Origin of the sequence: Mesorhizobium sp. M1163 (genome assembly GCF_040318415.1) — a bacterium.
In the GTDB taxonomy this organism is placed as follows: domain Bacteria; phylum Pseudomonadota; class Alphaproteobacteria; order Rhizobiales; family Rhizobiaceae; genus Mesorhizobium.
Window position 1 is genome coordinate 1 of sequence record NZ_JAMYMF010000010.1, and the last position, 56583, is coordinate 56583.

The window sequence follows — 56583 nt, forward strand, 5'->3', positions numbered from 1 at the left end:
CCCCCCAATCAAAACCTTTTCGGGGCGGCGCCTTGGTTTTTTTTTTAACCACCCCCCCACACGGGTTGTTTTTGTGCCGTTTGCGGGCGCGGGGTTTTTATTGGGCCGGGCGGCGCTGCCGTCTTTTCTTCGTCTTCGTCATGTTCTATGTCTGCGGCAGAGCGCGGGGGCGCGTCTTGTCAACAGCAAAACCATCCGGTACGCCCCGCTCATGACAGTTACCGTCCGTTTCGCCCCGTCACCGACTGGCCGCATCCATATCGGCAATGCGCGCACCGCTTTGTTCAACTGGCTGTTCGCCATCAAGAACAAGGGCCGCTTCATCCAGCGCTTCGACGATACCGACGTTGCCCGTTCGACGCAGGAATTTTCCGACGCCATCCTTTATGACCTGCATTGGCTGGGCATCTTCCCCGATGCCACGGAGTATCAGTCGCGGCGGGTCGAAATCTATGATGCCGCACTGGAAAGGCTGAAGGAGGCCCGCCTCGTCTATGCCTGCTATGAGACGCCTGAAGAGCTCGACCTGAGGCGCAAGGTGCGCCGCACGCGTGGGCTGCCGCCAGTCTATGGCCGCGAGGCGCTGACGCTGGCACCCGAGCAGGTCGCGGAATATGAGGCCGATGGCCGGCGGCCGCACTGGCGCTTTCTGCTGCCCAACTTCAGCAGCGATCCGCTGCAGCCGGAGCGCACCGAAATCCACTGGAACGACCTGGTGCGCGGCGAGGAGACCGTCGACCTCGCCTCGCTTTCAGATCCCGTTCTGCGGCGCGAGGACGGCACCTATCTCTACACAATGCCTTCGGTGATCGACGACATCGAAATGGGCGTCAGCCATGTCATTCGTGGCGACGACCACGTCACCAATAGCGGCGTCCAGATAGCCCTGTTCCGGGCGCTCAGCGCCGAGCCGCCGGTGTTCGGCCACCACAATCTTCTGACAACAGCATCAGGCGAGGGGCTTTCCAAGCGCACCGGCGCGCTGTCCATACAGAGTCTGCGTGAGAGCGGCATAGAGCCAATGGCGGTCGCTTCGCTGGCGGTACTCGTCGGTACCTCGGAAAACGTCGTGGCGGTGCCGACGATGGCTGAACTTGCCGAGCGCTTCGATCCGGCGGCAACATCGAAATCCGCCGCCAAATTCGATCCGGACGAGCTCTTCGTGCTCAACCGCACGCTGCTGCACCACATGCCCTTTTCCGAGGCGCGCGACCGGCTGATCGTGCTCGGCATCTCTGGCGAACAGGCCGAGCCTTTCTGGCTGGCGGTGCGCGGCAATCTCGACAGGCTGGCCGATGCGGCGATCTGGTGGCGCACACTTCGCGACGGTCCAGAGGAGCCGGCGGAGTTTTCCGACGATGACCGCGACTTTCTTCGCCAGGCGTTCGAACTGCTGCCGGAGGAGCCTTGGAACGGCACCGTCTGGAAAGACTGGACCGGCAAAATCCGAGCGGCGAGCGGCCGTAAGGGCAAGGCGCTGTTCATGCCGCTGAGGCTGGCGCTTACGGGACAGCCTTCGGGTCCGGAGCTTGCAGATCTGTTGCCGCTGCTGGGTCGGGAAGGAACGTTGGCCCGACGACCCTGACCTTGCGCTGTTCGGGCGGCGGCAGGGACGTCAGCGAAGGCACGGGTTTGACGGCAAGGCGTCTGATCGCCTCACGGTCGAGGCCGCCTTCCGCGTTGGCCAAGGTCGCTTCGGATCGTTCCGGGCTGGGCGGGTTGCCGGCGATGATTTCGAAATTCTGCGCGGCATTGCAGCCGCAGGCCGGCGGCCGTGGCATGTCGGACTGCTTGTAGAGGTAGGCCGTCGGCAGTTCGATATAAGGCCTGCCGGTCACCGAAGACGTCATGGACGCCGAATCGCTGTTCATGCCGCGCGTGTAGAAAACCTGCATCTCGGTGCCGGGGCAGCTCGATTCGCAATTCTTCTGGTCGCGCTCGAAATCGCCGAGCGAGGCAGCATTCGACATCGGGAAGAAATAACCGTCGCAGGTCCGCACACACATGGTGCGGAATTCTCCTCGCGGCTGGCCCATGTCGGCGTTGTTGAGCAGGGTGCGGATGTTGCCCGGCTGACTTAGCTCTTCAGCCTGGCGGGGCTCTTCACGCTGGTCGGGCGCACCGGGTTCACTGCCCAAAAGCTGGTCGAGCAGGTTTCCGTTGCCATTTTCCTCGCTGGCTTCGCGGACCGGCGCGGGCGTCGGCGCCGCCGCATCGTCGCGGCAGCCATTGGCGTCGAGCGAGGCCAATATGCGCGCGCGATCGCGTCGCGAACCACCGCCGGCAAGATCGGCGCGCTTGGCCTGCAGGTCGTCGAGATTGGCTGTCATGCGATCGATGGTCGCGTCGAGTGCTGCGCATGCGTTGGCGTTGCGGCGAGACAGCGAAAAGCCGCAGCCGGCGCTGCTGGACTGGCTGACGGCTTTTGAAATCTGCTGGCGCTGCCGGGCGATCGCGTCGTCATATTTCCTGAGCAAGGCCGGCTTGCCGCCGCCACCGCGAGAAGCGGCGGCAAGGTCGGCTTCAAGCTGGCGGCAGAGGCGGGAAGCGGCCTGCGCCTGAGTGACGGCAATGCCGCACAGTAGCAGGGCACCGAGCAGCGCGGCGGCCCGCGTCAGCTTGCAACTTGCGCCCGTCATCCCTCCGAAACTCCGCCTGCCTGTCGTTCAGAAAGCTACCGCGCTTGCGGTTAACCGTTTGTTTAGCATACCGCCGATTCCGGCTTCAGCCCAAATGCGCGATGGCTTGCCTGTGCGCGGCTTCGACCACGACCAATGCTGTCATATTGACTACGCCCCACGACGTATTCGGACAGAGCCAGAACCGCGACATCCTGGCGTTGCACGAAAAAGGCGTATTCGCCCAGAAGAATGCCTGGATCCAGCAATGCCCGGAGGCTTGGCATGACCGCGATTACCCGTCGAGCCGCAGTGCAATTTGGTCTTTTGTGCCTGGCGATGCCGGTTGCCATGGCGCAGGAAAAGCCCATCACGCCGGATTGGGGCACCAAATTGGTCGAAGCCGCCCGTGAGCAGATCGGCGTCACCACGCTCTACGATCCGACCTATACACGCCTGGCCTATCCGGGCGGGGACGTTGAGCCCGAGCGGGGTGTGTGCACGGATGTCGTGATCCGTGCCTATCGCCGCGCCTTCGATCTCGATCTGCAAGAATTGGTGCATGAGGATATGCGGGCCAATTTTGCCGCCTATCCGAAGGCTTGGGGCCTGAAAGCGCCCGACCGCAACATCGACCACCGCCGTGTGCCCAATCTTGCGGTCTATTTTGAGCGGCGCGGTGCTGCCTTGCCCGTCAGCCAAGACCCCGCCGACTATCGGCCTGGGGATCTCGTCGCCCAGATGCTGCCCGGCAATCTGTCGCATATTGCCATCGTGTCGTCCAATCGCTCCACTGTGGTGCCGACAAGAGGGCTGGTCATTCACAATATCGGTGGCGGCGCCAGAGAAGAGGACACTTTGTTTGCCTTCAGGCAGACAGGGCATTTCCGATTCAAGCCAGTCTGAGAAAGCCTGCGGCTACCCCAGATCGACGATGGCTTGCGCCTTATGCGCTGCTTCGACCACGGCCAGTGCCGTCATATTGACGACGCCGCGCGAGGTGACCGACGGCGTCAATATGTGCGCCGGGCTGTCGGTGCCGAGCAGGATCGGGCCGACATGCAGCGCGTCCATCATCGTGCGCAGCGCGGTCAGCGTGATGTTCGCCGAATCGAGATTGGGGAACACCAGCAGATTGGCTTCGCCCTTCAGCCGCGAATGCGGATAGACGCGCTGGCGCAGCTGCTCCGATAGCGCCGAGTCGGCATGCATCTCGCCGTCGCATTGCAGGTCGGGCGCGATGCGCGCCAAGATCGCCGCCGCCTGCCGCATCTTCATGGCGCTTGGCGAATCGCGGGAGCCAAAATCCGAATGCGATAGCAGCGCTGCCTTGGGCTCGATGCCGAAACGCTGAATCTCCTCGGCCGCCAAAACGGTCATCTCAGCAATCTCCTCGGCGGTCGGATCGACGGAGACATGGGTGTCGGTAAGGAAAATGATGCCGCGCTGCGAGATCAGCATGGAAAGCGTCGACAGGTCGCGATCCCTAATGCCGGCGCGCGGCCCGATGATCAGCGTCACGTTGCGCAAATGGCGCTCGAAGCGGCCTTCGAGGCCGCAGACCATGGCGTCGGCGTCGCCGCGCTTCAGGGCAAGGGTGGCGATCACCGTATTGTCGGTGCGCACCATGGTGCGCGCCGCTTCCGTCGTCACGCCACGGCGGCCGGCAAGCTCAATCAAGAGATCGACATAATGGCGGTAACGCGGATCGTCTTCCGGGTTGATCAAGCCGAAATCGACGCCGGGCTTGATGCGCAGCCCGTAGCGCTTCAGCCGCACCTCGATGACATGCGGGCGGCCGATCAGGATCGGTTCGGCAATCCCTTCCTCGAGCACGACCTGCGCGGCGCGAAGCACGCGCTCGTCCTCGCCGTCGGCATAAATGACGCGCTTGGCGCTCGACGTCTTGGCCATCGAGAACACCGGCTTCATGACCAGGCCGGAGCGGAAGACGAAGCGGTTCAGCTTGTCGATATAGGCGGCGAAATCGGTGATCGGCCGGGTCGCGACGCCGGTCTCGCAAGCTGCCTTAGCGACGGCAGGGGCAATGCGCAGGATCAGCCGCGGATCGAAGGGCGAGGGGATCAGGAATTCCGGACCGAAGATCGGCGTCTCGCCGGAATAGGCACGCGCGGCAACGTCGGATGGCTCTTCGCGGGCGAGCGCCGCAATCGCTCGCACGGCGGCCATTTTCATCTCTTCGTTGATAGCGCTCGCACCGCAATCCAGCGCGCCACGGAAGATGTAAGGAAAACAGAGTACATTATTGACTTGATTGGGGAAATCGGAGCGGCCGGTGCAGATCATCGCGTCGGGCCGCGCCGCCCGTGCCGCTTCCGGCATGATCTCGGGATTGGGGTTGGCCAGCGCCAGGATCAGCGGCTTGGGCGCCATGTGGTGGAGCAGTTCCGGTTTCAGTACGCCGGCGGCAGACAGGCCGAGAAACACGTCGGCGCCGGGCAGAACGTCGGCCAGCGTGCGCGCATCGGTCTCCTTCACATAGGGGTCTTTCCAGCGGTCCATCTCCTCGACGCGGCCCTTATGGGCGACCCCGAACCGGTCGGTGACCCAGATGTTTTCGACCCGCGCGCCGAGCGAGACCAGAAGGTTGAGGCACGCAAGCGCCGCAGCACCTGCGCCCGACGTGACGATCTTGATGTCGGAGATGGACTTGCCGGCGAATTCCAGCCCATTGAGCACAGCGGCGGCGACGATGATGGCGGTGCCGTGCTGGTCGTCATGGAAGACCGGTATGCCCATGCGGGCTTTCAACTGTTCCTCGACTTCGAAGCATTCGGGCGCCTTGATGTCTTCGAGGTTGATGCCGCCGAAGGTTGGTTCCAGCGCCGAGATCGTCTCGACCATGCGCTCGATGCCCGGTGCATCGATCTCGATGTCGAAGACGTCGATGCCGGCGAACTTCTTGAACAGTACGGCCTTGCCTTCCATCACCGGCTTGGCGGCGAGCGGACCGATATTGCCGAGGCCCAGCACCGCCGAACCGTTGGTGACAACGCCGACCAGATTGGCGCGGGCTGTATAGTCGGCGGCGGTTGCCGGGTCGTCGCGGATTTCAAGGCAGGGGGCGGCGACCCCCGGCGAATAGGCAAGCGCCAGGTCGCGCTGATTGCCCAGTGGCTTCGTCGCCTGGATTTCCAGCTTTCCGGGACGGGGGTGCTTATGGAAATAGAGCGCTGCTTCGTCGAGGTCGGATCGGGCCGCCTTCTTGCTTTCGCCTGTCATGACGGCCGCCTCCTCAGTTCAGTCCGTTTGGTGTTTTGAGTCTCTTAGCATGCAGCCGATGCTTTTCGAGAGGTGATATCTCGCAAGCGCGACGCTCTGCCTCGCATTACCCTAACTTTGCGATCTGCTGTGGAAGATGTTTGCGACGAAGTAGTGCTGCGGCGAGCTATGTCGGCGCCGGTTCGAATGATCATTATGTGTGGAGGGCGGTCGCTTAGTTCTCGACGATAAAGGTGCCGTCCGTGTCTTGGTAGACGAACAACTCGACGGCGTCGTGCTTTTGACGGTCGGTCGAGATCGCGACGAAGTCATCCCCTTCCAAGTGAAAGGTAATCTCTTGATCGGTAGATGTGACGCGTTCGATGTGCGAGCCGCTTGCTGCGTCACTCATGCGCAGCGACACCTCTGAATAGGCGGTAAGGCCGGTGCCGTCGGAGAAAAGAACAGTAATCCCGTACCCTTCTTCACTTCTTCCAACGGACCGTATCGACTTGCCGATCATTCTTTCTGCGAAGGTTTTCACAGTACTCCTCCCGATCCGTCGTTAGGAGAAACAGGATCAGTCGGTGGCAGGCGAACCTTGGCTTTAGCAATCATCCATTCGACTACTTCAACGGAAACCTCGGGCTGACCTAAGGTAATCGTCATCTTTCCATCAATGTCCGAGAAAAAAATCTCGCCCACTATGTGATTGTCCTGGTCGACGAGCTCCAGGTACATGCCATCCAGTTGAACATCACTGCCAATCGTTGCTTCATAATTCCGCCCAGCCAGTTCAACCATGCCGCCAGTATCTGCGAAAGACGCAAGGCCCGCAATGGATGGAAAGCGGACGCTACAGTCCCGTCGAAAGGCGGCTCTGCAGCGCTTGCACCTCTTCTCGCGAAAGGCGCGCGCTCTCGTCTGACAGGAAGAACAGAACCTCCAAGACGCCCTCGTCCGCAAAGTTGAAGTCGTCGCTCATGATCAGCGCATCGGCAACATATGCGGCGGCTTGGACCGGGAGCGTGCCGTCCGCCAGCCCGTTAACCAGCACGTCCACATGCCGACGGTCAATGATCGTATTTGGCCCCTCAGTGATGATGACATGCCCCACGGAGCCAGGCTTGGATGCGGCGGTCACGCATTCGGTCACTTCGGCTTCAATCTCCTGCCAAAGCTCGTCCGGTAGTTTGTCGCCGTTGAGGAAGGATACGAGGGACGAGTGTTGCATTGGCGGAGCTTATGCTGATGGCTACAACGTCCGCAATGGGTCGTTTCCCGCCGTTCCCTGCGGATACCAAAGCGTCAGATACCCACTAAAACGCGCTGACATAGAGGCCGCCGTCCACCGGTATGTTCTGTCCGGTCAGATAGCCGGCATGGACCGAGCACAGGAAGGCGCAGATCTGGCCGAATTCCTCCGGCGTGCCGAGTCGCTTGGCCGGAACGTTGGCCGCGGCCTTGGCCTTGCGCGCGGCGGCGGCGGCCGGATCTTCGGGCGTGCCGGCCTCGTGCGGGCCGCGCAGCCGGTCGGTGTCGAGCTTGCCCGGCAGCATGTTGTTGATCGTCACATTGCGGTCGATCACCGTCCGCGCGACGCCGGCCAGGAACGAAGTGAGGCCGGCGCGCGCGCCGGACGACAGGTCGAGGCCGGGGATAGGAACATAGACCGACAGCGAGGTGATGTTGACGATGCGGCCGAAGCCGCGCGCCGCCATGCCGTCGATCACGGCCTGAACCAGCTCGACCGGCGTCACCATGTTCTGGGTGACGCCCTCGAGGATGTTTTCGCGGTCGAGCGCGCGGAAATCGCGACGCGGCGGACCGCCATTGTTGTTGACGAGGATGTCGGGATCGGGGCAGGCGGCAAGCAGCGCGTTCTGGACGTCGGGCTTGGATACGTCGCCGACAATCTCGGTCACCTTGACGCCGAATTTCTCGCGCAGTTCAGCGGCGGTTTTGGCCAGCACGTCGGCGTTGCGGCCGTTGACGACCAGATCGCAGCCTGCCTCCGCCAGTGCCATGGCGCAGCCGCGTCCCAGACCCTTGCTCGAGGCGCAGACGATGGCCTTCTTGCCGCGAATACCGAGGTCCATGATGATTTTCTCCTCTGATTGCCGCGGCAACCTACCCGTATGGCTGGACCAATCGCAACCGTCATACGGTTGTTGCATGAATCGGGGCATAGCCTGACGCGAAAGCAACGGTGACAAATGATGTCCGGCGCAGAGCCCCGCACTTTCCGCAGCATGTTCATCTCCGACGTCCATCTCGGATCGAAGGCGGCGAAGGCCGAGTTCCTGATCGATTTTCTGCGCCATCACGATGCCGATATCATCTATCTCGTCGGCGATATCGTCGACGGCTGGCGCTTGAGACGGAGCTGGCACTGGCCGCAGAGCCACAATGACGTGGTCCAGAAATTGCTGCGCAAGGCGCGCAAGGGCGCCAGCATCACCTACATCGCCGGCAACCATGACGAGTTCGCGCGGCAGTTCCAAGGTGTGCATTTCGGCGGCATTGTCGTCGCCGATCGCGCCATCCACGAGACCGCCGATGGCAAACGCCTTCTTGTCATCCATGGCGACCAGTTCGACACCGTCGTCCACAATGCGCGCTGGCTGGCCTATCTAGGCGACTATGCCTATGACGCGGCGATGCTGGTCAATCGCGTCATCGCGCGCCTGCGCCAAGTGCTCGGCCTGCCTTACTGGTCGTTCTCGTCCTGGGCCAAGGTCAAGGTCAAGAAGGCGGTGAATTTCATCGGCTCGTTCCAGACCGTGCTGACCGAGGAGGCGCGCCGCTCGCATGTCGACGGCGTGATCTGCGGGCACATCCACCATGCCGCGATCGAAAGCTACGAGGACGTGCAGTACATCAACACCGGCGACTGGGTGGAGAGCTGCACGGCGGTGGTCGAGCATTTTGACGGCCGGATGGAGATACTGCATTGGGCGCATGTCCTGCCGGAGACTCCGGTCGGCAGCGAGGTGCTCGTGCCGATCGACATCAAGGGCAGGGCAGTCCAGGCGGCTTGACCAAACCCGGCCTCACCTCGCTTTAATCGGTTAGTCCAGCGGTTTCATCCACTTTTTCGCCGTGTTATGCAGCGGCTGGTGTGGTGGGCCGACCCGGCTGAATGCCGTGCCGACGGATCGCCTGTTAATGTCCTCGCTGCCGCCGCTTTCGCCCGAACAGCTCGTCAAGCCACCCCATTTCGAACTGCGCATGAGCTTGATCTTCTTCACGCTCTTCGTTCCGCTCGGAACGCATGTGCCCTATTTCCCGCTCTGGCTGCAGGCGAAGGGGTTCCATGCCGAGCAGATAGCCGTGATCCTCGCTGCGCCGATGTTCCTGCGCGTGGCGACGACGCCTTTTCTTACCGCTCTGGCAGACAAAGCGAGCGACCGCGCCAATGTCTATGTCGCGCTGGTCGCCGCATCGCTGATCCTGTCCGCCGGCTACCTCCTGCCGCCGACCTACGCCACGGTACTTGCCGTGTCCCTGGCGCTGACCGTCGTCTGGACGCCGCATTCGCCGATTGCCGATTCGCTTGCCCTTTCAGGTGTTCGCCGCTTCGGCTCGAACTACGCCGGCATGCGCAAATGGGGCTCGATCTCCTATCTCTGTGCCAATCTCGCCGGCGGTTTCATCCTGTCGGCAAGCGGTGCGCAGGCTGTTCCGGTGATCATCTTCGCGGCACTGTGTGCCGCGCTAGCCGCCGGACTGATTGCGCCGCGCCTCGGCCGTCCGCGCCGCGCCTCGCCGCTTTCGGCCGCCGATATCCAGCAATCGGCACCGAAACTCCTCAACCGGTACTTCCTCTACTTTTCGACCGGCGTCGGCGTCATCACCGCCAGCCACGCGTTTCTCTACGGCTTCGTGTCGATATACTGGAAGTCGATCGGCATCAGCGATTCGATTGTCGGGCTGCTGTGGGGGTGGGGCGTCGTCGCCGAGATATGCATGTTCGTCGTCTTCACCCGGGCTTTCGCCTCCTTCTCGGTCGTCTCGATCATGCTGATTGCCGGGATAGGCGCGATCGTGCGCTGGATTGCTTTCCCCCTGATCTGGCCGCTCGGGCTTGGCGTTGGCGGGTTCTTCGCGATCCAGACACTGCACGCCGTCTCGGTGGCGCTGGTGCTGATCGGCCTGCAAAAGATGATCGGTGAGACAATCGCGGAAGAACGCACCGGGGCGGCGCAAGGCATCGCCTATTTCTCCAACGGCTTCTTCATGGCGGTGGCAACGCTGATTTCAGGTCCTCTTTACGATCGCTTCGGCGCGAATGGCTTCTTTGCGATGATCCCCATCGCCCTGACGGGCCTGGCGCTGATCGGGCTTGCCGCGCGTTCAGCCCCACAGCGCTGGCTCGGGCGGTGACACCAGCGAACCTTGGTAGACGAGACCTGGAACGCGGTCGCGGGCTAGCAGCAACGGACCGTCGAGATCGACGAAATCGGCATCCTGCGCCAACAGCACGGCCGGCGCCATCGCAAGCGATGTGCCGACCATGCAGCCGACCATGACGCCAAGACCCAGTTCGCGGGCGCGGTCGCGAAGCACGAGTGCTGCGGTCAGGCCACCCGATTTGTCGAGCTTGATGTTGATGGCGTCGTAGAAGCCGACAAGCGCGTCGAGGTCCTTCGCCTCGTGCACGCTTTCGTCGGCGCAGATCGGCACCGGATGCGCGATGTGGCGAAGAATACCGTCATGTCCCGCCCGCAGCGGCTGTTCGATCAAGGCGATACCGTGATCGGCGGCAAAGGCGAGGTTTGCGACGATATTGTCGTCATTCCAGCCCTCATTGGCGTCGAGAATGATTCGGCTGTCGGGTGCCGCCGCCGTCACTGCACGGATGCGGGCGATGTCGTTGTCGCCGCCGATCTTGACCTTGAGCAGCGGGCGCTGGGCGTTGGCGCTGGCTTGCGCCGCCATCGCCTCGGGCTCGGCGAGCGACAGTGTGTACGCCGTCTCAACCGCCCGTAACGGAACGGTTCGTATCATATGCGCCACCGGTGTTCCGCTGATCTTCGATTCCAGGTCCCAGAGCGCGCAATCGATGGCATTGCGTGCCGCACCCGCAGGCATGGCACCGAGCAGGGCGGTGCGGCTGATGCCGCCCGCGATCTCACCGCGCATCGCCTCGATCGCGTCGCGCACACCCTCCACGGTCTCGCCATAGCGCTTGTAAGGGACGCATTCGCCGCGCCCGGTATGGCCGTCTTCGCTGATGGCGCAGGAAATCACCTCAGCCTCGGTCTTCGAGCCGCGCGAAATGGTGAAGGTCCCGGCGATAGGAAAGCGCTCGGCCTCGACCGAAATGACACGCGCCATATTTTTCTGCTCCGGCTGTGCAACAACGATGATATCGGCAAATCGACAGGTCGGCCCCGTCAGGCTAAACAGGACGCCATGTTGACCATCCGCAAACGCGACGCAAGCGGCCCTGCCAAGGAGCCCGACCACCAGCCGCGCATCGCGATCGGCGAGGAGGGCGGCGTTCTCGGCTGCGCTTTCTCGGGAAGCTGGACGACACGTACCGTGGCGCTGGTCGACGCCGAGATGCGCAAGATCGAGAAGCGCGGCGGTTTCAAGACGCTGGCGCTCGACCTCTCACAAATCGAGAAGATGGACACTGCCGGAGCATGGCTGATCGACCGCCTGGTCAGCAGCTTCGAAAAGAAGGGCGTCGAGATCACGATGCAGGGGCAGAGCGAGATCGCCTCGATCCTGCTTGGCGCCGTCGGGGACGCCGTTCGACGCGAGCCCGAATCAGGTCCGGCAAAGCCGCCCAACTTCATCATTCGCGGGCTCGAGGCGGTTGGCCGGCGCGTTTATGAGATGCGCGACGATTTCCTGGCCGCAATGAACATCCTCGGCGCCACGATACGCGGCTCGCAGATGAAGCTTGGCCGCGGCCATGCCGTCAACATGGCGGCGATCTTCAACCAGATCGATCGCATGGGCGTTGGCGCCATACCGGTGGTTGTGCTGATGTCGGCCATTGTCGGTGCGATCGTCGCCCAGCAAGGCGCCTATCAGCTCAGCTATTTCGGCGCCGATATCTTCGTCGTCGACCTGGTCGGCGTGCTGATCCTGCGCGAGCTCGGCGTGCTGATGACGGCGATCATGATCGCCGGCCGCTCCGGTAGCGCGATCACCGCCGAGATCGGCTCGATGAAGATGCGCGAGGAGGTCGATGCGCTGAAAGTGATCGGCCTCAATCCAATCGGCGTGCTGGTGTTTCCGCGGCTGGTCGCGCTGGTCGTCGCGCTACCTTGCCTGACGATCATCGCCAACTTTGCCGCGCTGGGCGGCGGCATTTTGGCTGCATGGCTCTACTCCGATATTGCACCGGCAGCGTTCATTGACCGGCTGCGTGTCGCAATCGACCTCAGCACCATCTTTGCCGGCCTGATCAAGGCGCCTTTCATGGCCATGATCATCGGCATAATTGCCTCGGTCGAGGGCATGAAGGTTGGCGGCAGCGCCGAATCGCTTGGCCAGCATGTGACCGCCTCAGTGGTGAAGTCGATCTTCGTGGTCATTATCCTCGACGGGCTTTTCGCCATGTTCTATGCAGCGATCGAGTTCTGACATGGCGCTGCCGGGCACAAACACGACCAAGGTGGCGGAGAAAGCCAAAGAGGACGAGATCGTGCTGTCGGCGCACGACGTCACGGTGTCGTTCGCCGACCAAGTCGTTCTCGACAAATTGTCGCTCGATATCTGGCGCGGGGAGATTCTCGGCTTCGTCGGTGCCTCCGGTGCCGGCAAATCTGTTCTCTTGCGCACCATCCTTAGCCTGACGCGCAAGCAATCGGGAACAATCAAACTGTTCGGCGTCGACGTCGAGAAGGCAAGCGAAAGGGAGCGCCTTCGCATCGACATGCGGCTTGGCGTGCTGTTCCAGCACGGCGCGCTGTTTTCGGCGCTGACCGTCCTCGAAAACGTCCAGGTGCCGATGCGCGAATATCTCGATTTGCCGAAGAAGCTGATGGATGAACTTGCCATGCTCAAGGTCGAGCTGGTCGGACTGCCGCCGGATGCAGCGCAGAAATTCCCTTCCGAGCTTTCCGGCGGCATGATCAAGCGTGCTGCGCTGGCGCGCGCTCTGGCGCTCGACCCGGATATCGTCTTCCTCGACGAACCGACTTCCGGCCTTGACCCGATCAGCGCGGCTGAGTTCGACGAATTGGTCGTCAAGCTGCGCGATACGATGGATTTGACCGTGTATATGGTCACGCACGATCTCGACACGCTGTTTACCGCGTGCGACCGCGTGGCGGTGCTTGGCAAAAAGAAAGTGCTGGTCGAGGGCACGATCGACGACATGCTTAGGAGCGAGGAACCCTGGGTAAAATCCTATTTCCGCGGAAAACGCGCCCGGCAACTTGATCTTGCGGCGCGCGCATAGCCATAAGTGAGCAATGGAAACCAGGGCCAACTACGTCATTGTCGGCATTTTCACGCTGGCCGCCATCCTCGCGGCTTTCGCTTTCGTCTATTGGACGGCGGCGATCGGCGACAAGGGTGAGACGACCATATTGCGCGTGCGCATTCCAGGGTCGGCTTCGGGACTCGGCCGTGGCAGCTTCGTACTGTTCAACGGCGTCAAGGTCGGCGACGTGCGCCGTGTCTATATCGACGTCGACAATCCGACCGCTGCCATCGCCGACACCGAAATAGACCGCAATACGCCGATCACCAAGTCGACGCAGGCCGATATCGGGCTTGCCGGCCTCACCGGGCAGGCCAATATCGAGCTCAAGGGCGCCGACCCCAAGGAGCCAAAACTCCTCGACGAGGCGGAAAAGGAAGGCCGTGTCGCTGAGATCGTTGCCAACCCGTCGGCGGTCACCAATCTGCTGCAGACGGCGCAGAACATCTTCACCCGCGCCGACAAGGTCCTTTCGGAGCTCGAAGGCTTCACCAAGGACGTTCGCGGGCCGCTGACGCAGACGGTCAACAATGTCCAGACCTTCTCCGATGCACTGGCCAGGAATTCGGACGGGGTCGACAAGTTCCTGGCCAGCGTCAGCTCGCTGGCGGACGAATTGAAGGGTGTTTCGGGCAAGCTCGACGGCACTCTGAAGGCGGCGGAAGGGCTACTCAACGCCGTCAACAAGGACCAGATCAAGAGCATCGTCGCCAATGTCGACACGGTCACTTCCAACCTCAAGGAAACCAGCAAGCAGTTCGACACGGTCATCAAGAACGTCGACACTGCGGTCGGCTCGATCAATGACTTCGCCCAGAAGACGCAAGGCACGCTGGCCAAGGTCGACGGCGTTCTCGACGGCATCGATCCGGCTGAGGTTCGCACCGCGCTGGCCAACATCCAGAAGGCCAGCGAAAACGCCAACGAGGCTGCCGCCGACATCGCCAAGGTGACCAACAAGTTCGCCAACCGAGCCGACGACATCGATGAAACCATCAAAGACGCGCACCAGCTCGCAGGACGCCTCAACGATGCCTCGGTGCGAGTCGACGGTATTCTTGCCAAGGTCGACAAACTGCTCGGCTCCGGCCAGGCCGACGGCGTCATGGCCGACGCGAGAGCGACGCTGAAATCGTTCAAGCAGGTCGCCGACACGCTGAACGCCCGTCTCGGTACCATCACCGACAATCTGGCGCGATTCTCGGGACAGGGGCTGCAAAACGTCGAAGCGCTGGTCCAGGACAGCCGTCGTTCGATCACCCGCATCGAGGAGGCGGTAACCGATCTGAGCCGCAACCCGCAGCGGATCCTGTCCGGCGGCGAGGGCGAGGTCCGGCAGTTCGACGGCAGGGTGCGCCGTTGACTTCGGCCTCCGCCCACAGCAAGAACATAGCTTGCAGATACGCGTTGTTTCCACGATCCGGGGGGGATCGCGTTTGAAGTCGATCAGTTCAGGCAGCATCAGATCGAGTGGGTTGAAGAGCGGGGCGGTGTTGCTGGCGCTTGCGCTTGCAAGCTGCGCGGCCTTGCCTGGCGGCGGACCGGCACCGCTGGACACGTTCGAGCTTTCGGCGCCGTCGCTGGAAGCGCGTGCCCACAGCCGTCGCCAGATCCTCATCGCCCAGCCGTCGGCGCTCAAGGCGCTGGACAGCCAGAACATCGTCATCAAGCCATCGCCGCGATCGATCCAGTATCTCAAGGGCGCGCAATGGGCCGACCGGCTGCCGATGATCGTACAAGCGCGGCTGGCAGAGACGTTCCAGCGCTCGGGCAGCTTCACCGGCGTCGGTAAGCCGGGCGAGGGGCTGGCAATCGACTATCAGGTGATCGTCGAGATCCGCTCGTTCGAGGTGCGTGTCGATGGCGGCCAACATGCCGAGGTCGAGCTGTTCGTGCGCCTGTTGAACGACCGCAACGGCGAAGTGCGCGCTTCGAAGACGTTTAGCGCCATCGCGCCCGTTTCGGGCAGCGGCAACCAGGCCTATGTCGGCGCGCTCGACGCGGCGTTCGGTGATGCGGCCGGGCAAATCGTCCGCTGGACGGACACTGTGATCTGACGCGGCCGGAACTGCCGGGCGCAGCTAGGATCAAACTCAATCATCTGACTGCCCCAATGGCCGAGATGGGTGGTAGGTTGCCGTTCGGCTCATCTGCCAGGACGAGCACGTTGCGCCAAAGAAGGCGAAGGCGTTGTGCGTCGGCTAGCGAGCTTCGTAACAGTTGCTCAACCGGACACGACAAGTGCCGACGGTCCAATTGATCGCTGATGGTAATCCGTCCTGGCCTTGCTAAAATTTAACGTCCCCGACGTCGCCAAATCGGGGAATTGCGACCAGTTGACGACGCGGGAGGTCGACGGACAAACCACGAACAGACCACAGGGAGGAAGCAATGTTTCGGACACTAATTCATCTTGCATTCTTGACAGCGTCAATTGTTGCCCTGCCATCTTACGCGGCCATGGCCGACGACACACAGATTGCGCGCGGCGAATATCTGGCTACGATTGCCGGCTGCAGCGACTGCCACACACCCGGTTACTTCTTCGGGAAGCCCGACATGTCGCGCTTTCTTGGCGGTTCAGATGTGGGCTTCGAGATTCCTGGTCTTGGTGTCTTTGTCGCCCGCAATATCACGCCTGACAAGGAGACCGGTATCGGAAGCTGGACCCCGGAGCAGATCGTCACCGCGATCCAGACCGGCGAACGGCCGGACGGCCGTATGCTGGCGCCGATCATGCCTTGGCGCGATTTTGCGCATCTCACCGCGGATGACGCCATGGCTATCGCGGCATTCCTCCAAAGTGTGAAGCCGGTCAGCCATCAGGTTCCCGGCCCGTTCAAACCCGGGGAAACGGTGTCGGCTTTCATGATGCGGATTATGCCGCCGGGGGAAGCCGCAGCCGCTGCAACGAAGTAGGGCGGCTTTGATCGGAACGAGATTTTTCTCGCCGAATAGTGGGTGAATGTACCGCCTTGGAGATGGTGAGGCCCGATATCGGAACGGCAAAAATGGGTCGAATTCGGTCGTTCAGAGTGTTTGGTTTTTGACCCTAGAGCATTCTGCCCAATGGTGTTACTTGGCACCGCAGAAATGCGGCTAAACAACAGATAGAGCAGGATGCCTCGTCATTTGAACGCATCCTGGGCTGTCGCTTCATGCGTTGATAGGATCAAGATCAGCACGGCGCGAAAAAGGCGGGAATTTCCCGCCTTTTTCATGTTCCATTGTCGTCTGATCAATGCAAGCGGCCGCTGGCGTGGGCCAGCATGGTGTAGACCTTGCCGGTATCCGACGTCAGGTAGGTCTGCGCCATGATGTTGTCGCGGTCGTTGCGCGACACGTCTTTGAGCAGCTTTTCGAAATCGTCGCAGTAACGATCGACAGCAGCGCGGAACTCCGCCTCCGACTGATATTTGCGGCGGATCTCGTCGAACGTCTGCTGGCCCTTCAGCGTGTAAAGACGGCGCGTGAAGACGTCGCGCTCGCCGCGCCGGTATCGGTTCCACAGCTCGATCGAGGCATCGTGATCGATGGCTCGGGCGATATCGACGGAGAGCGAGTTCAGCGATTCCACGACATGAAGCGGCGAACGCGGAGCGGGAGCCGGGCGCGGCGCTTCGGCAGGCGCCGCCGGCTTGGCCTCGTCTTCGCGCGATGCACCGGTCAGGAGGTCGCGCACCCAGCCGCCTTGCGGCGTGCGGCCGTTGGGGTCGCGCTGGCGCAGCGCTGTGTCTGCGGGACGTTCGAGGTCGAGCGTGCCGCGCAGCGCCGTCTCGCCCGAAGGCGCCTGCGGTGCACGGCGCTGTTCCGGAGCCGGAGCCGGGCGGCGTGGCGGCTCGGCGGCGCGTGCGGCAGGCGCTTGCGGCGCCGGACGCAGGTTGCGCTGTTCCGAACTGTCGGCGCTGCGGCCAGATTTGGCAACGATTTCAGAAAGTTCCTTCAGCGCGTTGATCTGCTCGGAAACGGCACGGCGGATAGCCGTGGTTGATTCCTTTGCCTCTTCCGGCATCTCGATGACGCCTTTCTTGAGCTCGGCTCGGGTGAGGTCGAGCTCGCTCTTGATCGAGCCGGCGGTGCGCCGCATTTCCTCGGTCGCATCGGCAAAGCGCTTGGTAGCCGAATCGACCACTTCGGAAATCGCGGCACGGATCTTGTCGGCGGATTCCAGCGTCTTGCCTTCGGCGTTCTGCAGCGTCTGGCCGACCAGATTCTCGAACGAGCGCATGACCCTTTCGAGATCTTCCGACTTCTTAACAAGGCCGACGGCGAGGTCCTCCAGCGACGATTGCCTTTCGAGCGTGTGCTCGAGGTTGCTCTGGGCCGAGCTCAGCAGATCCGAGGCGCTGGACAGCAACCGGCTGTGCTCGTCGAACTTGGTGGCGATAGAGGCAACCTCGCGCAAGGTCGAGGACGACAGCTCGGTGAGCCGCGTCGTGTTCGAATCGACAAGGCGCGCCGAGCTGGCGAAAGTCTGGGCGGTCTTTTCCGTGGTCGCCGCGAAGCTTTGCGTGCTCCCAGTCAGGCGTTCGTCGACCTGGCCGAGATTGGTCGCCGCCTGCTCGATCAATTGACCGAGCTGCGAGCTGGAGGTGGTCATGCGGCCGATGAGGTCGGCAACGCTGTCGGCAAGCGTCGAGCGCGCGCCTTCGACGGCCGACAGAGTTTCGGCCGTGCGGCTGGCGAGGGCGTCGACGAGGGCGGCGTTTTGAGTGCGCAGCTTCTCTGTCGCACGTTCGGTGACCTCTTCCATGCTCTTTTGCAGCTCGGAGCCGCCCTGGGCGAAGCGCTCGACCAGAGGCCGTGCCGTCTCGTCCAGGATTTTCGATATTTCGGCCGAACGTGCCGCAAGCATCGTACTGAGCTCGCGAGTATTGGCACCGATGGTCTTTGCAGCGTCGTTGGTGCTCTGGCCGATATGCTGGCCGACCGCGGTGAAGGTTTCGGCGATCGTGTTGGCACGCGAGACTAACTGCGCCTCGGCGTTCGAGACCTGTTCGTTGAGCTTTTGGCCCATTGTCTCGGCAGTGTAGGCGAGGCGGTTCTCGACGCTGGCGACCTGCTCCTCGACGCGGGCCGCTGTGGCGGCAGCACTCGATGCCAGGCGTTCGTCGGCACCGGCAAGCAGCTGCTCGATTTCACGGGCATGGACGGCGAGTTCCTGGCCAGTCTGCCTGGCGCGTTCGGCAACCCGCTGCTCGGTGCTGGTGAAGGCACCGACAATGTTGTCGGCATGTTCGCCGATTGCGGTGCTGCTGTCGGCGATACGGGACACCAGGCGATGATCGGCCTCCTCGAAGATGCGGCCGATCTCGGACGCACGTGCCGAAAGTGCTTCGGAGCCTTCGGCAATGCGCGAAATAAGTTGCTGGTCGGCGGCATCGAAAATGCGGCCGAGATCCGACGCACGTGCCGCGAGAGCTTCGGCGGATTCGCCGATGCGCACGCCCAGCCGCTCGTCAGCTGTTTCGAAATTGCGCAAGATGTCGCCGGCACGTGCAGCCAGCGACTGGGCCGTTTCGATGGCGCGAGAGACCAGCCTGTGGTCCGCCGCGTCGAAGGTACCGGCAATCTCACTTGCTCGGGTTGCCAGCTGATCGGCCGTCTCCTGGGCGCGCGCGAGCAAGGTGTTCGACGTGTCGTCGGCGCGGGCAATCAGTGCGCTCGACGTATCCTCGGCGCGGGCGGCGAGGCGACGATCCGCCTCCTCGAAGGTGCGGGCGATGTCCTCCGCCCTGGCGAGCAGAGCGGCCGAGGTCTGCTCGGCGCGCTCGGCGATCTTGCGGTCGGCATCGCTGAATGCAGCGCCCGCCTGCTCATGCAGAGCGCTGGTGACTTCCATGACCTTCTCGCGCAGCGCCCCGGCGACGAAGACCGCGCTTCTTTCGAGCACACTGCGAACGTTGTCGACACCCGTCGACAGCGCCCGCTCCATGGTGCTGGCGCGCTCCTCGATGATGCCTGTCTGCCGGCTGAACGCCTGCTCGATCTTTTCCACGTCGGCAGCGATGGCATCGGAGATGTCGGTGCTCCTGGCGGCGATCTGGTCGATATGGCCGGACAGCGAACGGTCGACATCCTTGCGCGTGTCGGCGAGCCTGGAGAGATCGTCCTGCAATGCGCGGGTCAGCATGTCGCGGCCCTCGGTCAGCTTGCCGACATGACCGGCGACAATCTCGTCGACCTCGCTGCGGCTCAATGCAAGCCTCTCCAGATCGGCTTCCAGAGCGCCCCTGAGGATGTCGCGGCCTTCGGCAAGCTTCTCGACCTGGCCGGCAACCAGCCCATCGATGCTCGAGCGGCTTTCGGCCAGCTTGGCGAGATCGTCCTCGAGCGCCTTCGACAGGGTCGAGCGGTCCTGGACGAGCTTCTCCGCGTGGGTAGCGACAAGGCTGTTGACGTTGCCGAGATCGGCCTCTAGGGCGCGCGAAAACTGTGCGCGATTGTCGGTTAATAGCTGCGACTGGTCGGCGATGGCGCCCCTGATCGTGTTGAGATCGGCCTCCAAAGCGCGTTTGAGGATGTCGCGGCCTTCGGCCAGTTTCTCGACCTGGCCGGAAACCAGCCCGTCGATGCTCGAGCGGCTTTCGGCCAGCTTGGCGAGATCGTCTTCCAGCGCGCGCTTGAGGATGTCGCGGCCCTCGGCCAGCTTCTCGACCTGACCGGAAACCAGCCCGTCGATGCTCGACCGGCTTTCTGCCAGCCTGGCGAGATCGTCCTCGAGCGCCTTCGACAGGGCCGAACGGTCCTCGGCGAGCTTGTTCATATGTTCGGAGACGACGCCCCGCACGGTCTCGAGATCGGTCTCCAGTGCGCGCGACAGCTGACCGCGATCCTCCGCCAGCTTCTCGGATTGACTGGCAATGACGCCCTTGACGGTGCTCAGATCGGCTTCCAGAGCGCGTTTGAGGATGTCGCGGCCCTCTGCCAGTTTTTCGACCTGGCCGGCAACCATCACATCGATGCTCGAGCGGCTTTCGGCCAACTTGGCGAGATCGTCTTCGAGCGCCTTCGACAGCGTCGAACGGTCTTCCGCGAGCTTGTTCATGTGATCGGAGACAACGCCGCGCACAGCCTCCAAGTCGCTCTCCAGTGCCCGTGACAGCTGGCCACGGTCTTCCGCCAGCTTTTCGGACTGGCCAGCGATGACGCCCTTGATCGCGTTCAGGTCCGATTCCAGCGCGCGCTTGAGGATATCGCGGCCTTCGGCAAGCTTCTCGACCTGGCCGGCAACCAGCCCGTCGATGCTCGACCGGCTTTCGGCCAGCTTGGCAAGATCGTCTTCAAGCGTCTTCGAAAGCAGGCTGCGATCATCGGCGAGCCTGCCCGAATGATCGGCGATCAGACCTCTGATGTCGGACAGGTCGTTCTCGAGCGACTGGGAAAGACCGCTGCGGTCTTGCGCCAATTTCGCCGAATGGGCCTCGATGAGGCCATTGATGCCGGCGATGTCGGATTCCAGCGCACTGGCGAGTATGGCGCGACCCTCGGCGATCTTTTCGACTTGACCGGCGACAAGGCCGTCGATGCTGGCGCGACTGTCTGCCAGCTTGCCGAGGTCGGCCTCGAGCGCGCGCGAAAGAATGCTGCGGCCTTCGGCGAGCTTTCCGACGTGCCCGGCAACCATTTCATCAATGATCGTGCGGGCTTGTACGAGTTTTCCAGAGTCTTCGTTCAAGGCCTGGGCGAGCCGGTTGCGGCCCTCTTCAAGGCTTTCTAGATGGCTGCCCAGCGAAGCGTCGATCGCTGCACGCGATTCGTTGACCTTGCGCAGATCCTCTTCAAGGGCGCGCGAGATCAGGCCGCGGCCTTCGGCAAGCTTCTGCACCTGGTTGGTCACCGCCGCATCGATTTCGGCGCGGCCCTCGGCGAACTTCGCCAGATCGGCCTGCATTGCCGCCGCCATCCGGTCGCGGCTTTCGGAAAGTTTGCGGCTGTGGTTTTCGACGGCTTCCTCGATGCCGGCGCGAGCATCCGCAAGCCGCTGGATGTCCGTATCGAACGATCGCGATACGACATGGCGCGCCGCTTCCATGCGCCCGGCGAAATCGCCGGCGCGGGCTTCGAGCATGGTCGAGGTCGATGAGATGATGTCGGCCATGTCGGCGCCGATCTGGGTCTTGCCCTGATCGATCATCGCCGACAGCGTCTCCTTGCTATCCTGGAAGGTGTGGGCGATTTCGCGCGCGCGCTCGACCAGCGTCTCGTTGATCTGGCGTGCGCGAGCCTCCAGCGCGGCGTTGAGCTTCTGCGTACCGGTGTCGAGCGCCTCGGCGCGGGTCTGGAACTCGCTGATCAGCGCCTGACCACGTTCGGCAAGCGTCCGCTCGATGCCGTTGAGGCTGGCTTCGAATTCGGAATTGAGTGTGCGCGCGGCACCGCCGAGCAGCGACACCATGCCGGTCGTGCGGTCGTCGAGCAGGTCGGTCAGCGACCGCGTCAGGCCATCGGTGGTGTCCGTCAGCTTGGCGATGCGGGTGTCGAGCAGGCTGGCGAAGGCCTCGCCCGACGTCGACAGCCGGTCGGTGATCGATTCGAGCCGGCCTTCCACCGAATCGAAGATCGACATCGAGCTCCCGTTGATCCTGTCGATCAGCGTGTCGCCGGATTCGTTGATCGTCATCGACAGCTTGGTCGAGGCGTTGAGAATGCTGTCGCGAATGATATCGCTGGCGGCGTTGATCTCGTCCTTCAGCGTCTCGTGGGCACCAGTGATCGAGGCGCGCACACGCTCGGCATGGGTGACGACCGCTTCGCGCTCGCTGCCCAGCCCGTCGACCAGCGAGCGGATGCGGGACTCGTTCTCCGAATAGGAGCGCTCGATCTGGTTCACCTCGCTGTGAACCAGCGTTTCGAGCTCGACGGCGCGCGCAAGCGTGCGTTCGATGCCTTCGCCCATGGCCGCCACCTCGCGGCGAACCGCTTGGCCGATCATCATGACGCGATCCTGGGCAAGATTTTCCGGCTCGGCCAGACGGAAGGCCACCTCGGTCATCGACTGCGCGGCAAGGCGCATCTCCTGAGCGCGGCGAATCATCACTGCGAATGCCCAGAACAGGATGACGGGCACGATTGCCGCGACCGCCAGGCCGATCAGCTCGGGACGGGCGAAAAACTGATCGAAGGTGCGGATGTTCCAGATGCCAGGTCCGAACAACAGGTTCGCGAGGCCACCGGCGCCGGCGATCCAGGCCAGCGAAACAAAAGCCACGACCCAATAGATCGTGTTCGAGGCGCGCCGGTTGAGGGTGTGCAGGAGCGTCTTATAGTCTTTTTGACGATCGTCGTTGGCCGGCGAGAAAGCTGGCGGCTGCGAGCCATTGCGCGTTGCGACAGGACGCAACTCAGCCGGCTTGGCTTTTGGCGCGGGATTTAGGTTCTGGCTTTGATTGGCGGCGGGTGCTGCATTCTGGGCCTGGTCGGGGGCAGGCGCCTCGTTCTGGCTGCGGCCTTCGCGCGCCAGTTCGTCGGCGGCTTGCGATATCTGCGCTTCCAGATCTTCCATGGATGCCGCGATGTCGAAGTCGCCGCCGGCATCGCCGCTCAGATCGATATCAAGTGCCTTTTCGAGTTCCCTGGCTACGTCGCTGTCGAGCGTTTTTGTCGTCGTTGGTTTCTTCGCCATGCCTTCGCTACCCTGTACAAGCTGCCGTGGGACTTATGGTTGTGCTTATTCATTCTGCCTAGCGTGTCCCGCGCAGGAGGCTGAAAATGGACCTGTCGTATCGTAATGACACAGCGGGGTAAAGAAAACATGCATTCCGTCCGATACGTAAAACTTTAAATATAAGGTTAACACAGCCGTGATTCCGGCGCCGTTATCGCGACATTTTTCCGGGTCAATCATTAACCCGTTGTCCACCGGATACGCCTATTTTTTGCGGCGGTCGAAGAACGGAGTCTCAAAGTGATACGTGGCGAAAACGGCATTGCCTTCTCGATGCCCGGCGGTGACGTGTCAGGGACAGCTGGGGCGCGGCCGATCGATCTGGCGCATCTTGCGCGCCAGACGATGGGCGATCGGAGCCTCGAGCAAGAGGTGCTGGCACTGTTCGTGCAGCAGGCGCTATCGGTGCTCGACAAGATCGTCGATGCGGATGTCAGGCAGCGGCTGCTACTGGCGCACGGGCTCAAAGGCTCGGCGCGCGGGGTCGGCGCCTTCGCCATTGCCGATTGCGCCAGTGCGATCGAATGCCGGCCCGACGACGCCAGCACGCTGAAGCGCCTTGGCTCACTGATCGAAGAAGTGCGCGACTTCGTCGCCGCCATCAGCCGATAGAACTTATTCCCAAAACGCCACGCAGCGGCGCTTTCGCGCCGCAGTTGACTTGTCTGGCAGAGTGATTATGTCGGCTCAGACTCCCTTCAGGTGACAAATGACCAAGCTGACCTTCATCGCCCATGACGGCACGCATTTTGACGTGGATGCCGAAAACGGCTCGACCGTCATGGAAAATGCGATCCGCAATGCGGTGCCGGGAATAGAAGCGGAATGCGGCGGCGCCTGCGCCTGCGCGACCTGCCATGTCTATGTCGACGAAGCCTGGACGGCGGAGGTCGGCGAGCCGGAAGCCATGGAAGAAGACATGCTGGACTTCGCCTACGACGTCCAGCCGAATTCGCGGCTGTCATGCCAGATCAAGGTGCGCGACGCCCTCGATGGGCTGGTCGTGCGCGTGCCGGCCCGCCAAGGCTGAAGCCGATTTTTGCCGCTGCCGCTTGGCAGCGGACCAATGGTCATGCAGTGTCGCGCCGTTTTCCCATAAAGGCGCATGCTTCATGACCGCTATCACCAAGACGGACGTACTCATTGTCGGGGCAGGGCCTGTCGGCCTGTTTGCCGTATTCGAGCTCGGCCTCTTCGACATGAAGTGCCATCTGATCGACATACTCGACCGGCCCGGCGGGCAGTGCGCCGAACTCTACCCGGAAAAGCCGATCTACGATATTCCGGGTTGGCCCTCGATCTCGGCGCAAGGTCTGGTCGACAAGCTGCTTGAGCAGATCGCGCCGTTCAAGCCCGAATTCACCTATAACCGCATGGTTTCGAGCCTGGAAAGGCTGGAGGACGGCAGCTTCCGCGTCACTACCGACGAAAACGAGGTGTTCGAAGCCAAAATTGTGGTGATTGCCGCCGGCGGCGGCTCTTTCCAGCCGAAGCGGCCGCCGATTCCAGGCATCGAACCCTATGAAGGCAAGAGCGTGTTCTACTCGGTGCGCCGGATGGAGGACTTTCGCGGCCATGACCTCGTCATCGTCGGCGGCGGCGATTCGGCGCTCGACTGGACGCTGAACCTGCAGCCGGTGGCCAAGAGCGTGACGCTGGTGCATCGGCGGCCCGAATTCCGGGCAGCGCCCGACAGCGTCAACAAGATGTATGCCATGCAAGAGATGAAGCAGCTGGAATTCCAAGTCGGACAGGTGACGGGCCTGACCGGCAGCGACGGCCAGCTAGCCTCCGCCACGATCAAGGGGCCGGAGGGCGATGTCGAAGTGCCGTGCACGCGGATGCTGCCATTTTTCGGCCTGACGATGAAGCTCGGCCCAATCGCCGAATGGGGCCTCAATCTCCACGAAAACCTGATCCCGGTCGACACCGAAAAATTCCAGACGTCGGTGCCCGGCATCTTCGCCGTCGGCGACATCAACTGGTACCCCGGCAAGCTGAAGCTGATCCTGTCGGGCTTCCATGAGGTCGCTCTAATGGCACAGGCAGCCAAGCGCATCATCAGCCCCGGCGAGCGCATCGTGTTCCAGTATACGACTTCGTCGACCAGCCTGCAGAAGAAGCTCGGCGTGGTCGACTGAAGCTCGCCGGATTTCACCAGGCCGGTCTACTCCGCCAGGGCTGGGGCCGAAGCCTCGGCATGGCCGCGAAGCGTTTTCTCCGGCATCAGCCAGAGCGTGATGAACGACAGCAGCAAGGTCGCGGCGGCGGCAAGAAAGATCATCACGAACGGCGTGGCTGAGGCGATATGGCCGGCCGTCTGCGTGCCTTCGCTGGCCAGCGGCAGCCCGTAACCAAGGGCGACGGCACCAAGCATGGCGACGCCAAGCGCACTACCCAGCGAGCGGAGGAAGGTGAGAACGCCGGTCGCCACGCCAAGGTGCATGCGATCGACGGCGTTCTGGACCGAGACAGTGGCAACCGGAAAGGTCGTGCCTGTGCCCAGGCCTATGCAGGTCGTCAACACCTCGACAAGCAATAGCGAGGCATGCCCGGCGACCAGGCTGAGCACGCCGAGGCACAGGATCGAGAAAACAGTTCCGACCATGGCAATGCGCTTGTAGTGGAAAAAGCGTGGGATCATTCGCGCGCTGAATGTCGCACCGGCCACCGTGCCGAGCATCAGCCCAAGCAACGCGGTGCCAGATTCGCTGACTGACAGGCCGACGACCGATTGCAGGTAGACCGGCAGATAGACCGACAAGCCGACATTGGCGGCCTGCAGCAGGAACATCGACAACGTGCCGGCGAGAACGATCGGATTGCCGAGCACTTCCAGCGAGATCAGCGGTTCGGCCGCGCGCATCAGCCGCAGCGCGAACGCGCTCCAGAACACCGCTGAGCAGGCGAGCAGTCCAAGGATTTCACGCGACAGCCACGGATACTCGCTGCCGCCCCAGTTCAAGGCAAGCAGCAGCAGCGAGGTGGCCGCGACCAGAAGCAGCGCGCCGAGGCCGTCGATGCGGTGATGTTTTGCAGCGATCGGCAGCTTCTTGAGCGGATTGTTAATGATCGCCATCGCCAGCAGGCCGAGCGGAATGTTGATCCAGAAGATCAGCGACCAATGCAGATGTTCGGCGAAGGTGCCGCCGAGCAGCGGCCCGGCGATGCTGGCGACGGCCCAGGTGCCCGAAATCCAGGCGGCGTAGCGAGCCCGCTCGCGCGGCGGCACGAGGTCGCCGATCACGGTCTGCGTCAGGGCGAACAGCCCGCCGCCGCCGGCGCCCTGGATCGCCCGGCCGACAACCAGGACCAGCATGTTGGGGGCCGTGGCGCTGACCAGCGACCCCGCGAGAAAGATCAGGATTGCCGCATAGACGGTCGGCCGGCGGCCATAGATATCGGAGATCTTGCCGTAGAGCGGCGCCACTGCGGTCGCGGTCAGAAGATAGCCGGTTACGATCCACGGCAGATATTCGGCATGCCCGAGCAGACGTGCCATCGTCGGCATCGCCGGCGCGACGATGGTCTGGTCGAGCGCCGCCAGCAGCATTGACAAAAGCACGCCGCCGATGATGGCGTTTTTCTCGGTTTCGGTCAGCGGCGTGCTGGTTTCCACCATCGCTTGCTTGTCGATAGCCTGGTCCATATCCGTTCATCCATTATGCCTGCGTGCACTTCCGCGACGGGCTGGGAAGCATCTAGTACGCCGATTGGCGTTTGCCGGAGGCTGATCCCTGCGAACCTGGCATATGTCGTTCGCTATAGGCCGATTTCGACAGCGGCTCGAAGTTTTTCGAAGCTGGCACTATGCTTCGCCAAATTGGCTTTGTTCCAAATTTGGCTTTGTCCGACGCGGAGTTCAGCCGGGAGCGAGCCGTCCATTCTCAATGCGCTCGATGCGATAGTGCAAAAGCCGCAGGATGCGGCTTTGGAAATTGACGCTTTCCACACGATCGAAGCGCATCTGGTCCTGGTCGTGCTTGGCAAGCATGGCCGCTGTAATTTTCGCGGCCTTGGCCTTGGCCAATTCGCAGGTCTTTTCAGGGTAGCTCGCCTTCAAGGCGTCTTCTAGTTCGCGGCCATGGTTCTTGGCAATCTCGACGTGGCGTTCCTCATGGCGCTTGATGTCGGAGGACAAAGTCTCCCAGAACAGCTTGACGCCTGCATCGGCTTTGCGCGGGCGGCGCCACTCGGGAAGGATAACCTTGACCTTGACGGTAACGGCAGCATCGGCAATCCAGCACGAGCCCGGCTTTTGCGCATAACTGACGCGGGTGGTGAACGCCATCTGGGTGGCGCCGGGATGCCGCGACCCGGTGCTTTTCACCTGAGGCCCGAGTTTCGACAGCTGGGTCCCGATGTCGTCGAGCGTCCTGCCGCCGATCGGGAAATAACTATATGTCTTGACGAGAGTCGTAGCGCCGGCCGGGAATGCGGTCAGAGCGAGCATCAGGGCGCAGAGGAGGGATCGTTTCATCGTGTTGCCTCTTTGCCCACCTTGCTTTACCGCCGTCTCCGGCGCAACGGAATTGATCCCCGGTCATGACGTGGGATCGAACATGGTTGATGGGCAATGATGACAGGGCGATGGCAGCTGGCGCATGGGCGCCATCTTGACCTTGGCGGCAAGGCCATCGTCGTCGGCATCCTCAACGTCACGCCGGACAGTTTTTCCGACGGCGGGCTGTTCGATGCCCCGGAAAAAGCGGTGGACCAGGCGCGCCGTATGGTGGAGGAGGGAGCCTCCGTCATCGACATCGGCGGAGAATCGACGCGTCCCGGTGCCTCTCCGGTGTCTGCAAAGGAAGAGCAGGCCCGCATAGTGCCCATCATCGAGGCGCTCGCGACGTCTGGCGGAACGCTGATCTCGGTCGATACCTATCGCCAGGATACGGCGCGGCTTGCCGTCCAAGCCGGTGCACATATCGTCAACGACGTCTGGGGCCTGCAGCGCGAGCCGGGCATTGCCAGCGTCGCTGCCGAAACCGGCGCCGGCCTTGTCATCATGCACACGGGACGGGACCGGCAGAAACTGCCCGACGTGATTGCCGATCAGCTCTTCTTCCTCAGGAAGTCGCTGGAAATCGCGCAACGGAGCGGTGTTGCCGACGACCACATCGTGCTCGATCCGGGCTTCGGCTTCGCCAAGGAGACAGCCGCCGAAAACCTTGACCTGATAGCACGGTTTTCCGAGCTTCGTGCGCTGGGCTTTCCGCTGATGGCCGGCACATCGCGAAAGCGCTTTATCGGCACCGTCACCGGCCGCGACGCAGCGGCAAGGGGCGCCGGAACCGCCGCCACAAGCGTCATCCTGAGGCTCAAAGGCGCGCATCTTTTTCGCGTCCACGATGTCGCAATCAACGTGGATGCGTTGGCTATTGCCGATGCTATGCTGGCACGTGAGATCGGGGAAAGCTGAGCCATGTATGTCATCCGCATGAAGAACTGCGCCTTCTTCGCCCGGCACGGTGTGCTGGACGAAGAGGAGACGCTCGGCCAGCGCTTTTATGTCGATGCGGCGCTCACGGTAGACCCCGGGCGGGCGCTGGTCGACGATTCTATCGAGGACACCGTCAATTACGGCATCGCCTTTGCGGTCATCGAAAAGATCATTACCGGCGAGCGGCGCTTTCTGATCGAAGCGCTGGCGCTCGAAGTGGCGAGGGCGCTGACGGCGCGGTTTCCGCAGATCAAAAAGGCCGAGATCACCGTGCGCAAGCCGAACGCCCCGGTGCCGGGTGTGCTCGATCATGTCGAGGTGACCGTTGTCTGGCCAGAATAGTAACAACAACACCGTCTATCTCAGCCTTGGCGGCAATCTCGGTGATCCGGCGAAGTCGATGGCTGCGGCACTGGGCATTCTGGATGCCGACGAGAGCACGCGCGTCGTTGCCGTTTCGTCGCTCTACCGAACGCCGCCCTGGGGCAAGCTCGATCAGCCGGATTTCCTCAATGCGGCGGCCGAGATGTCGACCGCGCTTGCGCCGCGGGCTTTGCTCGACCTTTGCCTCGACGCCGAGCGAAAACTGAAGCGGGTGCGGGAGGAGCGCTGGGGTCCGCGCCTGATCGACATCGACATTCTGGTGTTCGGTGACCGCATCATCCACGAGACCGGACTGGAGGTGCCGCATCCGCGCATGCTGGAGCGCGCCTTCGTGTTGGCACCGCTGGCAGAAATTGCACCGAAGCTTGTGGTCGACGGCAAGAGCGTGTCGGAGCGACTGGCCGCTGTCGACACGTCGGGTATTGAACGGCTGCCGTCAGGCCGGAAATGGTGGAAGACCTGACGCTGCCGCCATCGGTGGCCGAAAATCAGCCGGAAAACCCACCACCGTCGAGGAACATTTGTTCGTCCGGTGTCGTCTCCCGGCCAAGCATCCTGTTTCGGTGTGGAAAGCGGCCGAAGCGCTGGATGATGTCGCGGTGTTCTACGGCATATTTCAGATAGGACGGGGCTTTGGCGGCGGTAAGCTCCATCGATTTGAGCTGATCGGCTAGATCCTCCGAATGCTCATAGGGCAGATAAAGAAAGACGCGGAGCTCTTCGTCGAGCGCCAAGTCATGGCCGGCAGCGATCGCCTTCCCGGCAAAATGCCGCGCCAGCGGGTCCGTGGCGTACATGTGGCCACTGCCGCGAAAGCAGTTTCGCGGAAACTGGTCGAGCAGGATCATCAGTGCCAGCGACCCTTCGGCGTGTTCGGACCAGCCGTCGCATTCGCGGCGGGCGGCGGCGAAGTGCAGATCGAGAAACCGGGTGCGGAAGTCGGCATCAAAAGCGTCGTTCTTCTCGAACCATGCGTCCTCCCCGGCGTGGCGCCAGAATCTGATGACGGAGAGCGCGCGTTCGTCCAGTTCATCCATCATTCGCATCTTCCCAAGGATTAATCGGCCGGCTCGGATTTCTGCAGCACGCCGGCGGTTTCCTCATTGAGCGCCTGACCCGCGCGGCGTGGTGTGCTGAGCGGCGTCGGGATGGGGGTGCCAATATTACCTTTGAGGAAGCGCCGTCCGGCGCGGATGCCTTCGGCCTGTTGAAGCTCGAAACGGGCAGCGTCGCGGCGGCGGACGTCCTCGACTACCTCGGCGACCTCTTCCGGGTCGACGCCGAGGGCTTCCAGCGTCGAGCCGCCGAAGACAAGCGCCGATTCGAACGTCTCGCGGAGCTGATAGTCAACGCCGGCACGAATGAGCTGCAACGCGGTGCCGCGGTCGAACGCCCGTGCCAGCACTGTCAGCAAGGGAAACTCCGCCTTGATCAGTTCCGCGATGCGCACGGCGGCATCGGGCTTGTCAACGCAGATCAGCACGGCGCGTGCCCGCCCGGCTCCCGCGGCTCGCAGGATGTCCAGCCGCGTGCCGTCGCCGTAATAGACCTTGAAGCCGAAATCGGCCGCTGCTTGGATCATTTCGACCTCGTTGTCGATGATCGACACGTCGATGCCGCGCAACAAAAGCGGCTGGCTGGCGATCTGGCCGAACCGGCCAAAGCCTATGATCAGCACGCTGCCGGTCAGGCCGTTGGCGACATCGACGCCTTCAAGCGACTGCTCGTCGCGCGGCGTCAGATACCGCTGTGCAATGATCGCCAACGGCGTCAGCACCATGGAAATGATGACAATGGCGGTCAGCATCGCATTGGCTTGGCCGTCGATAATGCCCACCGCAGCCGCCGCGGAATAGAGGACGAAGGCGAATTCGCCGCCTTGCGCCATGAAGACGGCGCGCTCGCGCGCTTCCCGATGGTCGGTTTTGAGGACGCGGGCAACGATATAGATGCCGATCGCCTTCATCACCATGTAGGCGACGACATAGATGGCAATGAGCTGCCAGTTGACGACGACGACATGCAGGTCGAGCGACATGCCGACGGCGAGGAAGAACAGCCCGAGCAGAATGCCGCGGAACGGTTCGATGTCGGCCTCCAGCTGGTGGCGGAAGGTCGATTCCGACAAAAGCACGCCGGCCAGGAAGGCGCCCATGGCCATCGACAGGCCGGAAAGCTGCATGGCGAGCGCTGACCCGAGAACGACCAGAAGGGCAGCTGCGGTCATCACCTCACGGGCGCGCGCATCCGCCAGGATACGGAAGAACGGATTGAGCAGATAGCGCCCGGCAACCACCAGCCCGACGATCGCGGCAAGGCCGATGCCGACCTCCGTCAACCTATCCGACAGGCTCATATCGGCGCCGCCCGGCGCGAGGAAGGCGATCAGCGCCAGCAGCGGCACGATGGCCAGATCTTCCAAAAGCAGGACCGAGACGATGCGCTGGCCCTTGGGCGTTGCCAGGTCGCCGCGTTCTTCCAGCAATTGCATGACGATTGCCGTCGAGGTGAGTACGAAACCGGCGCCAGCGACGAAGGATTGCGCGATCGGGAAACCTCCCGCCAGGCCGACGCCGGTCAGCAGAACCGCGCAGACGCCGACCTGCAGCGCACCAAGCCCGAAAATCTCGCGGCGCAGGCCCCATAGGCGTGACGGCTGCATCTCCAGCCCGATGATGAACAGGAACATGACGACGCCGAGTTCGGCGACATGAAGAATGGCTTCCGATTCGGAAAAGACGCGCAGCCCGAATGGGCCGATCACGACGCCGGCCGCCAAATAGCCGAGGATGGAGCCTAGTCCCATGCGCCTGAAGATCGGCACCGCAACGACGCCGGCGGCAAGCAGCGCCACCACCTGGATCAGATCGCTGTTCGATGCCTCTGCCGCCATGCCTGCCCTTCCGCTCGCCTGGGAGTCAAGCGGCCAAGATAGGGACTTCGGAGCGGATCGAACAGTGTGAATCCGGCGCATTGTGCAGGCGTTATTGCAGGCGCACTGCACAGGATAATGGGCCTCCGGGCGTTGCTTGTTTTCGCAATCCGGCGCTAAGGACGCCCGGCTTCGGCCAGTGGAGGGTGAGCGACGATCAAGTCGCGGCCCTTTTTGAGGAGATGACTGACATGAAGAAGTTCTTGCTGGTTGCCGTTGGCATCGCGGCACTTGCCGGCTCTGCCTGTTCGAAGGCACCCGAGTGCACGACCGAGATGCTGACCAAGAAGGCTCAGGACATGACTGCGGCACTTCAGGCTGCGATTACCAAGGATCCGGCCAAGGCAGCCGACCTCACAGCCAAGGTCCAGGCGGTCACAACCAAGTATCAGGGCGGCACGACAGCAGCCGAGGCCTGCAAGGCCTATGACGAGCTGATTGCAGCGATCAAGGGCTGAGCACCCATCTGCATGTCAAGGAGGACGGCGGCGTTTGGTTGCCGCCTTTTCACGCCGAAAGCTCAGTTCGGAGTTATGGAGCCGACCTCGACTGCATCGATCCGCTTCAACTTCATGCCGATGACCGGGACCAGCTGCTGGTCGACGCGCACGGCAACGGTCACCGTCATCGAATTGTCGTCGGGGACAAGCGCCTGCATCACGCCGCGCAACTGATTGCGATTAATGGTGAAAACCACCTTGTGCGCATCGATGACATTGCCACCGATAATGTCGAGGCCGGAGCCAGCGGCCCCGCCCATGAAGCTGCCCTTGTAGCCCTGCCGGCCCTTGTGTTCGATCGTTGCCGACATCTGCTGGGTGAACATACCGACCCGGCAGCCGCCGTCGAGCGACATGCCGACCTTGCCGTCAGGCGTCGAGCCAATGAAGCTGCAGGTGAATTTCGTGCCCTTGTATTTGCCGGCAACGATTTCTCCGGGGCCGACCCATTTGCCCTCGACCGATCGAAAGAACTGCTTGTCCGGTTCCGCCGCCGAAGCCTTTCCGGCAATGCCGATGGTTGCGACAAGGGCGAGCGCCACGGGCAGCACGCTGGACAAAATAACGCTTTTCATCGACGACACCCGGCAACAAAGAGACTGGTTGGACGCTTCCGACCATGAACAAGATTGGTTAATGCTTTGTCACCCCAAGGCGATAGTCACGTCTCGGAAGCGGATGTTTCTTTTTCTTTCTTTGCCGCAAAGGAGGTCAGCGCGGAAAGGAAATCGCCCAATCCTGGACGCCTGACGGCGTTAAAGGGCAGGGGCCTTGCCGTTTCCATCGCTGCAATGCCGATGCGCGCCGTCATCATGCCGTTGACGACGCCTTCGCCGAGCTTGGCCGAGAGCCGAGCCGCAAGGCCATGGCCGACGATCTGCTGGACGAAACTGTCGCCGACGGCGATCGACCCAGTGACCGCGAGATGGGCGAGAACGCTGCGCGCCAGGCGAAAAAAGCCAAGCGTGCCGGGGCGGCCGCCATAGAGCTCCGACAGACGGCGAATCAGCCGGCCGGCTTCGAACACGACATAAGCGACGTCGACCAGCGCGCGCGGACTGACCGCGGTCACCAGGGACACGCGCTTCGCCGCTTCGAGGATCATCATCTTGGCGCGGGCATCGAGCGGGCCGAGGATCTCGGTCTCGGCCAGCCGCACCAGATTGCCGCCATCGATGATCTCGCCGCGCAATTCGGCCAGCGAGCGCCTGCCGGCCGCGGTTTGGGGCTTGGCCGCGACAAATGCCGACAACTCGTCGACCACGGCGCGGGCGGCCTTCAGATCATCGCGGGCAATCGCATCGAGCGCCCGCTTCTGCAACTTTTCGACCTCGGCGAGGCGAGCAATCGCCACGAATTCGCGGATAAGGATGACCACAAGCGCCAGGATGGCGATCAATGCCATTCCGGCCGCCAGCCAGCCCAGCCACTCGGCGCGCTCGAACAGGTCGCGAATCAGCTGGTCGGTCCAGAGGCCAAGGGCGAGCGAAACCAGAACGCCCAGCGCGCCGAAGAACAGGCTGCCAAGCAGCGAACGTTTTCGCGGCGCAATCGCTGGCGGCGGTTCGGCAGCGACGACATCAGGCTCGTCGAAGACGTCGATCTCCGCCGGTGTGACCACGGCAAGATCCGCCTTCACGTTACGCGGCTTTCGCGCCGGCGCGGCCTCGGCCCCGGAATGGCGAGCCGTCGGATCTACCTTCGGCTGGGGCTCCGGCTCGATGCGAAAGGCCGCCGGTCTGCGGGGCGCGCTCATGCGAGATGATCTCCGATCAGGAACTGCAGCGCGCGGTCGAGCCTGATATGCGGCAGCGACAGCGTCACGCCCTCGGCCGTGCGCTCGAGTTTCGGCGGGCGAAAGCGCACGAAGCGGATCGCCGGGTCGTCATCGTTCTGCTGGTGCTTCGATTCGAAACCATCGAACACCGCATCAACTTTCTCCGGCAAATCACCGGGAAATATGGCTGTTTCGGTCTTTCCGTCAAAGGTTTCGCCATTGATTTTTTCGCCACGCAATGGCGTGCCGATAATGACCGGCAAAGTCTCACGGCCCTGCTTGACCGTGCCTTCCCGAGTCGCGCGCATGGCCGCCATGGCGACGACGTCGACGTCGGCACCAGTGAAATTCGCCCGCGCCACGGCGCGGTCGGCAAGCCGCCGCACGATCGCCTGCAGCCAGTCGTGGCTTTCGTGGTGCAGATGGTCGGCCTTGGTCGCGGCCACCAATATGCGGTCGATGCGTCTTGAAAACAGGTCGGTCAGGAAGTTGCCCCGGCCGGGCCGGAAACAGGACAGGATTTCGGTGACCGCGCGTTCCAGATCGGCCATCGCACCGGGGCCGGCGTTCAATGCCTGTAAGGCGTCGATGAGCACGATCTGCCGGTCGAGGCGCGTGATGTGTTCGCGAAAGAACGGTTTGACGACATACGTCTTGTAAGCCTCGTAGCGCCGCTCCATCATCGCCTGCAGCGATCCGTAGCGGGCGCGCCCGAGGCCGAGTTTCGGCAGCGGCGCAAAGGTCAGCGCCGGCGATCCTTCAAGATCGCCGGGCATCAGGAAGCGGCCGGGCGGTAGGGTCGAAAGCGCCCGCTCGTCAAGCTTGCAGGCCTTGAGGTAGGCGGCGAAGCTCTCGGCGAGACGGCGCGCCGTCATCTCGTCGGCGTCGGCGTTGGGGTCGACGGAGGCAGAGAGCGCCTGCCATTCCCGCGAAAGATCGACACGCACCGGCAACACGGCCATCTCGAAGGCCTCACGCGAAAAATCGGCGTAGGACTTGCCGAGCAGCGGCAGGTCGAGCAGCCATTCGCCGGGATAATCGACGACGTCGACGGACAATTTGCCGGCGGAAAACATGCGGCTCCAACCGGAGGCCGATTCGTATTCGATGGTGAGCCTCAGTTCGGAAATCGCACGCGTCGAGTCCGGCCAGACACGGTCGACGACAAGAGCCGCGATGTGATCCTCGTACTGGAAGCGTGGTACGGCGTCGTCCGGCTGCTCTTCGAGAAAGGCCCTGGCGATGCGCCCCGATTTTTGTGCCTCAAACAGCGGCAAGCGTCCGCCATGGACCAGATTGTGCACAAGGGCCGAGATGAACACCGTCTTGCCGGCGCGGGACAGCCCGGTCACGCCAAGACGCAGCGACGGAGCGAAAAGCCCGGCAGCGCGGCCTGACAACGTATCCAAGGCGATCTTCGCCTCGTCGGTGAAAGTCGTCAGCGATGATGCCAAAATCTGTTCTCGCGGGGCCGGTCAGCCACCGATATAGGCTTTGAGGCGCGGCTTTGAAATGGCCTCAGATATCGGCAGGCGTCAGGAAGGCTTCGAGATAGCCGGCGCCAGGCGCAGCCTCCGCAAGACTGCCGTTGAACCGGACCACCGCAAGTGCGGAGGTCGGGAAGCCGTGGTTCAGCATGGCCCGCGCGGTCTCGTTGCCGTCGCCTGAGAGCGCCATGGCGAGGTCCTCAATCATCGGATTGTGGCCAATGACGAGCAGGGCGTCCAGCCCGCCATTCTGCCGGACGGCAGCGAGGTACGCGGCGGCATCGTCGTTGTAGAGCGCGTCAAAGAACAGCACCCGGCCCGTGTCCGTATGGCCAGCTAAGCTTTCCAGCGTCTGGCGAGCACGCCTGGCGCTTGAGCACAGGGTGAGGCCCGGTACGTATTTGCGAGAACGCATCAGCACGCCCATCGCTTCGGCATCCGCGAAGCCAGATGTATCGAGCGGGCGGTCGAAGTCGGCGACGCCGGGCAGCGCCCAGCCGGCCTTCGCATGCCTCAGCAGGTAAAGTCTGGTCACCGGATCCCCGTTGTGCCGGGCACCGAACCCGTCAATACGCCGCAGGATTTGCCATCAGAAGAGCTCCGTGCGCAATGGCAAGCGTCCTTCAAGCATAGCGAATCATGTATGAATTCGGTCGTATTCTTCGCAAAAAGGGCATCGCGGATGCCGTTTGTCCGGGACTAACAATTGCGTGAAACAGTCGTCGATTGACCTTGTGCAGTTTTCGGTCCGCGAATATATAGGCGCCAAATTTGGGGTTTGTTGGGTGAGTCGAATGAACGACATCGTTACCGCCGATTACGTACCCTCCGAAGACGAGCCGTTCATGAACGAGCGGCAGAAATCCTACTTTCGCCTGAAGCTCGTCACCTGGAAGAACGACATCTTGCGCGAAGCGCGCGAAACTCTCGAAATCCTGCAGCAGGAAAACGCCAACCATCCCGATCTCGCCGATCGGGCTTCCTCGGAAACCGACCGCGCCATCGAACTTCGCGCCCGCGATCGCCAGCGAAAACTCATCTCGAAGATCGATTCCGCCCTCCAGCGCCTTGACGAAGGCACCTACGGCTATTGCGAGGAAACAGGCGAGCCGATCGCGCTGAAGCGGCTCGACGCGCGCCCGATCGCGACCTTGTCGATCGAGGCACAGGAGCGCCATGAGCGGCGCGAGAAGGTGTACCGCGACGACTGAGTCGGCGGGAAAAACAGAGCGGCATCGGTAAAGCGTTCAAAATGGCCGGTTTTCCGGCCATTTTCATTGGCCGTTCGCTATCAGCCTATCTTTTCTGATTGGACAACTCGCCGAGGAGCTTCGTCATCTCGTCGTCGAGAGAGGGCGATGCCTTCGCCACTGGCTTGTTCGGCGTTTGGCTGAAGCGTGGCTCGTCGAGGGAAACCTCCAGCTCCTTCATCAGCGCATCGTCGATCGACTCGTGCTGTGCCGGCGGCTCGTATCTTGCCGGGGAGTCCTGTCTTGCCGGCGGCGGCGTATGCCGTGAAGCATTGGCGTTGACGGATCCATAATTTGGCAACGGTGTGACGTTCGATGCCGGTTTCGGCGCCGGTGCCGGCATTGTTGCCGGCATTGTCGCCGTCTGGCGGGCTCGGACAGGGGTTGCGGCTACGCTTGCCGCCTGCGGCGGCGCTTGCCTCACCGGCGCGGCTGTGGTCTGAGCCGATCTTGCTGCCGGCTGGTGGCTGTTATCTCCGGTCAATGCCGGGCGGCGCAGCGCCGAGAGCCTGATGTCGCGCTCGACGACGACGTCGGTCGGACCACCGATCAAGAGCAGGTGCTCGATATCGTCGCGGCGCACCAGCACCAGCCGCCGGTGACTGTCGACCGCTGTGGCATCCATGACCGCCAGCCGCGTCTTGCGGTTCCTGCCGCCGGCGACGAATGTTCCGAAGGTCAGGCTGCGGACCAGCCTGATGATAAGAAGAATGATGAGCAGAAGGACAAGTACTGCAAACGTCCACAGGATTGCCGCGGCATAACCAGGACCCGCCACGCCATCCAGCCATTGCAGCATTGGTTCCCCCAAAATCAGCTTTCGAAGAGACGCGACACTAGACTGTTGCGGCAGGCCACCGCAAGTTGCCTTTCACGCTTCGTGAACAGCTTGAAACACCGGGAGCGGAACGGCGTCTTTTTAGCGGACATTTGCCGCCGGGCCTTTTCCCGACCCTGAGAATATGATTCAACCGACACCGGAATTCACGAGCAGGGGGAACATGGCCAAGGAAGCGCGCGGCGATTTCTATCCGGTACCTATCGTCGACCAGAACACGCGACCGGGCGCGGTCACCCGGCTCATCGTCTTCATCGTCGTCCTGACGGGGGCAGCGATCGTCTTCGGCCTTTTCCGCGAGCGACTTGGCGACCCATTCCTGCTCGGCATGCTTGGCGTGTTGGCGATGATCGGCGTCGGCTTTCTGTTCGCCACTGCGATCGGCTTCGTGCACGTCACGCCGCGCTCGACAAGCGACGAACTGTCGAAAGCTTTCGTCGATTCGATGTCGCAAGGCCTCCTGGTCACCGATACCAAAGGCCGGATCATCTACGCCAACCGGACCTATGCCGACATGACTGGCGCCGAGTCGGCCGCCGACCTCAAGACGGTCGAAGGTTTGCTTTCAGACGTTCCCGAGGCCTCAGTGACCATATACCGGCTGGCGTCAGGCCTGCGCGACGGCCAGGCGGGCGACGGCGAGTTTCGGCTCGCGCAGTCCATTCGGCCAGGCGCCGAATCGGGCGCGCGCTGGTACCGCGTCCGGGCCCGCGCGTTCAGCGTTCCAGGCCAGCGGCTGCCCATGCTTGCTTGGCAGCTTGCTGATATCTCGCGGGAACGGGCCGAGCAGGAGCGGTTCTTTCTCGACCTGCAAAAGGCCATCGATCACCTCGACCACGCGCCGGCCGGTTTCTTTTCGGCCGACCAGGAAGGCCGCGTCACCTATATCAACGCGACCCTTGCGGAGTGGCTGGGCATCGACCTGGCCAGCTTCACCCCCGGCGCCATCACGCTGCCGGAGATCGTCGCCGGCGACGGCATGGCGCTGGTCCGTTCGGTCAAGGCCGACGCGGGTACCACGCGCAATGCCGTTATCGATCTCGATCTGACGACGATGACCGGGGAGGCGTTGCCGGTGCGCTTCATGCATCGTGTTTCGGCCAGCCGAGAGGGGCTCAACGGCCCGACTCGCACCATCGTGCTCAACCGGACGCAAGGCGAGGACGCTTCGGCCGACCTTCGCGCCTCGGAAATACGCTTCACGCGATTCTTCAACTCGACGCCGATGGCGATTGCCGGCGTCGACCATGCCGGTCGCATCCTGCGCACCAATGCGCCGTTCCTGTCGCTATTTTCCTCGGTCGTCGACCGCGACGCGGTCGATCGGCGTGTGCGGCTGGATACGGTGATCCACGAGCGCGACCGGCCGGCCTTCGCCGCGGCGTTCGAAAAGGCACGCCAGCAACAGGCTGATATCGAGCCGATCGATACGGTGCTGCCCGGCAATGAGGAACGACACATACGCTTCTACGTCAATGCGGTCGCAGACGGCACCGGCGGCGAGGGCGCCGAGGAATCGGCCATCGTCTATGCCGTCGAGACCACCGAGCAAAAGGCCCTCGAGGGCCAGATGGCGCAGAGCCAGAAGATGCAGGCGGTCGGCCAGCTCGCCGGCGGCATCGCGCATGATTTCAACAATGTGCTGACCGCCATCATCATGGCCTCAGACCTGCTTTTGACCAACCACCGGCCGTCCGATCCGTCGTTCCCGGACATCATGAACATCAAGCAGAATGCCAACCGGGCGGCCTCGCTGGTGCGGCAGTTGCTGGCCTTCTCGCGCAAGCAGACGCTGCGACCGGAGGTGCTCAACCTGACCGACGTGCTCGCCGACCTAAGGATGCTGCTTGCCCGTCTGGTCGGCAACGATATCAAGCTCAAGATCGACCATGGCCGCGACCTGTGGCCGGTCAGGGTCGATATCGGGCAGTTCGAGCAAGTGGTGGTCAATCTGGCGGTCAATGCGCGCGATGCGATGCCGGCCGGCGGCGACCTCACCGTTCGCACCCGCAACGTCAGCGCCGGGGAATGCAAGACCTTTTCCTATCGCGAACTTACTCCGGCCGACTATGTGCTGGTCGAGGTCGAGGACAGCGGCAGCGGTATCGCGCCTGATGTGCTGAAAAAGATCTTTGAGCCCTTCTTCACGACAAAGGAGGTTGGCAAGGGAACGGGCCTCGGCCTGTCCATGGTCTATGGCATCATCAAGCAGACAGGCGGCTTCATCTTCTGCGATTCCGAAGTCGGCAAGGGATCCCTGTTCCGCATCTTCCTGCCGCGGCACATTGCGGAGGCAAGGAAGGCGGGCGAGGCTGGAGAAGTGCCGGCCGCACCTGCCAAGATCGCCGACTCAGCCAAGGATCTGTCGGGCTCGGCCACGGTGCTGCTGGTCGAGGACGAGGACGCCGTACGCATGGGCGGCATGCGTGCACTAAAGTCGCGCGGCTACACCGTCCACGAGGCGTCGTCGGGCGTCGAGGCGCTTGAAGTCTACGAAGCGCTCGGCGGCAAGGTCGACATCGTGGTCTCAGACGTGGTGATGCCGGAAATGGACGGCCCGACGCTGCTTGGCGAATTGCGCAAGCGGCAGCCCGACATCAAGTTCATCTTCGTGTCCGGATATGCGGAAGACGCATTCGCCAAGAACTTGCCGGCCGACGCACATTTCGGCTTTTTGCCCAAGCCGTTTTCGCTCAAGCAATTGGCCACGATCGTCAAGGACATGCTGGAATCCTGACCCTTCCAATGCTCCGCTTGCGCAATGCCGTGAGACTGCCATGATTGCAGGCGAAACGGGCGACGGGTTTTGGAAAGCATGCCGTGACGCCACACAACGAGGCCAGCAAGGGCGACTACGCAAGCACGGTGCTGCTGCCGGGCGATCCGCAGCGCGCAGAATGGATGGCGCAGACTTTTCTGGAGGCGCCGCGCTGCGTCAACCGCCGCCGCGGCGCGCTTGGTTTTACCGGCCTGTTTCGCGGCAAGCCTATCAGCATCCAGTCCACCGGCATCGGCGTCCCGTCATTCCTGGTCTACGTGCACGAGCTGCTGGATTTCTATGGTGCGAAAACACTGATCCGCACCGGCACCTGCGGCGGGCTGACCGCCGAGCTGGCGCTGCGCAGTCTGGTGATCGCGCAATCGGTGCGCGGTGAAAGCTCAGAAAGCGTTCAGAGTTTCGGGCTCTATCGTGCCAACGCCAGCCCCGATCCGGCATTGTTGGCCCAGGCGTTGACCCGGGCCGCCGAACTCGGCATCGACCAGCGGGCCGGCCTGACCATCTGCAGCGATATTTTTTATCATCCGCAGGGGCGTGAGCGCTTTGCCGAAGCGCAGGCACAGGGCGCGCTCGCCGTGGACATGGAAACCAGCGCGCTCTACCGCATCGCGGCCGATTTTGGTGCCCGGGCACTGTCGATCCTGACCGTCGTCGACAATGTGGCAACCGGCGAGCAGACCGACTATGCAGAACGCCAGGGGCTTTTCACCAATATGACCCGGCTGGCGCTCGACGTGGCGGCGGAGAGCTAGGCGGCTCTCTGCCTTCCGGTGCTAATTCTCACGAGGTTGCGCATATTTTTTTCAACGTTTGGTGCAGGTCGAGGCGGTAAAGGCACCGTCCGGCTGCTTCATGATGATGTCGAAGGAGGGGGTGGTTCCGCTTTCCAGCGTCGCTTGCGTAAGCGAGATCGAGTTGCCGCCGCTGGTGTAGCCGCCCAGCGGACCCAGCCAAGTGATCACCCCGTCTGCATCCATCTGGTAGTTATAACTCTGCCGCGCGGTGCCGAAGCTCACCGGACCGCTATAGACGTTTCCCTTGATGGTGATGTCGCCGAGGCTGAGGAACATGCCAAGCAGATAGACTTCGCAATGATAGGGGCCGTCCGGCAGCTTGCCGTCGCTGAAGCCGGCGCGCGCTACAGTCGTCGTCGCCAGCAGAAGCATGGTGATGAAAATGCAAGACGTTCGGAAGGCCATGGCGTCGCTCGTTTAAGGGTTCGAACTTGCCCCATTTCGCTGCGGCGCTGCAATCCTCGCCAGTGCTCTTGTGATGCTGCTCAAAATTCGGGCATTGGCCCGTACATGAGTAAAACTTAGGCTGATACGGGTGATCTTTTCTCAGTTCGAACCTGGCAGGCGAGGTTCATCTCCTGCGCCTAATACATTAACCGACTGACAGAGCTGGGAAATCTCAGATCTTCCGATCTTGCTCCGGTAATTGGCACAGCCGTTGCATGGTCTGTTCCGATGCAGTTAACCAGCTTGGGAGTTTAAAAGTATGAGGGGCAGTTTCTCGACAATAACAAAAATGTTTTCGGCCGGCGTGGTCACCGCCGGCCTGCTGATGAGCATTCCCGCCAAGGCGGCCGACGACACCATCAAGGTCGGCATCCTCCATTCGCTGTCGGGAACCATGGCGATCTCGGAGACGACGCTAAAGGACGCCATGCTGATGCTCATCGAAGAGCAGAATGCCAAGGGTGGCCTGCTCGGCAAGAAGCTCGAGGCGGTGGTCGTCGATCCGGCTTCCAACTGGCCGCTGTTCGCAGAAAAAGCGCGCGAGCTGATCTCGAAGGACAAGGTCGCGGCGGTGTTCGGCTGCTGGACCTCGGTGTCGCGCAAATCGGTGCTGCCGGTGTTCAGCGAACTCGACAACATCCTGTTCTACCCGGTTCAATATGAGGGCGAGGAGAGCGAGCGCAACGTGTTCTACACCGGTGCGGCGCCGAACCAGCAAGCCATTCCCGCGGTCGACTATCTGATGAGCGAGGATGGCGGTTCGGTGAAGCGCTGGGTGCTCGAAGGCACCGACTATGTCTATCCGCGCACCACCAACAAAATTCTTGAAGCCTATCTGAAGGCGAAGGGCGTTGCTGCCGAAGACATCATGGTCAACTATACGCCGTTCGGCTTCTCCGACTGGCAGACCGAAGTCTCGGCAATCAAGAAGTTCGGCTCGGCCGGCAAGAAGACCGCTGTCGTCTCGACCGTCAACGGCGACGCCAACGTGCCGTTCTACAAGGAACTCGGCAATCAGGGCATCAAGGCCGAGGATATTCCGGTCATGGCCTTCTCGGTTGGTGAGGAAGAGCTTGCCGGTCTCGACACCGCGCCGCTCGTCGGCCATCTCGCCGCCTGGAATTATTTCGAGAGCGTCGACACGCCCGAGAACGCGAAGTTCATCGCCGATTGGCACAAATTCATCAAGAACGACAAGCGCACCACCAACGACCCAATGGAAGCCCACTATATCGGCTTCAACATGTGGGTGAAGGCGGTAGAGAAGGCCGGTACCACCGATCCGGACAAGGTCATCGACGCCATGGTCGGTGTCTCGGTGCCGAACCTGACCGGCGGTTATTCGACCATGATGCCGAACCATCATATCACCAAGCCGGTGCTGATCGGCGAAATCCAGGCCGACGGCCAGTTCGAAACCGTCTCGCAGACGCCGGGCCTGGTGATGGGCGACGAGTGGTCCGACTACCTGCCTGATTCCAAGGACCTGATCTCCGATTGGCGCGCGCCTCTATCCTGCGGCAACTTCAACGTTGCCACCGGCAAATGCGGCGGCAAGGGAACCAACTAATCCTCCCGGTCTGTCCTCCCAGACCGCAAAGCCTCCGGGCGGGCTCCTTCTCCAGCCTGCCCGGAGGCGACATTCAACCTCCAAGAGCCACCAGAAACCGATGATCCTGATCCGCGCGATTGGCCTGATGCTGCTGCTCCTCCTGGGGGCGCTGCTGCCGTCGAACGCCAGCGAAGCAGATCTGCGCGCCGTCATCGCCAAATTCGCCACTGCCGCCAATTTTCCGGCGATCGAAGCCGTCGTGCGCGAGCTTGCGGCTTCCGGCGATCCGGCCGTCGAACGGCCGCTTGCCGCGCTTGCGGAGGGCAGCCTTTACGTCCGCAAGGCCGATTCACTGGTCTTTGTCGGCAAGGAGAGCGGCGACGGTATTGAGCTGCTCGATGCGCTCACCGGCGAAAAATCGGGCGAAGCTGCCAAGGCCGACATCACCAAGATCAAAGTCAACAACACGCTGCGCCGCGTCATCCGCGACGCGCTGGGCACACTGACGCTTGGCTCCAAGGACCCGGCCGTGCGCATTGCCGCCGCCGACACCATGTTCAAGACGCCGGACGCGGCAAACATCGAGCCGCTCGACACCGCCATCGCCAATGAGAGCGTGGCAAGCGTCAAGGCGCTGCTCGAACATGCCCGCGCCGCGTCGGTTCTCGTTTCCGACAGGCCGGAGGCCGACAAACTGGCGGCTATCGCTCTCATCGGCGCGCGCGGCGACCGCGATGCGGTGTCGCTGCTCACGTCTGTAGAGGCCAATTCCGAAGGTGCGGTGAAGGACGCGGCGACGGCTGCGATCGCCAATATCAATTCGACGCTGGCGCTGTGGGATGCCGGCCAGAATATCTGGTACGGCATATCGCTCGGATCGGTGCTGCTGCTGGCGGCGATTGGCCTGGCCATCACCTTCGGCGTCATGGGCGTCATCAACATGGCGCATGGCGAGATGGTCATGCTCGGTGCCTACACGACCTTCGTCGTGCAGGAGGTGATCCGGAATTCCTTTCCCGGTCTGTTCGACTGGTCGCTGGTCATCGCCTTGCCGCTGGCCTTCCTAGTGGCGGCGCTCGTCGGCCTTGTCATTGAGCGCGGGCTGATCCGCTTCCTCTACGGCCGGCCGCTGGAGACGCTGCTGGCGACATGGGGTGTGTCGCTGATCCTGCAGCAGGCCGTACGCACCATCTTCGGGCCGACCAACCAGGAGGTAGGCAACCCGTCATGGATGTCCGGCTCGTTCAATATCGGCCAGCTTGCCGTGACATGGAACCGGCTCTGGATCCTGGTATTCGCGCTTGGCGTGTTCGCGGTGCTGCTCTACGTGATGAAGCGCACGCCTTGGGGGCTGCAGATGCGTGCCGTCACCGCCAACCGCCGCATGGCCGCCTCGATGGGCATCAGGACGCCGTGGGTCGACGCCCTGACGTTTGCACTCGGCTCCGGCATTGCCGGCATAGCCGGTGTCGCGCTCAGCCAGATCGACAACGTCTCGCCCAATCTCGGTCGCGGCTACATCATCGACAGCTTCATGGTCGTCGTCTTCGGCGGTGTCGGCAATCTCTGGGGCACGCTGGTCGGCGCCTTCTCGCTCGGCATCGTCAACAAGTTCCTCGAACCTTATGCCGGAGCGGTGCTCGGCAAGATCGTCGTCCTGGTGCTGATCATCCTGTTCATCCAGAAACGCCCGCGCGGCTTGTTTGCGCTCAAGGGCAGGTCGGTGGAAGCATGATCACGGGACGTTTCTTTGCCGCCGGCGCCGATCGTCGCGTCGCCATCACCATCTTCGTCCTGCTGGCGGCCGCCATCGTCGTGCCGCTGCTCAACCTTGCGGTCTCGCCGACAAGTTCCTTCTACGTGCCGTCTTATATCGTGGCGCTCACCGGCAAATATCTCTGCTACGCACTGCTCGCCTTGGCGCTCGATCTCGTCTGGGGCTATTGCGGCATCCTCTCGCTCGGCCACGGCGCGTTCTTCGCGCTCGGCGGCTATGCGATGGGCATGTACCTGATGCGCCAGATCGGCTCGCGAGGCGTCTACGGCAATCCGCTGCTGCCCGACTTCATGGTGTTCCTGAACTACAAGGAATTGCCGTGGTTCTGGTATGGCTTCGACCATTTCTGGTTCGCGGCGGTCATGGTGCTTGCGGTGCCCGGCCTGCTCGCCTTCGTCTTCGGCTGGTTTGCCTTCCGCAGCCGCGTCACCGGCGTCTATCTGTCGATCATCACCCAGGCGATGACCTATGCGCTGCTGCTTGCCTTTTTCCGCAACGACATGGGTTTCGGCGGCAATAACGGCCTGACCGATTTCAAGGACATTCTAGGCTTCAACGTGCAGGCCGACATGACACGCTCGGCGCTGTTCGCGGCCAGCGCCGTCATGCTCGCGTTTGCCGTCTTCGTCACCTGGGCAATCGTCGGTTCCAAATACGGCAAGCTTTTGATGGCGGTGCGCGACGCCGAAAGCCGCACGCGCTTTCTCGGCTGGCGGGCGGAGAACGTCAAACTGTTCGCCTTCACCGTGTCGGCGGTGATGGCCGGCATCGCCGGTGCGCTTTACGTGCCGCAAGTCGGCATCATCAACCCTGGCGAGTTCGAGCCGTCCAATTCGATCGAGGTGGTGGTGTGGGCGGCCGTCGGCGGGCGCGGCACCATCGTCGGACCGATCATTGGCGCGCTTCTGGTCAATGCCGGTAAATCCTGGTTCACCGGCGTGCTGCCGGAGTTCTGGCTGTTTGCGCTGGGCGGCCTGTTTGTCGCCGTCACGCTGTTCCTGCCCAAGGGCATCATCGGCATGTGGGATTCCTGGCGCGGCAATGCCAAGGCGCTGCGGGCAGCCTCGATTGCCGAGGAAGCCGGCACCGATCCTGACACGCCGGTGCCGCCGAAAACCGATCGCTCGGCGGCGAGAAGGCCGGGCGACTGGTCGGCCTCCGGTGCCGAACCGCAGCCGGCGGAGTGATGGCCTGATGTCGAAGAGCAACACCATCCTCTATCTCGACGGCGTGTCGGTTTCCTTCGATGGTTTTCGCGCCATCAACAACCTGTCGCTGGTGCTCGACAAGGGCGAGATGCGGGCGATCATCGGCCCCAACGGCGCCGGCAAGACGACGATGATGGACATCGTCACCGGCAAGACGCGGCCCGACGCGGGCGAGGTCTTCTTCGACGGCGAGGTCGACCTGACTAAACACGACGAGGCCGAAATCGCCATGATGGGCATCGGCCGTAAATTCCAGAAGCCGACCGTCTTCGAAAGCCACACGATCGAGGACAATCTGATGCTGGCGCTGAAAGGCCCGCGCTCGATCTTCCCGGCACTGTTCCATCGTCGCTCGGCCGCGGAAGCGCGGCAGATCGACGACATTCTCGGCATCATCCGGCTTGGCGACAAGCGCGACGAACTCGCCGCCAATTTGAGCCATGGCCAAAAACAATGGCTCGAGATCGGCATGCTTTTGGCGCAGGATCCGAAGCTGCTGCTGGTCGACGAACCGGTTGCCGGCATGACGGACGCCGAGACTGAGGAAACCGCGCGGCTGCTTAGAGACATCGCGCGCGACCATTCGGTCATCGTCGTCGAGCACGACATGCATTTCGTGCGCGAGCTCGGCGTCAAGGTTACCTGCCTGCACGAAGGCTCGGTACTTTCCGAGGGCTCGCTCGACTTCGTTTCGGCCGACGAGCGCGTCGTCGAAGTCTACCTGGGGAGATGAGCATGGTCTGGCGCGTTCCGTTCCATCATTTCGACCTTTCGTTTTTCAGGCGTTGGAGAAAGCGCTGACCATGCTCGAAGTCTCCAATGCCACGCTGCATTACGGCGCCGCCCAGGCGCTGCGCGGCGTCTCGCTAAAGGCCGGCGCCGGCAAGATCACCTGTGTGCTCGGCCGCAACGGCGTCGGCAAAACCAGTTTGATGAGATCGATCGTCGGCCATCACCGGCTGACGAGCGGAAGTGTTGCCTTCGAGGGGAAGGCGCTCGACCGGAGCGCGGCGTATGATCGCGCCCGGTCGGGCATCGCATTCGTGCCGCAGGGCAGGGAGATCTTTCCACTGCTTACGGTGCGGGAAAACCTCGAATCGGGATTCGCGCCGCTGAAGCGCGCCGACCGCAACATTCCCGGTCACGTCTTCGAGCTGTTTCCGGTGCTGAAGCAGATGCTCGCGCGCCGCGGCGGCGATCTGTCCGGCGGCCAGCAGCAGCAGCTTGCCATCGGCAGGGCACTGGTGATGCGGCCGAAACTGCTGGTGCTCGACGAGCCGACCGAAGGCATCCAGCCGTCGATCATCAAGGATATCGGCCGCGCCATCCGCTATCTGCGCGACCAAGCCGGCATTGCCGTGCTTTTGGTCGAACAATATCTCGATTTCTGCCGGGAATTGGCCGACGAGGTCAATATCATGGACCGCGGCCAGATCGTCCATACCGGCCCCGCCGAGGATCTCGACCGGGCGGACGTGCGGAAATTCCTGACCGTCTGAATTCTTATTGATTCTATTACTTTGCAACTCTGGCGCGCCGAAGATTGCGTGCTAGATTTTGCTTGGCCTTGGTGAGTCGGCCGCTTTCCGTACCAGTTCCAAATTGGCAGATCAGGGGAAGGCGCGGGCCGCTTGCGCGCAAGCCGCTCCCTCCAGCGATCTGTTGTCGTCCAACATTTCGGGTGCTTGGGAGCCAGGGCCAGATGATGGAGCGCTATGTCGAGGACTACCAGAAACGACGGCTCACGGAGCGTGTCGACATCATAACCGCCATCAACATTCTGAAATCGCAGGGATATGAACACGACGAACTTATCGCGGAGATCACCAAGGTCTTCTATGTCGATCTCGATGCTTTCAACGAGATCGTCAGGGTTGATCGGCGTCCGGACGAGCGCGCCGCATAGGCGGTAATCTAGGAGCCGGCCAGCCGGACCGCCGACAGCGGGGCGTCAGCCTGCGACCCGCTTCATCAGCGCGATGGCGCCGAATGGAGCGCGGACCTTGCCCTCGGTGATGAAGTAGACGAACACGTCGCGTGGCTTGACCGGCGCGTCGGTCGAAGGATCGGCGCGCGGCAGCTCGGCCGGTACCTTGCCCTGCGCCCAAGTCTTGGCGCGGGCCGCCCATTCGTCGAGCGCCTTGGGCGTATAGCAATCGGGATTGTCGTCGCTGCCGGTCTGCAGCCGCGCATAGATGAAATCGCCGGTGACGTCGGCAATCGCTGGATATTTAGCATGATCAGCAAAAACGATCGCGACCTTGTGCTTGCGTGCCAAGGCGGCGAACTCGGGCACGACGAAGCTGTCATTGCGCACCTCGACCGCGTGGCGCAGCGCAACGCCGTCCTGCTTCTCCGGCAATAGCTTGAGGAACGCCTCGAAGTCGTCCGGGTCGAACCGCTTGGTCGGCGCGAACTGCCACAGGATCGGCCCAAGCTTGTCGCCAAGTGCCGCGACGCCCGACCCGAGGAAGCGCATCACCGATTCGCCGGCCTCGCCGAGCACGCGGCGGTTGGTGACGAAGCGGTTGCCCTTCAGCGAATAGACGAAACCATCCGGCGCCTCGTTGGCCCATTTGACGAAGGTCGGCTCCTTGAAGCTCGAATAATAGGTGCCGTTGACCTCGATGGTCGGCACCTGCCGGCTGGCGTAATTCAGCTGCTTGGCCTTCGACAATTTGTCCGGGTAGAAGGACGTGTCCCAGGGCTCGAAGGTCCAGCCGCCCATGCCAGCGCGGATTGTTCCTGATTGAGTCATGGTAGTCCTCCCGGTTTGCAGAAAAAGGATCACGCGATGGCGGTCGTCTCGACGGCTTTCGCCATGTCGACGACCGTCCATCCTGGCCGATATGGATTGGGCCGGCGACCCGTTTCGCGAAAGCCGTAGGCCTTATACAACGAAACGTTCCGTTCCATTCTGGAATTGGTGTAGAGTCGGATTTCAGGCAAGCTCCACAGGCGCGTCTGTTGCTCGGCCCAGTCGAGCAGCGCTATGCCGAAACCCTTGCCTTGAAAGGCGGGCGCAACGGCGACGCTGAAGATCACTGTGTGGTCATCGTGCCGTTCGAGAACGATCAGGCCGGCCGGCTGTCCGTACTGCTCCGAAAGCCAGACCTCGCCGCGTTCTATGCGCGGCGCATAGTCCTCGGTGACGGGGATCGGCGGCGCTCCGAACAGGGCGGTGTAGGGCGCGTAGGCGTCGGTGGTGAGCGAGATCACCGTAGGGAGATCATCGGCCCGAGCGGCTCTCATGATCAAAACTGGCCCGCGCCGGCAGCGGCCGCAATCACCTTGTCCATGCCGGCGGCGATCGCAGCGACGGCATTGCGACTAGCGTCGCCCAAGCCGTGGCGTTCCGCCAGCCAGTGTGCGTCATTGTAGGAGAGCCAGACCTTGCCTTGCTCGTCCTCCCAGGCCAACGCCTTGACCGGCAGATCGATGCCGGCAAGCTGCCGGTCCTGCATCAGTGGCGTACCGCCTTTGGGATTGCCGAAAATCAGGAGTTGGGTTGGACGCAGTGATGTTTCGACATTGCGCGCACCGGCGGCGTGGTCAATGCGGGCGAAGACCAGCAATCCTGCACGTTCCACAGTCTCGACCAGGCGATCGATGGTTTCGGCCACGCCGAAGCTGCTTTGGACCGTGATGAGACCGTTCTTTGCCATCACTCCGCCGCTTCGCGCTTGCCTCCGGGGCGCCGCTCCAGCAATTCCCTCAGGAACTGCCCGGTATAGCTGCGCTTTTCGCGAACGATGTCCTCCGGCGTGCCGGACGCCACCAGCTCGCCGCCGCCGTCACCACCTTCGGGGCCAAGATCGAGAACCCAGTCAGCGGTCTTGATCACCTCTAGATTGTGCTCGATGACGACGACCGTGTTGCCCTGGTCGACCAGTTCGTGCAGCACTTCAAGCAGCTTGGCGACATCGTGGAAATGCAGGCCGGTGGTCGGTTCGTCGAGGATGTAGAGCGTTTTGCCGGTTGCCTTGCGCGACAGTTCCTTGGCGAGCTTGATGCGCTGCGCTTCGCCGCCCGATAAAGTCGTCGCCTGCTGGCCAACATGGATGTAGCCGAGGCCGACCCGTTTCAGCGTCTCCAGCTTGTCGCGCACGCCGGGCACGGCGGCGAAGAAATCGACGCCTTCCTCGACCGTCATGTCGAGCACGTCGGCGATGGACTTGCCCTTGAACAGCACGTCGAGCGTCTCGCGGTTGTAGCGCTTGCCGTGGCAGACATCACAGGTGACATAGACGTCGGGCAGAAAATGCATCTCGATCTTGATGACGCCGTCGCCCTGGCAGGCCTCGCAGCGGCCGCCCTTGACGTTGAACGAGAAACGGCCCGGCTGGTAGCCGCGCGCCTTGGCCTCCGGCAGGCCGGCGAACCAGTCGCGGATCGGCGTGAAGGCGCCGGTATAGGTTGCAGGGTTGGAGCGCGGGGTGCGCCCGATCGGCGACTGGTCGATATCGATGACCTTGTCGAGGAATTCCAGCCCTTCGATGCGGTCGTGATCGGCAGGATGCTCACGCGAGCCCATGATGCGGCGTGACGCCGCCTTGAACAAGGTCTCGATCAGGAAGGTCGACTTGCCGCCGCCGGACACGCCGGTGACGGCGGTAAACGTGCCGAGCGGGATTTCAGCGGTGACGTTCTTCAGATTGTTGCCGCGCGCGCCGACGATCTTCAGCCGGCGGTTCTTTTTCGCCTCGCGCCGAACCGCAGGCGTCGCCACTTCGAGCTCGCCCGACAGATATTTGCCGGTGATCGAGGCGGGAGTCGCCATGATCTGCTGCGGTGTGCCCTGGGCGATGATGTGACCGCCATGGATGCCGGCGGCCGGGCCGATATCGACGACGTAGTCGGCATGTAGGATGGCATCCTCGTCGTGCTCGACGACGATGACCGTGTTGCCGATGTCGCGCAGATGCTTCAGCGTGTCGAGCAGGCGGGCATTGTCGCGCTGATGCAGGCCGATCGACGGCTCGTCGAGCACGTAGAGCACGCCGGTCAGGCCGGAGCCGATCTGCGAAGCGAGGCGGATGCGCTGGCTCTCGCCGCCTGACAGCGTGCCGGAGTTGCGCGACAGCGTCAGATAGTCGAGACCGACATCGTTGAGGAAGCGCAGCCGCTCGCGGATTTCCTTGAGCACGCGCACTGCGATCTCGTTCTGCTTGTCGTTAAGCGAAGCAGGCAAATCGGTGAACCACTGGTCAGCCTTGCGGATCGACAGCTCGGTGACCTCGCCAATGTGCTTGCCGGCGATCTTGACTGCGAGCGCCTCGGGCTTCAGCCGGTAGCCGCGGCAGGCCGGGCAGGGTGTGGCCGACATGAAGCGCTCGATCTCCTCGCGCATCCAGGCGGATTCGGTTTCCTTCCAGCGGCGCTCGAGATTGGGGATGACGCCTTCGAAGGTCTTGGTCGTCTTGTAGGAGCGCAGCCCGTCATCATACTGGAAGGCGATTTCGCGCTCGCCAGTGCCGTGCAGGATGGCTTGCTTTGCCTCTTCGCTCAAATCCTTGAACTTGTCGCCGAGCTTGAAGCCATAGGCAACGCCTAGCGCTTCTAGCGTCTGCGCATAATAGGGCGAGGTCGACTTCGCCCACGGGCTGACGGCGCCGGCACGCAGCGAGACATTCTCGTCGGGCACGACCAGGCTGGCATCGATGGCGCGCTGGCTGCCGAGCCCGTCACAGGTCGGGCAGGCGCCGAACGGATTATTGAACGAGAACAGCCTGGGCTCGATCTCGGGAATGGTGAAGCCGGATACCGGGCAGGCGAACTTTTCCGAGAACAGCATGCGCTCATGCGTCTCGTTCTTCGACTTGTTGACCGAATCCTCGCCGGTCTGGCTGGCGTCGAGCGGCTTGTCGGCAAATTCCGCCACCGCCAGCCCGTCGGCCAGCTTCAGCGCGGTCTCGATGGAATCGGCGAGCCGCGTCGCCAGATCGCCGCGCACGACGATGCGGTCGACGACGACGTCGATGTCGTGCTTGTACTTCTTGTCCAGCGCCGGCACGTCGGCGATCTCGTAGAAGACGCCGTCGACCTTGACGCGCTGAAAACCCTTTTTCTGCAGCTCGAGCAGTTCCTTGCGGTACTCGCCTTTGCGGCCGCGCACCATCGGTGCCAGGATGAACAGCCGGGTGCCCTCTTCGACCGCAAGCACCCGGTCGACCATCTGCGAAACCGTCTGGCTCTCGATCGGCAGGCCGGTGGCCGGCGAATAGGGGATGCCGACGCGGGCGAACAAAAGCCGCATATAATCGTAGATCTCGGTGACGGTGCCGACCGTCGAGCGCGGGTTCTTCGAGGTGGTCTTCTGCTCGATGGAGATGGCCGGCGACAGGCCGTCGATCTGGTCGACGTCCGGCTTCTGCATCATCTCGAGGAATTGCCGTGCGTAGGCCGAAAGGCTCTCGACATAGCGGCGCTGGCCTTCGGCATAGATGGTGTCGAAGGCAAGCGACGACTTGCCGGACCCCGACAGGCCGGTCATGACAATCAGGCTGTCACGCGGCAGGTCGAGATCGACATTCTTCAGATTGTGTTCGCGTGCCCCGCGAATGGAGAGATATTTATGGTCGGCCATCGCCGGTCGCCGCCTCAGAATCTGGAATTCGTGGGATGGGCGGGTTTTCCCGACCACCCCCTATGTAGGTAATTTCGCCGCCTTTTCGAGAGACGCCACAACTCTCGACCAATGCGTTTAACCGCCTTTCGCGCGAACGGGCAAGCGGAAAGAACAAAGGCCGAACACGCTCCTGACAAAAGCTGCCCGTACAGCCGGCTTCACAATGCGTCTCGCGATCACATTTTTCGGTAATCGGCTATTCAAGGTTGACGTCCATGCGTCACGGGGGCAGACTCCAAACGTCAACGAAGCCGGCCGTCTTTCGATGGCCTCGCGGCCTGGGGCTAGCCTGCGAGACGCCGCGGGTTATGCGATGAGCGCTTCGACGACGACAGTCGCAACGAACAGAAGGAGAGCAGAGGCATGACTCCACCGGATAGTTCCTTGAGGCTCCACGTGTCGCTGGAGCCGCGGCAGGTATAAGTAGCCAGGTCAGGCGTTTAGCGCTACCTGCCAACGTTGACCTGCCGATCCCCACAACAATCAGAGACTGCTAGTCGGATCGTCGGCTGAATGCCGCGAAGCATCCGAAATAAAAAGCCGGCAGTACACTCCCGGCAATTTGGATTTCAGATCCAAGAGGCCCCGTCAGTTGCACAAGCAATGGCGGGGCTGTTCGTTTGAAGCGCACATTTGCGGTGCATACCAGGCGAACTTAGCGGCTGGGAGGCCTGATCCCGCCGGTGGCGACATCGATGGTGATGCTACCGGAAATCCGAACTTCGGTATCGCCGATCTTGAATGTGCCGTAGCCGCTGCTGGGAACCGCCCCGTCGGGCTCGGGCTGCAGCGCTGGCTCGGCGATGCGATAGTCGCTGGTCACACCGGGCAGGGCGCCCCTTTGCGCCGACGTCGAATTATCTTGGGCAAATGCCGTGCCCACCAGCATGTTCGTGCCCACAATGGCGGCAATGGCAAGGTATAGGCTGGGTGAACGGCTGGCGGTCATCACCTGACTATAGTGCGGCGATAGCGCCGAAGCCAGACCGGCGGCGCTGAAAGTTGCCGGCCCTTATATCGCTTCGAAGGTGCTTCACGCGGCCTGTTTGCGAGTGTCGAAAACATGGTCGACGAGGCCCCAATCCTTGGCCTCCTGCGCGGTCATGAAAAAGTCGCGGTCGAGCGTGCGTTCCACTTCTTCGTAGGTGCGGCCGCAATGCTGGGCGTAAAGATCGGTCATGCGCCGCTTGGTGCGAAGGATGCCCTCGGCATGGCGCTGGATGTCGGAGGCCTGGCCCTGGAAACCCCCGAGAGGCTGATGCAGCACGATGCTGGCGTTGGGCAATGCGATGCGCCGCCCCGGCGTGCCCGCCATCAAGAGGAACGAGGCCATCGAGGCGGCGAAGCCCATACAAACGGTGGAGACCGGGCAGCTGATGTACTGCATCGTGTCGTAGATGGCGAAACCGCTGGTCACCACGCCGCCCGGCGAGTTGATGTAGAGCGAGACCTCCTTGTCGGGATTGTCGGATTCCAGCGACAGAAGCTGGGCGCAGACCAGCGCCGAGGTGCCGTCGTCGATCGGGCCGTTGATGAAGACGATGCGCTCGCGCAGCAGCCGCGAAAATATGTCGAAGGCGCGTTCGCCGCGGCTCGACTGCTCGATCACCATCGGCACCAGATTGGCAAGGCCGCTCATCGTTTCTCTCCGTTGACTATTGTCGTTCAGGCCGCGCGCAGGAAGAGGCGCGGGATGTTGGCGGCGATCTGCTTGTGCCTGGGATTGCGCGCTTCAAACGAAAGCCGACAGCCGGCGCCTGCCATCGCGATCTCCGGCATCGCTGCCCGAGCAAAACCATCATGGACGATGCGCAGATGCGTGCCGCCGGAAACGGTGCGATCGAGCGTAAAGGTGACGATGCTGTCCACCGGGCTGTCGTCCATTGGGCTGTCCACCGGGCTGCCGGGCGGCGCCTGTGTATCGCCGGGCGCCGGCCGTTCCCGCCAGGAATAGCGCAGCAGCCGTCCGGGATCGGCGTCGAGGATTTCGCATTCGATCGGCGCCTCCGGCGCTTTAAAGGCAAAGCGGCTACCGATCTTTGGTTCAATGTCGTTCGGCATCATCCAGGCCGCGAGCAGGTCCGGCACCGTCAGCGCCCGCCACACCTTTTCCGGCGGCTCCGGCAGCTCGCACTCGAACTCGATCTTGTCTGCCGCCATTTCCGCGCGTTCTTTGCCTCGGCTGGTCATTGGTCCATGTCCTTCAAAACCGTCTTGAGCCTTTCGATGCGCTCTGGCCAGAACGCGCGGTAGCGTTCGATCCAGCCGAGCAGTGGCGCAAGCCCCTTCGGATCGGCGCGGTAATAGGCGTTGCGACCGGCCCGGCGCTCGACCACGAGGCCGGCGCCGCGCAGCACGGCGAGGTGTTGCGATACCGCCGGCTGCGATACCGGCATGCCAGTGCGCAGTTCCGACACCGTCATCTCGCCGCCGGCGAGCCGCTCATAGACGGCGCGACGCGTCGGATCGGCCAGTGCCCGAAAAATCTCTGCTTCGATCATGTCAAAAGCATAAGTCGATACTTATCGGTTTGGCAAGCCGTGTTTTTAAGACAGGCGGTGTTTTTTAAGACGGGCGAGGTTTTACAAACTCGCTGGAAGCCAGCGTCTCACCATGTCAGGGGATCCGTTGAACGTCGCCTCGAAAACTGGTGACGCGAGCACGGCATGGATATGAAGCATTTCGGAGCCGACGTTTCGGAAGCCATGTCGCCTGCGCGCGGCAACAACAAGCGACTGTCCGGCAGTCAAGAGGACATGCTCTTCGTCGATCCACATCTCGGCCTTGCCAGCGATGACGGTAAGCACTTCCTCGACCGGGTGCCAATGTGTCGGGGCGCCAACCGCTGGTTCGACCCATTGTTCGAATATGCAAAGTTGAGTTGCGCCGTTGCGAGCCGAGACATGCATTCGGGTCTTTACCCCCGCCCGCCATTCTTCTTGCGGCTGATCGTCATGCGCAACCGTCTTCATGCGTTCGCCTCGATCCCATGGTCTGTGGAAATTCGACGCCAAGACACTACTTCTTGCTGACAACTATTGACAGTGCAGGGCCTGTACTATAGAACGAAAAGAGAACAAAAACGTTGTGGGAAAAGGCAGCGACGGCAGGCAGGGCTTATCCATAGCCTGTAAGGTGCAGCGACAGAAATCTGGTTTCGGATGAGCGCGGAGAAGTATCATGGCGGGTAGCGTCAACAAGGTCATTCTGGTGGGCAACCTCGGGGCGGACCCTGAAATCCGCCGCCTGAATTCGGGTGACCCGGTTGTCAACATCCGCATCGCGACGTCGGAAAGCTGGCGCGACAAGACTTCCGGAGAGCGCAAGGAAAAGACCGAGTGGCACAATGTCGTGATCTTCAACGATCAGATCGCCAAGGTGGCCGAGCAGTATCTGAAGAAGGGCATGAAAGTCTACGTCGAGGGCCAGTTGCAGACGCGCAAGTGGCAGGACCAGACCGGCAATGACCGCTATACGACCGAAATCGTGCTGCAGAAATTCCGCGGCGAGCTGCAGATGCTCGATGCACGGGGCGAGGGCGGCGGCCAGGTCGGCAACTATGCCGGTGGTGGTGCCAGCCGCGGGTCCGATTTCGGCCAGTCCGGCCCGGGCGAAAGTTTCAATCGCGGTGGCGCCAACAAGGGCACCGGCGGTGGTTCGTCGCGCGAACTGGACGACGAAATCCCGTTCTGATTTCTCGGGGCGGACTGCCCTTGCGGCGAAAAGCGCCAGCACCTTGGCCACGAAATGGCGTCCCGAAAATCTGTCTTGGATTTTCGGGACGTTGTGCGTTTGAGCGGTGAAAGGACGGATCAGTGAAAGCAAGGGTCAAA

At 62.4% G+C, this 56583-nt stretch carries 54 protein-coding genes (1 of these 54 only partly in view); 27 read left to right on the forward strand and 27 right to left on the reverse strand.

Features of this window, described 5'->3' with window-relative positions; all coding sequences use genetic code 11:
* Positions 1–211 precede the first annotated feature (211 nt).
* Positions 212–1585, forward strand: coding sequence for a glutamate--tRNA ligase (locus NKH43_RS11685; protein ID WP_352858198.1), 1374 nt, complete (start codon positions 212–214; stop codon positions 1583–1585).
* On the opposite strand, the gene NKH43_RS11690 is transcribed toward NKH43_RS11685, so the two are convergent.
* The gene (locus NKH43_RS11690) at positions 1503–2639 is read right to left on the reverse strand and encodes a DUF2865 domain-containing protein (protein ID WP_352858201.1); all 1137 of its coding nucleotides are present in this window, start codon (positions 2637–2639) and stop codon (positions 1503–1505) included. The genes NKH43_RS11685 and NKH43_RS11690 overlap by 83 nt on opposite strands.
* 264 nt (positions 2640–2903) lie before the next feature.
* Between NKH43_RS11690 and NKH43_RS11695 the strand changes: the two genes are divergently transcribed.
* Positions 2904–3524, forward strand: a complete 621-nt coding sequence (locus tag NKH43_RS11695; RefSeq protein ID WP_352858204.1) for a DUF1287 domain-containing protein — start codon at positions 2904–2906, stop codon at positions 3522–3524.
* A gap of 12 nt (positions 3525–3536) precedes the next feature.
* On the opposite strand, the gene NKH43_RS11700 is transcribed toward NKH43_RS11695, so the two are convergent.
* The 5 genes from NKH43_RS11700 to NKH43_RS11720 all read right to left on the reverse strand — a co-directional run bounded on the left by NKH43_RS11700 (position 3537) and on the right by NKH43_RS11720 (position 7939).
* Positions 3537–5861, reverse strand: coding sequence for an NADP-dependent malic enzyme (locus tag NKH43_RS11700; protein WP_352858207.1), 2325 nt, complete (start codon positions 5859–5861; stop codon positions 3537–3539).
* Positions 5862–6075: 214 nt separating this feature from the next.
* Positions 6076–6384: a hypothetical protein gene (locus tag NKH43_RS11705; RefSeq protein WP_352568772.1), complete on the reverse strand. Its 309-nt coding sequence runs from the start codon at positions 6382–6384 to the stop codon at positions 6076–6078.
* On the reverse strand, positions 6381–6644 hold the full coding sequence (locus NKH43_RS11710; protein ID WP_352858211.1) for a hypothetical protein: 264 nt from the start codon (positions 6642–6644) through the stop codon (positions 6381–6383). The genes NKH43_RS11705 and NKH43_RS11710 overlap by 4 nt, the downstream gene beginning before the upstream one ends.
* A gap of 52 nt (positions 6645–6696) precedes the next feature.
* A complete protein-coding gene (locus NKH43_RS11715; protein ID WP_352858214.1) occupies positions 6697–6996 on the reverse strand; it encodes a hypothetical protein in 300 nt (99 codons plus the stop codon).
* 163 nt (positions 6997–7159) lie between these two features.
* Positions 7160–7939 (reverse strand): SDR family oxidoreductase, encoded by a 780-nt coding sequence (locus NKH43_RS11720; protein ID WP_352858217.1) that lies wholly within the window; start codon positions 7937–7939, stop codon positions 7160–7162.
* 120 nt (positions 7940–8059) lie between these two features.
* Here NKH43_RS11720 and NKH43_RS11725 point away from each other — a divergent pair, with 120 nt between their 5' ends.
* Positions 8060–8881: a UDP-2,3-diacylglucosamine diphosphatase gene (locus tag NKH43_RS11725; RefSeq protein WP_352858220.1), complete on the forward strand. Its 822-nt coding sequence runs from the start codon at positions 8060–8062 to the stop codon at positions 8879–8881.
* Positions 8882–9008: 127 nt separating this feature from the next.
* On the forward strand, positions 9009–10226 hold the full coding sequence (locus NKH43_RS11730) for an MFS transporter (protein ID WP_352858223.1): 1218 nt from the start codon (positions 9009–9011) through the stop codon (positions 10224–10226).
* Here NKH43_RS11730 and dgcA read toward each other — a convergent pair.
* Complete coding sequence (gene dgcA, locus NKH43_RS11735) at positions 10197–11180, reverse strand: N-acetyl-D-Glu racemase DgcA (protein WP_352858226.1); 984 nt, start codon at positions 11178–11180, stop codon at positions 10197–10199. The two genes, NKH43_RS11730 and dgcA, sit on opposite strands and share 30 nt — an antisense overlap.
* A 78-nt stretch (positions 11181–11258) precedes the next feature.
* Between dgcA and NKH43_RS11740 the strand changes: the two genes are divergently transcribed.
* From NKH43_RS11740 to NKH43_RS11760, 5 genes are all read left to right on the forward strand, one after another.
* On the forward strand, positions 11259–12443 hold the full coding sequence (locus NKH43_RS11740; protein ID WP_352587050.1) for an ABC transporter permease: 1185 nt from the start codon (positions 11259–11261) through the stop codon (positions 12441–12443).
* 1 nt (position 12444) lies between these two features.
* Positions 12445–13263, forward strand: a complete 819-nt coding sequence (locus tag NKH43_RS11745) for an ABC transporter ATP-binding protein (RefSeq protein WP_352858230.1) — start codon at positions 12445–12447, stop codon at positions 13261–13263.
* A gap of 13 nt (positions 13264–13276) precedes the next feature.
* On the forward strand, positions 13277–14650 hold the full coding sequence (locus NKH43_RS11750; RefSeq protein ID WP_352858232.1) for an MlaD family protein: 1374 nt from the start codon (positions 13277–13279) through the stop codon (positions 14648–14650).
* Positions 14651–14723: 73 nt separating this feature from the next.
* Entirely contained in the window at positions 14724–15344 is a 621-nt protein-coding gene (locus NKH43_RS11755) for an ABC-type transport auxiliary lipoprotein family protein (protein ID WP_502896293.1), read from the forward strand.
* A gap of 334 nt (positions 15345–15678) precedes the next feature.
* Entirely contained in the window at positions 15679–16206 is a 528-nt protein-coding gene (locus NKH43_RS11760) for a c-type cytochrome (protein WP_502895844.1), read from the forward strand.
* Between the two features lie 319 nt (positions 16207–16525).
* Here the strand turns inward: NKH43_RS11760 and NKH43_RS11765 are convergent, their stop codons facing one another.
* Positions 16526–22912: an apolipoprotein A-IV repeat region-like domain-containing protein gene (locus NKH43_RS11765; RefSeq protein ID WP_352858235.1), complete on the reverse strand. Its 6387-nt coding sequence runs from the start codon at positions 22910–22912 to the stop codon at positions 16526–16528.
* Between the two features lie 285 nt (positions 22913–23197).
* Here NKH43_RS11765 and NKH43_RS11770 point away from each other — a divergent pair, with 285 nt between their 5' ends.
* From NKH43_RS11770 to NKH43_RS11780, 3 genes are all read left to right on the forward strand, one after another.
* Positions 23198–23566 (forward strand): Hpt domain-containing protein, encoded by a 369-nt coding sequence (locus NKH43_RS11770; RefSeq protein WP_352858396.1) that lies wholly within the window; start codon positions 23198–23200, stop codon positions 23564–23566.
* Positions 23567–23663: 97 nt separating this feature from the next.
* On the forward strand, positions 23664–23984 hold the full coding sequence (locus NKH43_RS11775) for a 2Fe-2S iron-sulfur cluster-binding protein (RefSeq protein ID WP_006334837.1): 321 nt from the start codon (positions 23664–23666) through the stop codon (positions 23982–23984).
* 82 nt (positions 23985–24066) lie between these two features.
* Entirely contained in the window at positions 24067–25095 is a 1029-nt protein-coding gene (locus tag NKH43_RS11780) for an NAD(P)/FAD-dependent oxidoreductase (RefSeq protein ID WP_023717829.1), read from the forward strand.
* A 26-nt stretch (positions 25096–25121) separates the two neighbouring features.
* Here the strand turns inward: NKH43_RS11780 and NKH43_RS11785 are convergent, their stop codons facing one another.
* Positions 25122–26603: an MDR family MFS transporter gene (locus NKH43_RS11785; protein ID WP_023717828.1), complete on the reverse strand. Its 1482-nt coding sequence runs from the start codon at positions 26601–26603 to the stop codon at positions 25122–25124.
* 213 nt (positions 26604–26816) lie between these two features.
* Positions 26817–27434, reverse strand: a complete 618-nt coding sequence (locus NKH43_RS11790) for a DUF922 domain-containing Zn-dependent protease (protein ID WP_352642079.1) — start codon at positions 27432–27434, stop codon at positions 26817–26819.
* Between the two features lie 96 nt (positions 27435–27530).
* Here NKH43_RS11790 and folP point away from each other — a divergent pair, with 96 nt between their 5' ends.
* Genes folP through folK form a run of 3 tightly spaced genes read left to right on the forward strand, consistent with a single transcriptional unit; the run spans position 27531 to position 29244 of the window.
* Complete coding sequence (gene folP, locus NKH43_RS11795) at positions 27531–28376, forward strand: dihydropteroate synthase (protein WP_352858238.1); 846 nt, start codon at positions 27531–27533, stop codon at positions 28374–28376.
* Between the two features lie 3 nt (positions 28377–28379).
* Positions 28380–28739 carry a dihydroneopterin aldolase gene (gene folB / locus NKH43_RS11800; RefSeq protein WP_023717825.1) on the forward strand — a complete coding sequence of 120 codons (360 nt, stop codon included), beginning with the start codon at positions 28380–28382 and terminating at the stop codon, positions 28737–28739.
* On the forward strand, positions 28723–29244 hold the full coding sequence (gene folK / locus NKH43_RS11805; protein ID WP_352858241.1) for a 2-amino-4-hydroxy-6-hydroxymethyldihydropteridine diphosphokinase: 522 nt from the start codon (positions 28723–28725) through the stop codon (positions 29242–29244). The genes folB and folK overlap by 17 nt, the downstream gene beginning before the upstream one ends.
* 25 nt (positions 29245–29269) lie before the next feature.
* On the opposite strand, the gene NKH43_RS11810 is transcribed toward folK, so the two are convergent.
* Both NKH43_RS11810 and NKH43_RS11815 read right to left on the reverse strand, forming a co-directional pair.
* Positions 29270–29818, reverse strand: coding sequence for a DUF924 family protein (locus NKH43_RS11810; RefSeq protein WP_352858399.1), 549 nt, complete (start codon positions 29816–29818; stop codon positions 29270–29272).
* A 20-nt stretch (positions 29819–29838) separates the two neighbouring features.
* Positions 29839–31674 carry a monovalent cation:proton antiporter-2 (CPA2) family protein gene (locus NKH43_RS11815; protein WP_352858244.1) on the reverse strand — a complete coding sequence of 612 codons (1836 nt, stop codon included), beginning with the start codon at positions 31672–31674 and terminating at the stop codon, positions 29839–29841.
* 230 nt (positions 31675–31904) lie between these two features.
* Here NKH43_RS11815 and NKH43_RS11820 point away from each other — a divergent pair, with 230 nt between their 5' ends.
* A complete protein-coding gene (locus NKH43_RS11820) occupies positions 31905–32171 on the forward strand; it encodes a hypothetical protein (RefSeq protein WP_023717821.1) in 267 nt (88 codons plus the stop codon).
* Positions 32172–32233: 62 nt separating this feature from the next.
* Here NKH43_RS11820 and NKH43_RS11825 read toward each other — a convergent pair whose 3' ends face one another.
* From NKH43_RS11825 to NKH43_RS11840, 4 genes are all read right to left on the reverse strand, one after another.
* On the reverse strand, positions 32234–32788 hold the full coding sequence (locus NKH43_RS11825; protein ID WP_352482234.1) for a hypothetical protein: 555 nt from the start codon (positions 32786–32788) through the stop codon (positions 32234–32236).
* Between the two features lie 86 nt (positions 32789–32874).
* Positions 32875–33969, reverse strand: a complete 1095-nt coding sequence (locus NKH43_RS11830; protein ID WP_352858247.1) for a YcjF family protein — start codon at positions 33967–33969, stop codon at positions 32875–32877.
* The gene (locus tag NKH43_RS11835; protein WP_352858250.1) at positions 33966–35444 is read right to left on the reverse strand and encodes a YcjX family GTP-binding protein; all 1479 of its coding nucleotides are present in this window, start codon (positions 35442–35444) and stop codon (positions 33966–33968) included. The genes NKH43_RS11830 and NKH43_RS11835 overlap by 4 nt, the downstream gene beginning before the upstream one ends.
* Positions 35445–35508: 64 nt before the next feature.
* Entirely contained in the window at positions 35509–36012 is a 504-nt protein-coding gene (locus NKH43_RS11840) for a SixA phosphatase family protein (protein WP_352844136.1), read from the reverse strand.
* Positions 36013–36271: 259 nt separating this feature from the next.
* Between NKH43_RS11840 and dksA the strand changes: the two genes are divergently transcribed.
* Entirely contained in the window at positions 36272–36688 is a 417-nt protein-coding gene (dksA, locus tag NKH43_RS11845) for an RNA polymerase-binding protein DksA (RefSeq protein ID WP_023717816.1), read from the forward strand.
* 85 nt (positions 36689–36773) lie between these two features.
* Here dksA and NKH43_RS11850 read toward each other — a convergent pair whose 3' ends face one another.
* Entirely contained in the window at positions 36774–37526 is a 753-nt protein-coding gene (locus tag NKH43_RS11850; protein ID WP_352858254.1) for a hypothetical protein, read from the reverse strand.
* A gap of 202 nt (positions 37527–37728) precedes the next feature.
* On the opposite strand from NKH43_RS11850, the gene cckA reads away from it, so the two are divergent.
* A complete protein-coding gene (gene cckA / locus NKH43_RS11855) occupies positions 37729–40302 on the forward strand; it encodes a cell cycle histidine kinase CckA (protein ID WP_352494572.1) in 2574 nt (857 codons plus the stop codon).
* An 83-nt stretch (positions 40303–40385) separates the two neighbouring features.
* Entirely contained in the window at positions 40386–41096 is a 711-nt protein-coding gene (locus NKH43_RS11860; protein WP_023717814.1) for a purine-nucleoside phosphorylase, read from the forward strand.
* Positions 41097–41147: 51 nt separating this feature from the next.
* Here the strand turns inward: NKH43_RS11860 and NKH43_RS11865 are convergent, their stop codons facing one another.
* Positions 41148–41543, reverse strand: coding sequence for a hypothetical protein (locus NKH43_RS11865; RefSeq protein WP_352482241.1), 396 nt, complete (start codon positions 41541–41543; stop codon positions 41148–41150).
* Positions 41544–41844: 301 nt separating this feature from the next.
* Between NKH43_RS11865 and urtA the strand changes: the two genes are divergently transcribed.
* The 6 genes from urtA (at position 41845) to NKH43_RS11895 (ending at position 48028) form a co-directional block, all read left to right on the forward strand.
* Positions 41845–43155, forward strand: a complete 1311-nt coding sequence (gene urtA, locus NKH43_RS11870; protein ID WP_352448748.1) for an urea ABC transporter substrate-binding protein — start codon at positions 41845–41847, stop codon at positions 43153–43155.
* Between the two features lie 100 nt (positions 43156–43255).
* Positions 43256–44872, forward strand: a complete 1617-nt coding sequence (urtB, locus tag NKH43_RS11875) for an urea ABC transporter permease subunit UrtB (RefSeq protein WP_352494573.1) — start codon at positions 43256–43258, stop codon at positions 44870–44872.
* Positions 44869–46101: an urea ABC transporter permease subunit UrtC gene (gene urtC / locus NKH43_RS11880; protein ID WP_352494574.1), complete on the forward strand. Its 1233-nt coding sequence runs from the start codon at positions 44869–44871 to the stop codon at positions 46099–46101. Before urtB ends, urtC begins: the two co-directional genes overlap by 4 nt.
* A 7-nt stretch (positions 46102–46108) precedes the next feature.
* Positions 46109–46855 carry an urea ABC transporter ATP-binding protein UrtD gene (gene urtD, locus NKH43_RS11885; RefSeq protein WP_023717809.1) on the forward strand — a complete coding sequence of 249 codons (747 nt, stop codon included), beginning with the start codon at positions 46109–46111 and terminating at the stop codon, positions 46853–46855.
* Positions 46856–46925: 70 nt separating this feature from the next.
* The gene (gene urtE, locus NKH43_RS11890; RefSeq protein ID WP_126041867.1) at positions 46926–47621 is read left to right on the forward strand and encodes an urea ABC transporter ATP-binding subunit UrtE; all 696 of its coding nucleotides are present in this window, start codon (positions 46926–46928) and stop codon (positions 47619–47621) included.
* A 206-nt stretch (positions 47622–47827) separates the two neighbouring features.
* Positions 47828–48028, forward strand: coding sequence for a hypothetical protein (locus NKH43_RS11895; RefSeq protein ID WP_023717807.1), 201 nt, complete (start codon positions 47828–47830; stop codon positions 48026–48028).
* Between the two features lie 45 nt (positions 48029–48073).
* Here the strand turns inward: NKH43_RS11895 and NKH43_RS11900 are convergent, their stop codons facing one another.
* The 9 genes from NKH43_RS11900 to NKH43_RS11940 all read right to left on the reverse strand — a co-directional run bounded on the left by NKH43_RS11900 (position 48074) and on the right by NKH43_RS11940 (position 55722).
* Entirely contained in the window at positions 48074–48880 is an 807-nt protein-coding gene (locus tag NKH43_RS11900; RefSeq protein ID WP_352494575.1) for a DUF72 domain-containing protein, read from the reverse strand.
* 29 nt (positions 48881–48909) lie between these two features.
* Positions 48910–49380, reverse strand: coding sequence for a GNAT family N-acetyltransferase (locus tag NKH43_RS11905; protein ID WP_352494576.1), 471 nt, complete (start codon positions 49378–49380; stop codon positions 48910–48912).
* Positions 49377–49787 (reverse strand): DUF302 domain-containing protein, encoded by a 411-nt coding sequence (locus NKH43_RS11910; RefSeq protein WP_023717804.1) that lies wholly within the window; start codon positions 49785–49787, stop codon positions 49377–49379. The genes NKH43_RS11905 and NKH43_RS11910 overlap by 4 nt, the downstream gene beginning before the upstream one ends.
* Positions 49787–52708 (reverse strand): excinuclease ABC subunit UvrA, encoded by a 2922-nt coding sequence (uvrA, locus tag NKH43_RS11915; RefSeq protein ID WP_352515887.1) that lies wholly within the window; start codon positions 52706–52708, stop codon positions 49787–49789. Before uvrA ends, NKH43_RS11910 begins: the two co-directional genes overlap by 1 nt.
* 697 nt (positions 52709–53405) lie before the next feature.
* Complete coding sequence (locus NKH43_RS11920) at positions 53406–53699, reverse strand: hypothetical protein (RefSeq protein WP_352789227.1); 294 nt, start codon at positions 53697–53699, stop codon at positions 53406–53408.
* 84 nt (positions 53700–53783) lie between these two features.
* The gene (locus NKH43_RS11925) at positions 53784–54389 is read right to left on the reverse strand and encodes an ATP-dependent Clp protease proteolytic subunit (protein WP_352482251.1); all 606 of its coding nucleotides are present in this window, start codon (positions 54387–54389) and stop codon (positions 53784–53786) included.
* Positions 54390–54415: 26 nt separating this feature from the next.
* Positions 54416–54940 carry an SRPBCC family protein gene (locus NKH43_RS11930; RefSeq protein WP_023717800.1) on the reverse strand — a complete coding sequence of 175 codons (525 nt, stop codon included), beginning with the start codon at positions 54938–54940 and terminating at the stop codon, positions 54416–54418.
* The gene (locus NKH43_RS11935) at positions 54937–55251 is read right to left on the reverse strand and encodes an ArsR/SmtB family transcription factor (RefSeq protein WP_023717799.1); all 315 of its coding nucleotides are present in this window, start codon (positions 55249–55251) and stop codon (positions 54937–54939) included. Before NKH43_RS11935 ends, NKH43_RS11930 begins: the two co-directional genes overlap by 4 nt.
* Before the next feature lie 81 nt (positions 55252–55332).
* A complete protein-coding gene (locus NKH43_RS11940) occupies positions 55333–55722 on the reverse strand; it encodes a cupin domain-containing protein (RefSeq protein WP_352858262.1) in 390 nt (129 codons plus the stop codon).
* 208 nt (positions 55723–55930) lie between these two features.
* Here NKH43_RS11940 and NKH43_RS11945 point away from each other — a divergent pair, with 208 nt between their 5' ends.
* Both NKH43_RS11945 and NKH43_RS11950 read left to right on the forward strand, forming a co-directional pair.
* On the forward strand, positions 55931–56443 hold the full coding sequence (locus NKH43_RS11945; RefSeq protein WP_023717797.1) for a single-stranded DNA-binding protein: 513 nt from the start codon (positions 55931–55933) through the stop codon (positions 56441–56443).
* Between the two features lie 122 nt (positions 56444–56565).
* Positions 56566–56583 carry the 5' end (the start) of an OsmC family protein gene (locus NKH43_RS11950; RefSeq protein ID WP_352482253.1) on the forward strand. Its footprint extends 405 nt past the window's final position, so the window shows 18 of its 423 coding nt (coding positions 1–18); the start codon lies at positions 56566–56568; its stop codon lies off the right edge, out of view.

Coding starts and splice junctions, on each gene's coding strand:
- NKH43_RS11685 (WP_352858198.1), top strand. CDS start 212: ATGACAGTTACCGTCCGTTTCGCCCCGTCACCGACTGGCCGCATCCAT.
- NKH43_RS11690 (WP_352858201.1), bottom strand. CDS start 2,639: ATGACGGGCGCAAGTTGCAAGCTGACGCGGGCCGCCGCGCTGCTCGGT.
- NKH43_RS11695 (WP_352858204.1), top strand. CDS start 2,904: ATGACCGCGATTACCCGTCGAGCCGCAGTGCAATTTGGTCTTTTGTGC.
- NKH43_RS11700 (WP_352858207.1), bottom strand. CDS start 5,861: ATGACAGGCGAAAGCAAGAAGGCGGCCCGATCCGACCTCGACGAAGCA.
- NKH43_RS11710 (WP_352858211.1), bottom strand. CDS start 6,644: ATGGTTGAACTGGCTGGGCGGAATTATGAAGCAACGATTGGCAGTGAT.
- NKH43_RS11720 (WP_352858217.1), bottom strand. CDS start 7,939: ATGGACCTCGGTATTCGCGGCAAGAAGGCCATCGTCTGCGCCTCGAGC.
- NKH43_RS11725 (WP_352858220.1), top strand. CDS start 8,060: ATGTCCGGCGCAGAGCCCCGCACTTTCCGCAGCATGTTCATCTCCGAC.
- NKH43_RS11730 (WP_352858223.1), top strand. CDS start 9,009: ATGTCCTCGCTGCCGCCGCTTTCGCCCGAACAGCTCGTCAAGCCACCC.
- dgcA (WP_352858226.1), bottom strand. CDS start 11,180: ATGGCGCGTGTCATTTCGGTCGAGGCCGAGCGCTTTCCTATCGCCGGG.
- NKH43_RS11740 (WP_352587050.1), top strand. CDS start 11,259: ATGTTGACCATCCGCAAACGCGACGCAAGCGGCCCTGCCAAGGAGCCC.
- NKH43_RS11745 (WP_352858230.1), top strand. CDS start 12,445: ATGGCGCTGCCGGGCACAAACACGACCAAGGTGGCGGAGAAAGCCAAA.
- NKH43_RS11750 (WP_352858232.1), top strand. CDS start 13,277: ATGGAAACCAGGGCCAACTACGTCATTGTCGGCATTTTCACGCTGGCC.
- NKH43_RS11760 (WP_502895844.1), top strand. CDS start 15,679: ATGTTTCGGACACTAATTCATCTTGCATTCTTGACAGCGTCAATTGTT.
- NKH43_RS11765 (WP_352858235.1), bottom strand. CDS start 22,912: ATGGCGAAGAAACCAACGACGACAAAAACGCTCGACAGCGACGTAGCC.
- NKH43_RS11775 (WP_006334837.1), top strand. CDS start 23,664: ATGACCAAGCTGACCTTCATCGCCCATGACGGCACGCATTTTGACGTG.
- NKH43_RS11780 (WP_023717829.1), top strand. CDS start 24,067: ATGACCGCTATCACCAAGACGGACGTACTCATTGTCGGGGCAGGGCCT.
- NKH43_RS11785 (WP_023717828.1), bottom strand. CDS start 26,603: ATGGACCAGGCTATCGACAAGCAAGCGATGGTGGAAACCAGCACGCCG.
- NKH43_RS11790 (WP_352642079.1), bottom strand. CDS start 27,434: ATGAAACGATCCCTCCTCTGCGCCCTGATGCTCGCTCTGACCGCATTC.
- folP (WP_352858238.1), top strand. CDS start 27,531: ATGATGACAGGGCGATGGCAGCTGGCGCATGGGCGCCATCTTGACCTT.
- folB (WP_023717825.1), top strand. CDS start 28,380: ATGTATGTCATCCGCATGAAGAACTGCGCCTTCTTCGCCCGGCACGGT.
- NKH43_RS11810 (WP_352858399.1), bottom strand. CDS start 29,818: ATGGATGAACTGGACGAACGCGCGCTCTCCGTCATCAGATTCTGGCGC.
- NKH43_RS11815 (WP_352858244.1), bottom strand. CDS start 31,674: ATGGCGGCAGAGGCATCGAACAGCGATCTGATCCAGGTGGTGGCGCTG.
- NKH43_RS11820 (WP_023717821.1), top strand. CDS start 31,905: ATGAAGAAGTTCTTGCTGGTTGCCGTTGGCATCGCGGCACTTGCCGGC.
- NKH43_RS11825 (WP_352482234.1), bottom strand. CDS start 32,788: ATGAAAAGCGTTATTTTGTCCAGCGTGCTGCCCGTGGCGCTCGCCCTT.
- NKH43_RS11830 (WP_352858247.1), bottom strand. CDS start 33,969: ATGAGCGCGCCCCGCAGACCGGCGGCCTTTCGCATCGAGCCGGAGCCC.
- dksA (WP_023717816.1), top strand. CDS start 36,272: ATGAACGACATCGTTACCGCCGATTACGTACCCTCCGAAGACGAGCCG.
- NKH43_RS11850 (WP_352858254.1), bottom strand. CDS start 37,526: ATGCTGCAATGGCTGGATGGCGTGGCGGGTCCTGGTTATGCCGCGGCA.
- cckA (WP_352494572.1), top strand. CDS start 37,729: ATGGCCAAGGAAGCGCGCGGCGATTTCTATCCGGTACCTATCGTCGAC.
- NKH43_RS11865 (WP_352482241.1), bottom strand. CDS start 41,543: ATGGCCTTCCGAACGTCTTGCATTTTCATCACCATGCTTCTGCTGGCG.
- urtA (WP_352448748.1), top strand. CDS start 41,845: ATGAGGGGCAGTTTCTCGACAATAACAAAAATGTTTTCGGCCGGCGTG.
- urtB (WP_352494573.1), top strand. CDS start 43,256: ATGATCCTGATCCGCGCGATTGGCCTGATGCTGCTGCTCCTCCTGGGG.
- urtC (WP_352494574.1), top strand. CDS start 44,869: ATGATCACGGGACGTTTCTTTGCCGCCGGCGCCGATCGTCGCGTCGCC.
- urtD (WP_023717809.1), top strand. CDS start 46,109: ATGTCGAAGAGCAACACCATCCTCTATCTCGACGGCGTGTCGGTTTCC.
- urtE (WP_126041867.1), top strand. CDS start 46,926: ATGCTCGAAGTCTCCAATGCCACGCTGCATTACGGCGCCGCCCAGGCG.
- NKH43_RS11895 (WP_023717807.1), top strand. CDS start 47,828: ATGGAGCGCTATGTCGAGGACTACCAGAAACGACGGCTCACGGAGCGT.
- NKH43_RS11900 (WP_352494575.1), bottom strand. CDS start 48,880: ATGACTCAATCAGGAACAATCCGCGCTGGCATGGGCGGCTGGACCTTC.
- NKH43_RS11910 (WP_023717804.1), bottom strand. CDS start 49,787: ATGGCAAAGAACGGTCTCATCACGGTCCAAAGCAGCTTCGGCGTGGCC.
- uvrA (WP_352515887.1), bottom strand. CDS start 52,708: ATGGCCGACCATAAATATCTCTCCATTCGCGGGGCACGCGAACACAAT.
- NKH43_RS11920 (WP_352789227.1), bottom strand. CDS start 53,699: ATGACCGCCAGCCGTTCACCCAGCCTATACCTTGCCATTGCCGCCATT.
- NKH43_RS11925 (WP_352482251.1), bottom strand. CDS start 54,389: ATGAGCGGCCTTGCCAATCTGGTGCCGATGGTGATCGAGCAGTCGAGC.
- NKH43_RS11930 (WP_023717800.1), bottom strand. CDS start 54,940: ATGACCAGCCGAGGCAAAGAACGCGCGGAAATGGCGGCAGACAAGATC.
- NKH43_RS11935 (WP_023717799.1), bottom strand. CDS start 55,251: ATGATCGAAGCAGAGATTTTTCGGGCACTGGCCGATCCGACGCGTCGC.
- NKH43_RS11940 (WP_352858262.1), bottom strand. CDS start 55,722: ATGAAGACGGTTGCGCATGACGATCAGCCGCAAGAAGAATGGCGGGCG.
- NKH43_RS11945 (WP_023717797.1), top strand. CDS start 55,931: ATGGCGGGTAGCGTCAACAAGGTCATTCTGGTGGGCAACCTCGGGGCG.